A 56006-nucleotide genomic window follows, 5' to 3' on the forward strand; every position below is an offset into this window, starting at 1 on the left:
GCTCACCGGCTGGCCGAGCTTGACCCGCGCATGGAGGGTTTCGAGTGCGCGGCGGGCGTGCTCGCAGGCTTCCGGCGCGCCCTTGATCGTGACGAGATTTCCGTTGGCGTTGGCGATCACGCCGAGCCGACGCTCCAGCTTGGCGAGATTTTGATCGTATTGGCCAAACACAAGAGCGGCGTAGCGATTGTCCTCGAAAACGAGGTTGATCTCGACCGTCTCGGCCTCGCCGAGGAGCGGCTTGGCCTCGGGGCGGACGAGCTGGGCGGCTCGATCGTTTGGTTTCAAATCGGAACCTCTCGGGCGGCGCGGCTCGGCGCCACGCGGCCGAACAGCGAGTTCGAGCCCGCCGCGACGATCTCGACGGGGCATGTTTCGCCAATGAGATCGGCTGAGCCCTCGGCGTGAACGGCCTGCATGTAGGGCGTCTTGCCGGCGATCTGGCCGGGGTGGCGGCCGGGCTTTTCGAACAAGACCTCGACGACGCTTCCAACCAGCGCGTGGTTGAAAGCTTGGCGCTGAGCCTCAAGCAAAGCCTGAAGCCGGGACAAGCGCGTTGATTTCACGCTTTCCTCGACTTGATTCTCGAGATCGGATCCGGGCGTGCCGAGTCGGGGCGAATATTTGAACGAAAATGCGCTGGCGAATCCCACCCGCTCGACCAGATCGAGCGTGGCTTCGAAATCCGCCTCCGTTTCGCCGGGGAAGCCGACGATGAAATCGGACGAGAGTGCGATGTCCGGCCGCGCCGCGCGGATCTCGGCGACGAGCGCCACATAATCCGCGCTCTTATGCTTCCGGTTCATCGCGGCGAGGATACGGTCCGAGCCCGCCTGGACCGGCAGATGGAGGAAGGGCATCAGCGCGGCCTCATCGCGATGGGCCGCGATCAGGTCGGCGCTCATATCGTTGGGATGGCTGGTCGTGTAGCGAATTCGGGCGAGGCCGGGCGTCGCTGCGATTCGCGCGCAAAGCTCCGCGAGAGAGGCGGCGCCTCCAGCGCCGTTCGCGCCATGATAGGCGTTGACGTTTTGGCCGAGCAGAGTGACCTCGCGCACGCCTGCGGAAACAAGCGTCTTGACCTCGGCGACGATCTCGGCGACCGGCCGCGAGCTTTCCGCGCCGCGCGTATAGGGCACGACGCAAAAGCTGCAGAATTTGTCGCAGCCTTCCTGGACGGTGACGAAAGCGCTGACCCCGCGCTTGCGAACCTGTTCCGGCGTGGGAGGAACAAGGAAATCGAACTTGTCTTGCGCCGGAAATTCGGTCTCGACGAGGCCGCGCTCCGTTTCCGCGCGGCGCAAAAGCTCGGGCAGGCGATGATAGCTTTGCGGGCCGACGACGGCGTCCACGGCCTTTTGGCGGCGGAAGATCTCGCCGCCTTCGGCTTGCGCGACGCAACCCGCGACGACGATCTTGGTGTCGCGTCCCGAGGCCGCGCGCTCCGACTTGACGGCGCGCAGCTTGCCGAGCTCGGAAAAAATCTTCTCGGCGGCGCGCTCGCGAATATGGCAGGTGTTCAATACGATGACGTCGGCGTCTTCGGCCTGTGACGTTTCCGCGTAGCCCTCCGGCGCGAGAAGGTCCGCCATGCGCTGCGCGTCGTAGACATTCATCTGACAGCCGAAGGACTGAATGAACAGCCTTCGCCGCGGCGCGCTTTCCGCGCGATGAGCGGCTTCGGTCAAAACGCCTGGCCCCTCGTGCAAATCATTCAAACCCGACATATTCCCTGCGTTCTTCGAGACTCGAGCCTCTCACGCCTATCCTAAAGCCATATGACGATCCAGAAAACAGGCAAGTTCCCTGCCGCGGCGCGCCGCGGTTTAATTTATGTCCAGCCGCATGACGAGGGCGGTCGCGGGCGCGGCGTCGGCCACTCGATAATATGATTTGCGCTCGCCGACCTGGCGAAAGCCGAAGCTGACATAGAGCGTCCGCGCGCTGACATTGGCGACGTCGACCTCCAGAAAGACCCGTTTGATCCCCATGGCGGCGAGATCGGCCAGATGGGCGGCGAGAAGGCTGCGGCCGATTCCGTTGCGCCGCCAAGCGGGCGCGACGGCGATAGTCAGGATTTCCGCTTCGTCGATCGCGCATCGGGACAAGATGAATCCTGCGAGATTCGATTCCTTGGTTTCGATCGCACCGCGGGCGCTGGTTTCCGGCGCTGCGAGCAGCTGCTCGAAATCCGCCTCCTTCCAAGGATAAGCAAAGCTCGAGCTATGCAGAATGGCGCATTCGGCGCTCCGCTCGGCGCCGATCGGGCGGGTGGCGGTCGCGACCCCTTTGGCGAACAAGCCGAACATATTTTGCTCAGGGCGCGGGCGCGGGGATTTGCTGGGAATCGAGCGGCTTGGCGTCCGGCGCTTTCAGATAGAGAGGGCGCGCGGGCGCGGAGGACGGATCGGCGAGCAGCCCGAGCTTGGCGACGAACTCGATGTCCGGCGCGGCGAATTCGCTGACGATCTCCGCCATGATCCCGAGGCCCAAGGCTTCCTGAGCCAAAAGCGGCGCGCCCGGACCCGTGAGCCGGACGGGCCCCTCTCCGAGCGATCGGGCGGCCTCATGGACGGGAGCGAGCCGGGGAGAGAGAATCGTCCGTCCGTCCGGCCCGAAGGCGGCGAAAAAGACATTGCCATGGCGCGCGTCTATCGCCGCCGCGACAAGGCCCGGCTTTTGACTAAGGATCAGGGGCGCTGCGAGGGCGGCTAAGGTGGAGACCCCGACGACGGGAATTTCGCAAGCGATTCCGATCGCGCGCGCCGCGGCGACGCCGACCCGCAAGCCGGTGAAGGATCCGGGCCCGACGGTGACGGCGACGCGGTAGAGCCCGCCGAAGCCGCCGTCGACGCGCGCCATGACCCTGTCTATCAAGGGCAAGAGAGCCTCGGCATGGCCGCGCTCCATCGCGATGGTCTCAAGCGCCTCCGCCTCTTCCGCTTCGTCGTCGAGGACGCACGCGGAAACCGCAGGCAGCGCGGTGTCAATCGCCAGGATCTTCATGCGCGCGCTATTTCATGCCCCGTCAGCTCTCCATTCACGTCATGCGGCTCTCAAGCTAATCTGTGAAGCTTATGCGCCGCCAGTCGCCTCGTCCATAGGGCCGTTTGGTTATCGCGCCTAAACCTGTTCGACGGATCGGATGTCGGGCAGGTAATGCTTGAGCAAATTCTGAATTCCGTGCCGCAATGTCGCCGATGAAGAAGGACAGCCGGAACACGACCCTTTCATGGCGAGATAGACGGTCCCCTCTCGGAATCCGCGAAATTTAATGTCGCCGCCGTCATTGGCGACCGCCGGCCGGACATGGCTCTCGATGAGCTTTTTGATCGTTGCGACCGTTTCGGCGTCGTCCGGCGCAAAGAACTCGTCGCCGTCGCCTTGCGACGGAAGGGCCGATTCGTCGTAGAGCAATGGCGCGCCGGAGAGGTAATGCTCCATGATGGCGCCGAGCGCGGCCGGCTTGATCTCTTGCCAATCGCCGCCGGATTTGGTGACGGAGATGAAATCGGCCCCGAAAAACACGCCGGAGACCCCATCGAGCGCAAAGAGCGCTTGAGCGAGCGGCGATTGCTCAGCCCCGTCCGGGCTTCTTATGTCCAGCGTCCCGAGGGGCATGACAGGGCGTCCCGGCAAAAATTTCAACGTGGCGGGATTAGGCGTAGCTTCTGTTTGAATGAACATGAACCTCTCCCAAGCGTCCGGTTCAAGGCCGGAGTTGGATGCAGCGGATCGGAATCCTTCTAAAATATGATCGAGACTGGACGATTGAGCAAGCGCCCTTGCGCCGTGGGTCCGTCGCGCGGCTTCCGGGCGCCGCCTCTGGCGTGAGGATTGGCGGAACCTGCCGCGCCGGGCGTTCGTTTAAGAATAGCGCGATTGGCCGGACGCGCCGGACGCGCATGACTGGCTCGGAAAGTCTTCTCGGCCTTCCGAGCCGCATAAGGGCGTCCGTAAGTCGATGGGCGAGACTCATGGCGCAGGTTCCCGGCATTGGACGGCAGTTGGCTGCGGCGGCTATGGCCGCCCCCTTTCTGGGGCCGGAAGAAGAGCGCGCGCTGGCGCTGCGCTGGAAAAACCAGCGCGACGTCAAGGCCATGCATGAGCTTGCGCGGGCCCATATGCGGCTCGTCATCGCTCTTGCTGTGCGGTTTCGCCATTATGGGCTCTCGGTGCCGGACCTCATCCAGGAAGGTCATGTCGGGCTGATGGAGGCCGCGGCGCGGTTCGAGCCAGAGCGCGAGGTGCGCTTCTCCACCTATGCGACCTGGTGGATTCGCGCCTCCATGCAGGACTATATCCTTCATAATTGGTCGATCGTGCGCGGCGGCACGAGTTCGGCGCAAAAGGCGCTCTTCTTCAATTTCCGGCGGGTTCGGGCGAAGTTGACGCGCGGAAGCGAAGATCTTGGCAATATGGAGCTTTTCAGCCAGATCGCCCAGGCGCTTCGCGTCACGCGATCGGATGTGGAGACCATGGAGGCGCGTCTCTCGGCGCCGGACGTCTCCTTGAATGCGCCGATGGGCGATTCAGAGGGGAGCGCTCCTAGCGAAAAGGTCGAATTTCTCGTCGACGACAAACCATTGCCCGATGAGGCCGCGGGCCTTGCGATCGACACCGATCGGCGGATCGATTGGCTGAACGATGCTTTGACCAGCCTCTCCGAGAGGGAGCGGCGCATTCTGCGCGAGCGGCGCCTCGTGGATGAGGCGGCGACGCTCGAAGCTCTGGGGTCCCGTCTCGGCATTTCCAAGGAGCGGGTGCGCCAGATCGAAAGCCGCGCTCTGGAAAAGCTGCGCCAGGCGTTGGCGAAGCGCCATATGGAGAACGCCGCCGAGGCGATGATCTGAAACAAATTTCCAGGCGCAGGGCGGCGGCCCGGTCGAAAAATTCAGTTTTCCCCAAATGAGTTTTGCGTCTGCGCGGACCGCGTCCCGCTGTGAGGCGGTGCGCATTCAAAAAAAACGCCGCCGTTTTCCCTGAAAGGGCGCGGAGGACGTTTTGCGGGAGGCCTACAAAGCCATTCTAACTCAAATATTTATAAGCTATTCGATCAAGCCGAGGTCGTAAAGGTGGCGGCGGGGGAGCCGCCTTTCGGCAGGCGGGAAAAGCGTCTCGCACCTAGGGGCGAATCGCTGTCCATGTCACCGTATCGGCAGCGGTTCGCCCGCCGAAACAGGCCCTTGCGCGGCCGCGCGCTTCGACAATCTTCATGTCCTTCGCTTGACGAGGCGCGATCCTTGGGGTTCCGTCATGACAAGCGCGTTCACAAATGAGTCGGAAGCAGCTTCGCCGATCGGTATTTGCGCTCAAATCATCCGACACGAAATTCATGGAGGCAGACGGGATGACGACTTCAAGCAAAAAGCCTCAAGCCGCGCCGAGCAAGCGCGCCGCCGCTCCGGCCCCCGCCGCCGCGAAAGCGCCCGCCAAGGCCGCGGCCGCGGCTCCGGCTAAGGACGCAAAGAAGGCGAAGCCGGCGACCAGCGCTTTCACAAAGCCCTTGACGCCCTCCAAGGAACTCGCCGCCGTCGTCGGCGCCGAGCCCCTGCCGCGCACAGAGGTCGTGAGCAAGGTTTGGGAATATATCAAGAAGCACAAGCTGCAGAACGAGGCGAATAAGCGCGAGATTCTCGCGGACGCCAAGCTCGGCGCGGTGTTCGGCAAGGACAAAGTGACCATGTTCGAGATGAACAAGTTCCTCGCCCAGCATCTGAAATAAGGCGCGTTGTCTCGAGGCGACGGCTGGACCAGGCCGCCTTCTCTTGGATCGACGAGATTAGCCGGTTGATCCGATCGTTGGGAAGTATAGATCGGCCGGGTTTCTCGAAGCCGCCTCTCGGGAAGCCTCAGCAGATTTGACGCAGCGCTTAGGCTCGTCGTCAGCGTGATCGCGGTGGGCGGACATGACGACGTCATGTCCCGAACGCATTTCTTCGGCGCAAAATGCTTTCGATCGAGCGTCGACGGACGTCCGTGGGGAGATCAATCCAATTGGGCGGAGGCAGCCTTTCCGATCGACGCGGCTCCAATCTTAAGGACAAGGCCTTGCGCGAATTGCGCACGCTTCTTGTCATGTTCCTTTATCTTTGGCTCCTCTTCGCGATCTCGGACCTGCACCGGACCGTAATTCTGGCGGAAAACCATCTGAACTATCAGGCCCAAGGCTTCGCCGCCATCAACGCCTTGATGCTCGCGAAAGTGATGCTGCTCGCGGAAAATCTTAAAGTCGGGCGGCGATTCAGCAACCGGATGCTGATCCTCTCGATTCCCTATCAGGCCTTCGCGCTGACGATCCTGTTCATCGCGTTCCATGTCCTCGAAAAAGGCCTCGTCGGTCATTTCGAGGGCAAAACCTTCGCCCAAAGCCTCCCCGATCTGCATGAGCACGGGCTTTTGGTCACCCTGTCCGACGCCGCCCTCGTGTTCGTGGCCTTGATTCCCTTTTTCGCCTTCAAGGGGATCGCCGACGCCATCGGCGAGCGGGAGATGAGGGCGATTTTATTCGGCGGAAAGAAAGCCGAATCGCCAAAGCCCCAGGAAGCGCCGACGCCGGAAAAAGATTTGAAGCAGCGGGCGGCGCCGAGGTCCGAGGAAGCGCCGCGGCCGGACAAGACGCCGAGGCCAGACGCCGCGCGCCGGCTCGCGCCAATCCGCCCGGCCGTCGCGCCAGCTTCGTTCTGGAGAACGTCCGCGAAGGTTACGGCCGAAATCCTTCCGTCATGGCGCGCCGCGGCAAGTCCAAAAAAGATCCAGCCGCCGCTTTCTAACGGCGCTCGCGGCCACGCCCTGGACGCCCGCGTCGCGGGCCGATAAGGACGAGGCGGCACAGGCTCTGCATGGCGCGGTGAAGACGCTCGGCGCGGCTCCGCGCGGGTCGGCGAAAGCCGGGGCAGCATTTTTGTGTTCCGCTTCAAGCACTTCGATTCGAGCGCATTCATGCGCTCCGCCGCTTTCGATTGGGCCGCGTCGCTATCAGGGGAAGCAAAGTCTTGAAATATCGGCAGCTCGGCGACAGCGACCTCCAGGTCTCGACCATTTCCCTCGGCTCCTGGCTGACCTATTCCGGCGGGGTGGAGAAAGCTCAGGCGATCGCCTGCGTCCACAAGGCGTTCGACGTCGGGATCAATCTGATCGACACGGCCAATGTCTATGGGCGCGGCGCTGCCGAGACGCTGCTCGGCGAGGCGCTCGCGGGGATCGATCGCGGCTCCTATATTCTCGCGACCAAGCTCTACGGGCCGATGAGCGAGACCGACAAGGGCCTTTCGCGCGCGCAGGTCTTCAAGCAGATCGACGCGTCCCTGCGCCGCCTCAAAACCGATTATGTCGACCTCTATCAGTGTCATCGCTATGACAATGACACGCCGCTCGAGGAGACCATGGAGGCCCTGACCGAGGTCGTGAAGCAGGGCAAGGCGCGCTATCTCGGTTTCAGCGAATGGCCGCTCGACAAGATCGAAGCGGCGGCCGAGCTCGAGGGCGTCACGCCTTTCGTGTCGAGCCAGCCGCAGTATTCAATGCTTTGGCCCTATCCGCAGACCGGTCTAATCCAGCGTTGCGCCGAATTGGGAATAACCCAGATCGTCTGGTCGCCGCTCGCGCAGGGTGTGCTGACCGGCAAATATAAGCCCGGCGCCCCGCCGCCGCCGGAGTCGCGGGCGGGCAGCGAATCGATGGGCTCCATGCTGCCGAAGCGTTGGCTGGAGGGGCCTCTTCTCGAGGCGGTGCAGAAAGTGAAGACCTTGGCCGAGGAGGAAGCCGGCGTGAGCCTGGCGCAATTCGCGCTCGCCTGGGTTCTCCGCAATGAAAATGTGTCGTCCGCGATTATCGGCGCCTCGCGCCCCGAGCAGATCGTCGAGAACGCCGCGGCGGCGGAGCTCCGCATCGCCAATGAGCTCTTTTATCGAGCCGAAGACTTTTTGGCGCCGCACCGGCAATAGGCGTCGAGCCGCCCAAACGCGCACTCTGGGGCCGCAGGAGAGCGAGCTTTAGAAGAGTGCGCTGAATTGGCGCGTCGGCAAGACGCCGCGGATATTGGCTAAGGGCGGTCGGGTTTCCCCAATCTTCGCGGAACTGTCGGTTGTTTGCGCAGTTGCTTCTCCAGGAAGTTTGCCTCTGAAGCTGAACCTCGAGGAGAATCAAATGCATAATTTATCGACGACAGCGGCGGCGCTCATCGTGGCCGCCGCCGCGGCCGGAGTGAGCGGAAGCGCCGAAGCCGGACCGATGCAGAGCGCGCGCTTGGGCGCGGCGACTGACGCGGCATTGTTCCATCAGGCGCAATTTGTCTGGGGCGGTCGCGACTATTGCTTCTATTCGGACGGTTGGCGCGGACCCGGATTCTACTGGTGCGGCTATCGTTGGCGTAGAGGGCACGGCTGGGGTGGCGGTTCCGGCTGGCATGGATGGACCCCTGGCCAAGAGGGCCATTGGCGCGGCGGCGAACGCAACCGGGTCGGGCGCGGCGGGCCGGGGGAGGACATGGATAAGACTGGACAGGGGCGTAGCGTCAGTCCGGGTCCACAAAATGGGGCCGGCATGGGCCATCGCAATCAAGGCGCCCATCCGGGCGATATGGGAACGCAAGGACGTAGCGTCAGTCCTGGGCCTCAGACTGGCGGCATGGGCGGCACGGAAGGACGTAGCGTGAGCCCAGGGCCTCAAAATGGAGGCGGCATGGGCGTCCATAATCAAGGAGGAGGTCAACCAGGCGGCGCGCCGCGTACGCCAGGGGCGGCCGGTGGGCGCGGCCAAAGCAGCGGCGGCGACATTCATTAAGGCTTGTCGAGGAAGCGTCCAGTTTGAGGGCGTTTCTCTATAGGCCGAGGAAATGGATATCGCCTCGATATCCCTTTTTCGGTCAGGCGGGCGCGCGTCCGAGCCGATAGGGACCTTTGAATGTGTCGGGATCCGCGGCGACCCCCTTGCGATAAATGATGATCTTGCCTTCCTTGGCGAGCTTTACCGCATTGTCGCGAACGGGCTGAAGATAACCTTCCCATGGGGCGCTGCGGCCTCTGCCGCTCACTTCCGCAAAAGCCTTGGCCGCGTCCACGGGATCAATTGTTCCGGCGTCAGGCGCGTCCTGGCAAAGCTGCAGGATAACATCCGCGATTTTAGGCGTCGCATCCATGCTCAGGCGCTCCTATTTTAGCCTTTAAGCTGGACGCAAGAGATATGCCGTTGCGCCCCCAGGCCAGAAGCTAGCGGTATGAGGTCTTAAGCTGCAGTTGCGTTGGCGCGGTGACGGGGATTTTGGAGCTCAGGACCGAAGCTCGTCCATTCGGCGGCGAAGGCCTCGGCGGATTGATAAAAGGGATTATCGCAATCCGGGAAGAACTGGCGCCGGGTCAGATCGACGATGCAGCCGTCGAATCGGACGACATAATGGATCCAAAACTCCTGCGCTCCCGCCACGCGCCAGCGATCGTCGGCGTCGGGCGCATTGGTCTTCAGACCTGCGCAGCGAAGAACTTGCGCCGAATGCCCATGCGAGAGGAGGTCATCCGACAATCTCTGTGATGCGGCGCGGCATTGGTTGTAGTAGATCGTGATCTTGTCCGAATTTGCCCGGATGATATGGTCGCTTGCCGTCTTGACGATATAAGTCATGCCGTGCGCCTCTCGGTCGAGGTCGCTTGCGCGACGCGTCGAAATTCGATTGTGGAGTCAATCAAAAACGCGCGCGGCGGAAGCGGAGCGGGCGAATCGGATGGCGGCAAGGCGGGAAGGTTCAGGCGGGGCGGCACGATCGCTAATCTCCGTTCAATCCGAACGGAAAACGCCGCGAGGATAGAAGAAGCCTAGGCGCTAGAGTCGATGCTGTCCAGCAAAAGAGCTAAAGTTTTGCGACCGGCTGGCGACCTCGCCATTGCATTTCATGGCTCTTTCTTTATAAGACGCGCTTCCGAACCGCCCGGCCGTAGGGCTGCCGTGGCGGTTCTTTCGCTCGTTCGGAAACGAACGGCTGTGGGGCCAATGGCGCCACGCGACAATTACATGAAGGGCGCCGAGCGCCCGCGGAGACGAGCAAAATGCCCAAGCTGAAGACGAAATCCGGCGCCAAGAAGCGCTTTAAGATCACCGCCACTGGCAAGGTGATCTATGCGCAATCCGGCAAGCGCCACGGAATGATCAAGCGGACGAATAAGCAGATCCGGAACCTGCGCGGCACCAATGTTCTGTTCAAGAGCGATGGCGATAACATCATTAAATACTTCCTGCCGAATGGCTGAAGTCTATTCCATCCTTTGTTCAGCATGACCTGAATCGGTCCGGAGATTTATTATGGCGCGCGTCAAACGCGGGGTCACCTCGCACGCTAAGCACAAGAAGACATTGGATGCGGCGAAGGGCTTTTACGGCCGCCGCAAGAATACGATCCGCGCCGCCAAGGCGGCGGTCGATCGCTCGATGCAATATGCGACGCGCGATCGGCGCGCCAAGAAGCGGGTTTTCCGTGCTTTATGGATTCAGCGCCTGAACGCCGCCGTGCGCGAGCTCGGCCTCACCTATTCGCGCTTCATCGACGGGCTCGCTAAGGCCGGCGTCGAGATCGATCGCAAGGTGCTCTCGGAACTCGCCATCGCCCAGCCGGAGGCCTTCAAGGCCATTGTCGAAAAGGCGAAAAGCGCTTTGCCGACCAAGGCCTGAAGCGCAAAGCCATCGTGACCGAAAACGCCGCGTTTTCGGTCAATCGCTTTTGGTCATAGCCGGTCCGTCGATAATCTTCTGGAGCGCGCTCCAGGCCCAAAAGATTCAAGAGCGGGATTAAGGAAGAGCAAGAGCGCTTTTCCTTAATCCCGCTCTTTGTTTTCGTGACGATCGCAAGCAATTTCCGACCGGATCGAATTGATCCGATCGGCGATACTTTGCTTGATCTCTAGAAACTGCAGCAAGGCCGCGTCGACCGAATGTCTCCATTCAGTCGACAAACGGCTTAGGCCGAGGGCGCGCCGCCGCGGCGGGGTCCGTTTTGTCGGTTCGCCTGACCGGTGCGGGGGCGCTCGTGTGCGCTTGGCGCATGGAGGTCATGCGATCCGGCCGGCGCGCGTCCGCCGCCGCGCCGCTCCTTGGCCCAATGATGGGAGGAGGGATCGGCCGCCGCGCGAGGTTGGCGTCCAAATCCAGGCGTTTCCGCCGCTCGGCTCGGCGCGCTGGCGACGTTCCCGGTCGGGCGCGGCGCCTGCGCCATGTTGGGACTCGCGCGCCGGTCCTGCGCCGGCAGCCGGAGCCGCGTCAGTTTCTCGATATTGCGCAAAAGGTCGCGCTCGGCATTGTCGCAGAGCGAGATCGCCGTTCCCTCGGCGCCGGCGCGGGCCGTCCGGCCGATCCGGTGGACATAGGCTTCAGCCACTTCCGGCAGCTCGAAATTCACGACATGGGTCACCCCGTCGATGTCGATGCCGCGCGCCGCGATGTCGGTGGCGACGAGGACGCGGACGCGGCCGGAGCGAAAGGCCGCGAGCGAGCGCTCGCGCTGGCTCTGGCTCTTATTGCCATGGATGGCGAGGGCCGCGATCCCGGAGTCGTCGAGATGCTGGGTGACTTTATCGGCGCCGCGCTTGGTCCTGGTGAAGACGATCGCGCGGGTCATGTCGGCGTTCGCGAAAAGCTCGACTAGAATGTCCCGCTTGCGGTGGGTCTCGACGAAAAGGACCTGTTGGTTGACGCGGTCGGCGGTCTTTGCGATCGGGGTAACGGAGACCTGAACCGGATCATGGAGTAGGTCACCCGCGAGCTTGGCGATTTCGCTCGGCATGGTCGCAGAGAAGAACAGATTTTGACGCTGCTTGGGAAGCTCGCCGACGACTCGGCGGATCGCCTTGACGAAACCGAGGTCGAGCATCTGATCGACCTCGTCGAGGACGAAAAACTCGGTCTTGCCGAGATGCGCTGCGCGGGAGTCGAGATGATCGACGAGCCGGCCGGGCGTCGCGACCAGAATGTCGAGGCCGCGCGCGAGCGCCTTGATCTGGGCACCATGCGGCACGCCGCCGAAAATCACGGCGACGGATAGCCGCATGGCGGAGCCGAGATTGCGGAAGGATTCGGCGATCTGGCTGGCGAGTTCTCGCGTCGGGCTGAGAACGAGCACGCGGCAGCCGCCGCGCGGCGCCGGGCGTTCATTGGTCGCGAGATGATGGAGAATGGGAAGGGCGAAAGCGGCGGTCTTGCCGGTTCCGGTCTGGGCGATGCCGATAAGGTCGCGGCCAGCCATGATGTTTGGGATGGCTTGGGCCTGGATCGGCGTCGGACAGGTAAAGCCTTGGTGAGAGAGCGCATGAAGAAGCGGCGCGGCGAGGCCGAGACCGTTGAAATCTTGCAATGGGGAATCTTTCGATGAGCCGCATTATCTGCCGGGCGATCCGGCGTTGCGGCTTTCAAATGGGAAGTGCGACGCCCTGCGTGGCCTGGGCGGTCGAGCGGATAAGCGCTGGCGCGCTCGACAGGAGGATGATGAAAACCATCCTTCACGCAGCCGGAGCGCGATGATCCACAGCTAGTGGATGCAGCTTCATCACGGCTAAGAGCGTAAAAGTCAAGCGGAAACGGGGATGGCCGACGGCGATCGGTCAGAGGGGCGAAGGGGCCGAGGTCAGCTTAGTTGCCGGTTTCACGATTACAAGGTAAAAGCACAATATAAAAAATTACAATGATTCTTATCGACCGTCTCAATGCAAGTCCTACTCTCCTCGTCAGTTATTCAAGTACTTAAAAGAATTATTTGGAGCGCGGAAATTGGTCCATGGCCTAGAGCTTCCCTTGGTAAGCGTAATTATTGTCAATTATAATTACGGCCGCTTTTTGGGACAAGCCGTCGCGTCTGTTTTCGCGCAGGCTTATCCCAATATTGAATGTATCGTGGTCGATAATGCATCGACCGACAATAGCGCTGAAGTACTGCGTGAGTTGGCGAAAGAGTTTCCGACTCTTTCGTGGATTCAGCGGGGAGACAACGGGGGGCAGAGCGTCGCCTCAATCGAAGGCTTCGCGCGAAGTTCTGGGGAATACGTCGTATTCCTCGACGCTGATGACTTTCTTTTGCCAGGCTTCATCGAGACCCATGTCTTTGTCCACCTTTCGTTGCGCGTGCCGGTGGGCTTGTCGTCATCAGACATGGTTCAAACAGTCGACGCTCGGGTCGTCCTTGGGTCCTGTTCTGGGCTCAGCGACTATGTCAGGTCGGGGCGAGGAAAATGCGCGGATCTAATTCGTAGGGTCGATGCGCGAGGCGCTGGGTTATGGTCTTTGGACGGCCCCTCCCCAGAAATCGAGAATCAGATTCACTTAGTTCGGCCCTACGACGTCGCCACCTGGTGCTGGTCTCCCACTTCGGGCAATTGCTTTCGCCGTGACGCGCTCCGGCTTTTTCTGAATAACAAAGCCCTGGCGGCCTTGCCGAATAGCACGGACGCCTATTTGATTCGCGGCGTCAGCGTTTTGACCGGCAGTGTTCTGATCGATCGTCCGCTCTCGGCTTACCGCCTGCACGGGACTAATCAGTTCTCCCAACATCCTCACCTTAACGGCGTTGTAAATTATGACAGATGCGGCCAGGGGAATAACGACCAATTGAGCCGGGTGATGCTCATTGATCACTTCATCGCCAATATTGACCTGTTCCTTTCCAAATCACATGCGCCGGAGAATTTTATTCGGGCCTTAGTGGCCTTGGATGAAGTGTGGCCGCCGACATCATCGACGGTTCCCGGCTGCTCCACATACCTGGCCGGCAAACTGGTGACGGAATCTGAAACCGTCGCGCGGGCGCTGGAGTGGCACAGATACATGGCGCTGCTGACTCAGCTCAAGATCGCGAAGACAACGATCGTCTTTGCGATCTTCGCGCGGCGTCTGTTTGCCCATCGAAAGCGAGACAGCCGCGCAGCCGCGGTAAGCGACGGAGCCGCGAGCGCGGCCAGCGACAGTCTTGCATGGCGACGCAAGGGGCAGCCGTAGGGAGACCCGCTGGCCTCGCCGGCGAGCCTCCTCGAGCATGCCGGCGCGCGATAATGCGGTCTAGACGTCGGTGCTGCCGTCGTCGTAGCCGACGTCCGAATTGTAATCGGACGCGTCCTGGAAATCGTCCTGATCCTGGTCGGCGTCCTGGTAGGCGTCCTGCTGCGAGCGTCCCGGTTCATCCGAGCCATAGTAATTATTGACGATCGTCTCGCCGCCGAGGCCTCCGCCGAGCCCGCCGCCGCCAAATCCCGAGCCTATGCCGAGCGAATTATTGTGCCCGGCGAAAAGCCCGCGGATCGAATCGGCGAGAAGCACGCCGCCGGCGACGCCAGCCGCTGCGCCGAGCGCGCCCTTCAGAAAGCCGCCGCCTTGGGCAGGGGGCTGGCCGAAGGCTTGACCGGGCGCTTGGCCGCCCCAGGGACCTTGTTGCTGCGGAGGATAGGGCTGGCCATAGCCTTGCTGTGGCGGCTGTTGCCATCCGCTTGGAGGCGGAGACTGCCGCCAGCCGCCATCCTGCGGAGGCGCAGCCGGGCCGCGCGGCGCCCCGCCGCCGAACAGCGAGCCGATCCCGCTCAGGAAGCCGCCGCTCCCGCGCGAGGTCTGCTGCTCCAGTTCTTGAACCCTCGATTCGAGCTCCTGCAAGCGCGTGTTGGCGGCCTGCAGCGCCTGATCCTGGACGATGACGGTCTGGGCGAGAAGATAGGGGGCGAAAGGCAAGCTCCGCACCGCGTCTGCGATGAACGCCTCGGCTTCCTTGTCGCGCGGACTATTCGCCTGACTCTGCACGCGGTCGAAAAGACCTGTAAGCAGCTGGCGCTCTTCGGGTGACATCGGTTTTCTCCCTGCGAATTCGGCGGTTTTTCCACCCGCCGTGCCAAATGTGGGAAGTTTTCCGTCGGTTCCAAGGCCTGCGCAACGGCGTCTAGATCATGTACATGATCTAATCCAATTAGTTAGAGAGCGGGATGCGGGCGGAAAACAGTTTCCGCTTTTCCTCATCCCGCCCTTGGGGCGACCCGCGCTTGCCGCTTCGTCACAGGCCTCGTAAGAAGCCGCGAGGAAGCGGGACTTAATGTAGAGATGACGGACCAAAAGACAAATGCGCCGCGTGCGAGCGCGAGACTGCCGCGCGGCCTCGCCGACCGGGGGCCGGCCGACATTGCCGCGACCGACAGAATGCTCGCCGCCATCAAGGAGTCCTACGAGCTTTACGGGTTCGAGGCGGTCGAGACGCCCTTGATCGAGTTCACGGAGGCGCTGGGCAAATTCCTGCCCGACCAGGACCGCCCCAATGAAGGGGTCTTCTCGTTTCGCGACGATGACGAGAGTTGGCTCTCGCTGCGCTATGACCTGACCGCGCCGCTCGCCCGCTATGTGGCTGAAAATTTCGACAGATTGCCGAAGCCCTATCGCAGCTACCGCGCCGGCTATGTGTTTCGCAACGAGAAGCCAGGCCCGGGCCGCTTCCGCCAATTCATGCAATTCGACGCCGACACGGTGGGCGCGGCCTCGGTCGCGGCCGACGCCGAGATGTGCATGATGGCGGCGGACACGCTTGAGCGGCTCGGCATCCGGCGCGGCGATTATGTGATCAAGGTGAATAGCCGCAAGGTGCTCGACGGCGTTTTGGAAGCGATAGGGCTCGGTGGGGAAGAGAACGCCGGCCGCCGCCTGACTGTGCTGCGGGCGATCGACAAGTTGGACCGGCTGGGGCTCGCCGGGGTCAAGGAGCTTCTCGGCTCCGGCCGCAAGGATGAAAGCGGGGATTTCACCAAGGGCGCGAATCTCGATCCGGGCTCGGTGGAGCTTGTTCTTGGGCTGATCGAACCCGGCAAAGCGCCGGAAGATCAAGTCGCCTCGCTCGACCCAAGGCTCGCCGATAGCAAGGTCGGACAAGAAGGCCGGCAGGAAATCGAAGAAATCGCCGCGCTTGTCGCAGCGTCCGGATATGACGATGGTCGGATTCGCATCGATCCCACGGTCGTGCGCGGCCTTGAATATTACACAGGCCCCGTCTTCGAGGCCGAGCTGACTTTCGATGTTCGCGACGACAATGGCCATCCGGTCCGCTTCGGCTCGGTCGGCGGGGGCGGGCGCTATGACGGGCTCGTCGGGCGCTTTCGCGGCGAGAATGTCCCGGCGACGGGCTTCTCCATCGGCGTCTCGCGGCTCTATTCGGCGCTGAAGCTCGTCGGCTCCAGGATCGTCGCCGGCGCGGCGCGGCGCGGTCCCGTGGTCGTGCTCGTCCTCGATAAGACCGCCGCCGACCTCGCCCGCTATCAAGGCTTCGTCGCCGCGCTGCGCAGCGAAGGGATCGCGGCGGAGCTTTACCTTGGCTCGTCCGGCATGAACGCCCAGCTCAAATATGCCGACAAGCGCGGCTCGCTCTGCGCCGTCATCCAGGGCTCGAACGAGCGGGAGAAAGGCGAGCTGGCGATTCGCGACCTTGCGCTCGGGGCGGAACTCGCCGCCTCGACCAAGGACCGCACGGATTATCTCGAGCTTCGCGCCAAGGCGCAGTTCAGCGTCAAGGAGACGGAGCTTGTCGCGGCGGTCCGCGAGGTTCTCGCGCGCCACGGTTTAGCTTAGTTTCAGGCAAGATCGAAACCCAAGGGCGGCTTGATCGCGCGCTCAGTCGATGGCGTCGGCGCAATTACGAGTCAAAGGGCGCGGCGAAAGCGCCCTTTGCTCGCGGAGGAAAGGCAGCCAATATTTAACGTGTGGGCTCGCCCAATTAGCGATGATTCAAACAGCGCGACTCGTCCTCGTCCTCGCAAGGGCTAAAGGCCACGCCGCGGAGAACCTGTTGGTAGTCGGCGGTGTCCAGAATATTGAACTTTTCGTTAGCGGGAAGGTTCGTGGCGGCGAGATTGTCCGTGATCGACACGAGACGGTTTGGATCTGCGCCTTGGTCGCCTGACGCGCTGACGGTCGAAGTGACGCCGAAGATTGTGACAGTGCCATCGCCATTTGATCGTCCGGTAATATTGCGCAGCCCGTCCGTGGCGGGGTCAAGGCTCGAATCCAAGTTGGCGACGCTATATTGCTCGCCGAGAGCTAGCCCGTTTTGGAGCGTGTAGGCGAGGCGCCAGGTTCCGCCGCTGAGGATCCATTTCTGCAGGCCCGCGTTCGGATTTTGCCCCGCGTTCGCCGGCGTGTTAACGCCATCGCCTTCATCGGCGACATAGAGCGTCGTAGCGTTCGCAAACCAGATCCCAAACGGATGAAAATTGGTCGTCGCGAACTTGGCCGAAGTTGGATCTGTGGAGATGGCCTTGGCGAGACCGGTGGGGAAGCCGGGCAGGATGGCGAATTGAGCGGCCGCCGCAGTCAATTCGGGAGGCAATGTTCCGGACGCGCCGACTTGATAGACGGTGTCGACGCCATTGCTCCCGCTGCCTTTGCTGACGTACAGTGTGTTGTGGAAAATCGTCTCGCCGCGGAAATTGTCATCTTTGCCGGATTTGTCGGCGGCATAGCCGTTTTGCGTCACTGAATATCCATATTGATACCCGGTGGCTGCGCCCGGCGTTCCTTGCAGCGCGCCGACGACGATCGTATCCGGCGTTTTCGGCTTGGCGATTTGCACGCCGGTATTGTTGACAATGATCGTCGGCTGAGTTCCAGAGCCATTGCCGGCGTTTCCGACTGTGTAGTAAACGTCGGATCCGTAACTGTCGTTCAAAATCGCGGCGCGGCCATTATTGCCGCTATAGGTGTTGACGGAGGTCACGAGCGGCGGCGCCCGATCGCTGCGGATCTGAACGATCGCCCGTTGATAGGTCAAAGCGACCGGGTTGGTCGGATCGACATGGGAGGGCGTATTGGAGTTCGACACGTCGAGCGTGTTGAGCGGCGCGTTGTAACCCATGAAGGTCAAAGCGCTCCTTTTGGTCGATAGATTGAGCGCCAATTCCGATTTGGAGCTGAAGCTGGTGACGATGCCGGTTCGCTCGGTCACGTTCAAGCTGCCGATCAGATGGGCCGAGCGACTATCGGGGGAAAGGCGATATTGCCTGAGGATGATCGGCGACGTGACGCCGAAGCTTCCATCCACCGTATTGTTTTTGAAAACATTGGGATATGTCCCATCGGCGATCGCCAAGCCGCCGCCGGGCAATGTCTGCCCGATCGTGACAGTGGCGGCCGTCCCAACGTAAGTGCTGCTGCTGACGATGAGGCCGCCCGAAGGGAGTGAAAACCCAGGATCCGCGTGGCCGGCGGTGGGAGTCATGCCGGCGGTGAGCGCGGCTCCAATCGATGCGGCGCAGGCGAGACGTGGACGAAGGCTCGCCTTGCCTGCGGGTAGTGGGTCAGTTTGAAATTTATTCGACTGACTTTTTGTAAGGCCCGCGCTTTTTCGGGGAAGACACTTCCTCGCTGGCCTCGACCAGCGCCACGATGTCAGCAACTTCCCAAAGGCGATCTGAAACGCCGGCCGCCATAGCTGGCGTCATCCGCAGCTTCGAATGAATGCGGACGAAATTGTAATACATCATATGGAGCGCGACCGCGTAAGCGTGGTTCTCAATCTTCTTTGAGAAGGCATTTGTCAGGCGGGTGAAGCGGCGCATATGCATCCGTATCGTGAGATTTTGCCGCTCCACATAGGATGTGGAAACATGCGCAAAATCGGGATTGCCTTCGATCCGTTCCTTACGCGCGCCGGTGCATTCGGCGGGGCTGTAGCGGCCCTTGGCGCCCTCGGGCGAAGCCCCGTAAATCTTGACCAGCATGGCATAATCAATATCACCGCCGAATGCGCCTTCGACCGCTTCAAGATAAGCCTTATGCCCGTCTGATGTGAGCTGGACGCGATTGGCGAGCCGCGAGCGCAGATCGTCCATGAACCACATGGCGCATTCGCCATCCCTCCCGCCGACAAAATAGGAAACGATCAGCTTCGTATCGGCTTCAATCGCCGTCCATGTCCAAGTGTCGCCGGCGCCGTCAGGCGCGGCCTTCGCCGTCGCGACGTTCTTTTGCTTAGCGTAGGTGAAGCTCCAAATTTCATCAACCTGAATGCGCTTTGCTTTCACGTTCCGCACGTTGGCGTCGTGAAAGGCCATGCACGTCTTGCCAGCATCAATAAGCAGCTTTGTCACGGTGTTCTTGCTCGCGCCGGTCAGGCGAGTAATTGCGCGAATTGACTGGCCTTCACAGAGAAGGTGAAGGATGCGGGCGCGTTCGGCTGGGTCGAGCTTATTCATGCATTTCAAACTATCCTTTCTTAGCCATAAGTCAAGCATAACGGTCAGTTTGCAAAATTTTAAAATTTCGATATTTTGATGATTGCCGCTGAGTCGGCGGGGGATGCATGGATACGACGCGCTTCAAGACACCTGGTCAATTGTTGGAATGGCTCCTCTCAGAGAGGGGCTGGACAAAGCGGACCCTTGCCGTCGTGCTGGACCTGGACGAACAGAAGATCAACCGCTTCGCCGCCGACAAGCAACCAATGACTGCTGAGTTCGCGCTTCTGCTGGAGGAAGTGTTCGGCGTCGAAGCGAGTGTTTTTTTAGGGCTGCAATGTGCTTATGACTTAGCCAAAGCGCGGATAGTCGCACAGCCAGACCCGAAAAGAGCTACGCGGGCGCATATCCATCACGGCTTGCCGCTGGCAGACATGATCAAACGGGGATGGATCAACGCCAAAGATGTCCGTGATCCTGGTATCGAACAGGAACTCGTGCGATTTTTTGGAACGAACCGCGTTGAAGATATAGAAATCCTTCCACATTCCGCGAAAAAGACGGAAGTGAGCGCGCCGGCGACGCCAACACAAATTGCTTGGTTATACCGAGTGCGGAAGATCGCTAGTGAAATGTTGGTAGCTCGTTACAGCTCCGAGGCGCTCTCGTCGGCGGTCCCAAAATTAAAGTCACTTCTCGTTTCTCCTGAAGCCACGCGAAAAGCACCCCGCATATTGGCTGAAGCTGGGGTTCGTTACCTTATCGTCGAATCTCTTCCGGGAGCCAAGATCGACGGAGTTTGCTTCTGGCTGAACGAACGATCTCCCGTGATCGCGATGACGATGCGCTTCGACCGCATTGATAATTTTTGGTTCGTCCTTCGTCACGAAATTGAGCATGTCCTTCAAGGGCACGGCAAAGACAAAGTCATGTTGGATACTGACTTGGCGGGCGATATTGCGGAGGAAGTAAACGTCGCAGACGAGGAATGCGTTGCGAATGCGGCGGCTGCTGATTTCTGCGTTCCCAAAAAGATGATGGACGCATTCGTCGCGCGCAAAGCCCCCTTTTTCCACGACCGCGATATCTTGGCGTTCGCCAAGATGATCAGTGTTCACCCTGGGCTGATAGCGGGGCAGATTCGCCACAGAACGAACAACTACGCTAGGTTCCAAAACTATCTTGCAAAAGTACGATCATCCGTTTTGCCGAACGCGGTCGTCGACGGATGGGGAAGTGTGTATCCAGTTGAATAACAGGAGAAGGGATGTCTAAAAAACGTGAAATGCAACGACTTATCCGGGCGTACAAAGACGAAACCGGGAAACTAGAAATCGATATGAAGGATGTGGCAAGGTGGGCTGCGGGCAAAGGCTGGCCGCTCCCAGTTCCACGAAATCCGCTGGACCTTTTGGCGCAGCAATTTGCCGAGGCAGCACGTGAAGAAACCCGGCGCGACGGCAAAACAGGACGCGCATATCGCGCCAACCACTCATTCAGTGTTACGCAGGGTGGTCAACAACTGCACTTGTGGATCGACATCGACGAAGCAGAACGCGGACCATTCTTGAAATCAGCAGTCACACGCCGCGAACAGATGGTCGGCGACGGATTGCAGCTTACACTCGACATCATGCATTGGAACTCCGTCAATGCCGATGAGAAGCCAATTGAACTTCCCATGGATCTGACGTTCGATATTGAACTCCGACTTAATGCGCCGGAGGATGATGAAGACGATGAGGCGGCCTAGCCGCCCTTCTTCCATCGTGCTTCGGCCGCGACACGGGCAATTTCTGATCGCTCGCCACCAGATAGAGCTCGCGCCCGAGCTGGACCGCCCTTAGCGCCAGCCTTTGCCGCCCGCTGCTGTTTAGGCGTAGCTGGTAGCGTCTCACCTTCTCCCGTCGCCACGTCCACGACGAACTTGGCAAGCTGGTTCGTGTCGCGGGGGCGTTTTGGCGTTTGGGTCATGGGTAGAATATGGCATATGTGCTAGCAGAGTTCCACCTAGAGCGCGCTATTTTGGCACGCCCGGTATTGAATGAACCTGCTTTTGCACATTGTCTAATTGTATCCTGATTTTTTGCTCGTCGATTTGTATCGCGTCGATCCGCTCTGGCACATGCTCAAGTAGCTTCATGCTGTCCTGCAAGTGAAGCACAACATCATGAGTTTCTGCAAGTGTTTGTTCTAGTCTAGGCGACTTAGAAAGCAAATCTTTTACATCTATACTTTTTGTATATGCCTCACGAAATGAAGAATTTAGTTCTATTGTCGCGTTTTTAGTCTCTTTTATTTCATCTTTTAATCCGCCGTATATGACATAAAGCAAGCCGAAAAAGGCAGCGGCTATTACACCTAGCAGAGAGTAAAATTGTCCCCTGCTAAATTGGAAATTGACGATCGGCGGGTCTTGATCCGGCGGCGTTGCCTGAGCTGGCTGCGGGGTCTGAGCCGGGGTGGTTGCAGACGGCATATCTGGAAATCCTTTTATCTAATATCTTATATGGTCATACCCCTTGACTCTTATCAAATAATTGCGATCTAATTTGGAGTCGAATCAGACATGGGTCTCTCTAACCGCTACGGCCTTCAGCTGGTTCCATGCCAGTCTGCTCTGCGGAATTTCAAACTGACCCACTACCTGCCTGCGCAGGTTTTTGAAGTCCATTGCATCATGAAATAAGATCCTCCCGCAGCTCGCAAAATGGCGAGGCTCAAAATCGGGCGTCATCGCGCTGGAGCGGGCTCCCGAAGCATCCGGGCGATTGTTATCCAAGCGTTGTTTTCCGCCGCGGTTTCCGGTTAAGGTTGAGTTATTGCGTTGTTGTGACGCTCGTCATTCTTAGCGGAAGGCGTTTGCTCTTTGCGGCTCTGCCGGGGCTCGACGTCCGCTGCATAGCGGACCGAACTCTCAGAACCGTGATCTCTTTCGGCGGCTTTTCGGGTCCGGTCGGAGCTTCGAGGCTTGGCGCGATCAGGCGATTCACCTTTTGCGCTGAAACCAGTCGCGGCGGGCGGCCCCGCTTGCTAAAGAGACCGTCATCGGAGCCATTTTGCAGGCGGTCGCCTTTGTCCCTGGTCGATGAACATGCCGAAGCGGTCGCGGCGCATTTGATCGCCGCCGGCTATGCGCGATGCGAGCCGCCGATCCTTCAGCCGGCTTCGATCTTCTTCGATTCGGGCGAGGATCTTCGCAGCCAGCTCTATCTCACGAGCGACGCCTCCGGCGCGGAATATTGCCTGCGGCCAGAATATACGATTCCCGTCTCACGCCACTATCTCGCCTCGCGGACGCCGGGCGAGAGCGCGGCCTATTCCTATTGCGGGCCGGTGTTCCGCTTCTCCGGCGAGCACGCAGGCGAGTTCGCCCAGGCTGGGATCGAGAGCTTCGGCCGGGCCGATCGCGAAGCGGCCGATGCCGAGATCCTCACGCTGGCGCTCGCCGCCGCTGACGCCGGACGGCCGGACCGCGAGGGCGCCGATTTGCGCGTGCGGATCGGCGACGCCGGGCTGTTCTCGGGGCTGCTCGAGGCGCTCGACCTTTCGCCGCTCTGGCGCCGGCGCATCGCGCGCGGCCATATGCAGGGGAAATCAATCGAGGCCATCGCGAGCCCGAGCCTCGGCGGCGGCGCTGACGATCATGGCGGCGTCCTCGGCCTTCTCGAAGGGGCGGATAAGCAAGGCGCGCGCGCCTTCGTGGAAGATCTCCTCGCCATCGCGGGCATAGCCCCGGTCGGCGGTCGGACCGCTGCGGAAATCGCCGAGCGCTTTCTCGAGCAATCGGCCCTCAAGGCCGGCAACGGATTGTCGACGGCGACGCGCGCGATCATCGAGCGTTTCTTGAGCATCGCGGGCGATCCGGATCGCGCCTCGGAGCAATTGCGTCGCCTTGCGGCTGAGGCCGGGCTGGATCTCGCCGCCAGGCTCGACGGTTTCGAGACGAGGCTCGGCTTCATCGCCGCGCTCGGCCTCGAGGTGAGCGAGCTTCATTTCGCCGCGAGCTTCACCCGCAATCTCGACTATTACACGGGCTTCGTTTTCGAGGCGCATCAGCGCAGCGGGCCAGGCCAGAAGCCCGTCGCTGGCGGCGGACGCTATGACCAGCTCTTGCAGCGGCTCGGCGCGCCTTCCGCCATTCCGGCCGTCGGCGCGGCGATCTTCGTCGACCGCCTGCGCGGCGATTTCGCCGGGAACCGCCTATGAGCGCGGCCGCCGAAAGGCCTCTCGTGCTCGCGGTGCCCTCAAAAGGGCGGCTGCAGGAAAACGCCTCCGCCTTTTTCGCGCGCGCCGGGCTCGAGCTCTTGCAAGGACGCGGCGCGCGGGACTATCGCGGCGCGATCGTCGGTCTCAAGAATGTCGAGATCGCCTATTTGTCGGCCTCCGACATTGTTGCTCATCTCGCCGCTGGAAGCGCCCATCTCGGCGTCACGGGCGAGGATCTCGTCCGCGAGACTCTCGCCGACGCCGACGCAAAGGTCGCTCTTTTGACCCCGCTCGGCTTCGGCGGCGCCAATGTCGTCGTCGCCGTGCCGCGCGCCTGGATCGACGTGAAGACGATGTCGGATCTGGAGGACGTCGCCGCGGCCTTTCGCGCCCGGCGGGGCGAGCGCATGCGGGTCGCGACCAAATATGTCAATTTGACCCGGCGGTTCTTCGCCGAGCGCCATGTCTCGGATTACCGCATTGTCGAGAGCTCGGGAGCGACCGAGGGCGCGCCGGCCGCGGGTCAGGCCGAGCTTATCGTCGACATCACGACGACGGGCGCGACCCTAACGGCGAATGCGCTGAAGACGCTCGACGACGGCGTTATCCTGCGCTCGCAGGCTAATCTCGTCGCTTCTCTCAACGCGGATTGGACGCCGCAGGCGCTGGAAAGCGCCCGCATCATTCTGTCGCGAATCGCGGCCGAGGAGGAGGCGCGGCTCACGCGAGAGGTTTCGACCGATCTTGCGAGCCTCGCGGAGCCCGTGCTCGCCGAAGCCGAGGCGCTGTTTGGCGCCCGGTTGCGCCATCGGGCCGGCGACGGGCGCCTCACCCTGTGCTGCCCGAAGGATCATGTCGCGTCGCTCGCCGATTGGCTCATCGCCAGAGGCGGCGCTCACGTCGCTGTGGCGGCGCTCGATTACGTGTTCTCGGCGGCCAATCCATTGTTTGAGAAGCTGGTCGTACGGCTTCGCGAGCCGTCGCCGAAATGACATGCCGATCTGCGCACGTGAAAAACGGCCTGCGGGCCGAATAACAACGCGCCTTGCCTCAGGAGCCCAAAATGACAGCGCTGCTCGTCGTCGAACTCTCGGATGACAAGAGATTGTTTTTCGGCGGCCGCGGACCGGACGGCGAGCTGTCTGAGGTCTGGGTCACCGACGAAATTGCAAAGGGCACGCGCGACAGCTTCCAATCGGCTCTCGGCGCGCTCGCTGAGCTTGTCAAGACGCTCGACGCTTCCGTCGCGGGTATGGAGGGGCGCCCGGAGAAGGTCGAGATCGAATTCGGCGCCTCGCTTGGAAGCGATTGCAACCTATGGATCGCGCCGGGCGATTCCAAGGCGGAGTTCAAAGTCAAGTTGACCTGGTCCAAGGCCTAGCCCAGGGGCCGAGACCTTAGCCTATTCGGCTGCGGCGAGCGCCAGCTCGACCGGCGTGAATACGCCTTTTTCTGCTGGCTGCATTTGGAAGCGGCGCCGGTGGAAGCGATAGAGGCTCGCGCGATGCCCGATCGACACGATGGTCGTCGTCGGCAGTCTTTTGACCAGGGTTTCGTAGATCTTGGCCTCCATATCGTCATCGAGCGCCGCCGTGGCCTCGTCCAGGAAGAGCCAATCGGGCTTCGTGAGAAGCGCGCGGGCGATTGCGACGCGCTGCTGCTCCCCGCCTGAGAGGCGCAGCGACCAAATATCCTCGACATGGATTTGCCCGGCGAGATCGGGAAGCGACGCCGCTACGAGCGCTTCGCGGATCGCGGCTTCGTCATAGGAGTCAGGGGGAGCCGGATAGGCGATCGCCGCGCGCAGGGTTCCGATCGGAAGATAGGGCTTTTGCGGCAGGAGCATGATTCGCGCGCCGACCGGAAAGTCGACCGAACCGTCGCCGAAGGGCCAGACGCCCGAGATCGCCCGGAACAGAGTGGATTTGCCCGAGCCGGATGGACCGATGAAAAGCGCGGGTTCACGAGCCGCAAGCTTTACGCTTGCCGCTTTGACGATCTCGCGTCCGTCGGGAAGCCGCAAGACGAGGTCGCGGATCTCGACGTCCGTCGGCTCTTTCGGCGCGGCGGCGGCGGACGATTGCGCGAGGCCGCCGGCGGCCAAGACGCCCTCGATCGAGGCGTCGAAGGAGATCAGACGGTCGAGGACGGCTTTATATTCCGCCAACGCGACATAATAGGTGATGAAGAAGGTCAGAGCGCTGTCGACCGTAGCGAAGGCGCGTCCCGTCTGCGACATGACGCCGAGCTGGATCTTGCCGGCGAAATAGAAGGGCGCGGTGACGAGATAGGGGATGATGGGGCTCAACTGGCCATAGGAGGCGGTGAAGCCGATGAGGTTCTTCCGGCAGGCGACGATCCGGAAATAATTGGTGATGATCGCCGAGAAACGCGATGACAGCGACGCTTTCTCGGCGCTCTCGCCGGAGAGAAGCGCGATCTGTTCGCCATATTCCCGCAGGCGGGCGAGGGAGAAGCGGAAATCCGCCTCATAGCGCTGCTGGGCGAAGGCGAGCCGCGCCAGCGGCCGCCCGATGAAATGAGTGATGACCGTTCCAATGCCTGCGTAGATTAAAGCGGTCCAGAACAGAAATCCTGGCACGATGATCGAGGTGCCGGGCAGAGTGAAATTGGCGGAAAGCTCCCACAGAACGATCGAGAATGAGACGAGCGAGCTTAGGGTCGAGATCAGGAGAATTGAAAAGGAATAAATGCCATAGCCGGTTTGACCGCCGTCGATGAAGCGGTTGATGTCTTCCGAGATGCGTTGGTCGGGGTTGTCGGCGAGGCTTCCCGAAAGCGACATGCGATAATGCGTGTGCCGATCGAGCCAACGGCCGACATAGTTTTCGGTGAGCCAGCGCCGCCACCGGATGATCAGCGTTGATTGCACGATGAATTCGACAATTCGCGACGCGATGTAAATGAACACCCAGGGCATGAACACGGTGAGAAGCTGCGCCCAGAAGGTCGCCTGGTCCTTGTTCTGGATCGCGTTGAAAAAGTCCCTGTTGAAGAAGGACAGGCGGACCTCGATCCCGACTTGTGCCTGATTCAAAATCACGAGAAACACGACCATGGCGATCGCGACGCGGCGCTCCAAGGCGCCGTAGGAGGGAAACGGCCAGACCCTGGCGCGAGTCGAGTCGTCCGCCTCGAAATAGCGGTCGGCGATGCGGGTCATGGCGCGCACGACTGGAATGAAGGACAGCGCGTAAACGAGCATCGAAAAAAGCGCGACGGTGAGCGGCAGGCTCTCGGGAAGCGCGTAATCTTCGAGCGACGCCGGCCAGAGGCCGACTTGGGCGATGAGAAAGATCACGCCGAACAAGACGGTCTCGACGGCGAAAATGGTCGAGAAGATGCGCAAAAAGCTCGAAATGGCGGTCGAGCGGTAGGTCGTGACGGCGCAAAGCAGGGCGGTCGCGGCGAGGAGAAGAACTGTACTGTCGCCGTGCCTTTGCCCGATGACGGCGGTCGCAATGGAAAAGAGAGCGAGGATGGCGGCGAGAATCTTCATGGTTAGCCTTGGCGTCCGCTTGCTGGGGAGCTTTTGTCGGGATGGGGCGCGTGGAAAGGGCTGCGCCCGCGCGCGCAGTCGGGCGTCGATCGATGACGTTTCGGCTCCGGAGGCCGTCTCGCGGGCAAGGCTGGTGGCTCCCTGCGCAAGTTCAAAACGAGCTCCAAGTCTTTGACTCTGAGCAATTTCCTTTTCAGCCGGATCATTTCCGATTGAAATCGGCTTTAGAGCATGTTCCGAAAAAGTCGACCGACTTTTTCGTCATTTGGATGTCGGATATATCCGATAACTCACCAAAACACGCCCAAACTTGTCGAGCTGCAGCGCGTTCGTATCGATCGGACGAGTCCGTCCAATCGATACGCGCCTCGTTCGCCAGGATTGGACCTGGATCGCTTCGGAACCATCCTGACCAAGCGAGGCGGCATTGAGGCCGCGCCTTCGAGCTTGTCAACGTGGCCCGATGATTTTCTGATCGCCCGTTTCAGTCTCGGGCTCTTCCTCGATCGATAAGCCGTTGATTGCGGCGCAGAGCACGGGCGAGGGCTTGAATGTGAGGACGCGGCGCGGCTTGATTGGGGCCTCGACTCCGGTGCGCGGATTGCGGCCGACGCGGGCGCGCTTGGCCCTTACGCTGAATAGGCCGAAAGAGCGGAGCTTGACGTTTTCGCCGCGGACCAAAGCGTCGGCGATCTCCTGGAGCGCCATTTCGAAAATATCCCTCGACTCGGCGCGGGAGAGCGTCGGGCACGAGTTATGAACCGCGTCGAGCAGATCGGCTCTTGTCGCGGTTTTCCGTGGCTTGGCCGTGTCCGATCCCGGCTCCAACGCTCGACGCACTTCCTTGGCTCTCCCCCCTCAGCCGCAGACTGGAGCGATCTTAGAGCATTTCGCGAGCTATTGGAAAGCAGCGGGCTTGAGCTTCAATTAGATAATGGAAATAGATCGGCCGCTATTTACATTGTTCTCTTAGCAAAATTTCGCCGAGAATTTTTTGCCATAAAAAAGGTCCCGGCGAAGCCGGGACCTTGGTGTCGTTGGCGGTGCGATTAGCCCGAGGCGTTGACAATCTATCGACCCGGAATTGGCGCCGACGAAGTCGGCCCCAACCTCGCCGATCTTGTCTTAGAAGTCCATGCCGCCCATGCCGCCCATTCCGCCGCCGCCCGGCATCGCCGGCGCATCCTTCTTCGGCTGCTCGGTGATGATGGCTTCGGTGGTGATGAGAAGGCCGGCGACGGAAGCCGCATCCTGCAGCGCGGTGCGGACGACCTTGGTGGGATCGATGATGCCGAGTTTGACGAGATCGCCATATTCGCCGGTCTGGGCGTTATAGCCGAACCCATATTCGGGGTTCTCGATCAGCTTGCCGACGACGACGGCGCCGTCGCCGCCCGAATTGTCGACGATCTGACGCGCCGGGGTCTGGATCGCCTTGCGGACGATGTCGATGCCGGTCTTCTGATCCGAGTTGCTGGTCACAAGATTGTCCAGCGCCTTGATCGCGCGCAGCAAAGCCACGCCGCCGCCCGGCAGCACGCCTTCCTCGACCGCGGCGCGGGTGGCGTTCAGCGCGTCATCGACACGGTCCTTCTTCTCCTTCACCTCGACCTCGGTCGCGCCGCCGACGCGGATCACCGCCACGCCGCCAGCGAGCTTGGCCAGGCGCTCTTGCAGCTTCTCGCGGTCATAGTCGGACGTCGTCTCGGCGATCTGGGCCTTGATCTGGGCGATGCGCGCCTCGATGTCCTTCTTCTCGCCGGCGCCGTCGATGATCGTGGTCGATTCCTTGTCGATCCGCACGCGCTTGGCGCGGCCGAGCAGGGGCAGGGTCACGTTCTCGAGCTTGATGCCGAGCTCTTCCGAGATCAGCTGGCCGGCGCTGAGGACCGCGATGTCCTCGAGCATGGCCTTGCGGCGATCGCCGAAGCCGGGCGCCTTGACCGCCGCGACCTTCAGGCCGCCGCGCAGCTTGTTGACGACGAGCGTGGCGAGCGCCTCGCCCTCGACGTCCTCAGCTACGATGACGAGCGGCTTGCCGGTTTGGACCACCGCCTCGAGCACCGGAAGGAGCGCCTGCAGCGAGGAGAGCTTCTTCTCGTGGATGAGAATGTAGGGGTCCTCGAGCTCGGCGACGAGCTTCTCGGCGTTGGTGACGAAATAGGGCGAGAGATAGCCGCGATCGAACTGCATGCCTTCGACCACGTCGAGCTCCGTCTCGAGGCTCTTGGCCTCCTCGACGGTGATCACGCCCTCGTTGCCGACCTTCTGCATCGCGGTCGAGATGATTTCGCCGACCGACTTGTCGCCATTGGCCGAAATTGTGCCGACCTGAGCGATCTCCTCGTTCGAGGTGACCTTTTTCGAGTTCTTCTTGAGATCGGCGACGATAGCCTCGACGGCGAGATCGACGCCGCGCTTCAGATCCATCGGGTTGAGGCCGGCGGCGACCGCCTTGGTGCCTTCGCGGACAATCGAGGCGGCGAGAATGGTCGCGGTCGTCGTGCCGTCGCCGGCGACGTCATTTTGCTTGGAGGCGACTTCACGCACGAGCTGGGCGCCGAGATTCTCGAACTTGTCGGCAAGCTCGATTTCCTTGGCGACGGTCACGCCGTCCTTGGTGATGCGCGGCGCGCCGAAAGATTTTTCGATGACGACATTGCGGCCTTTCGGGCCGAGGGTCACCTTGACCGCATTGGCGAGGACGTCGACGCCGCGCAGCAAACGATCGCGGGCGTCAGACGAGAAACGGACGTCTTTGGCAGCCATGTTAAAACTCCTAAACCGAGGTCTTCAAATATCGGATGAAAGGATTCCGCGAACTCAGGCGACGACGCCCAGAATGTCGCTTTCCTTCATGATGAGGAGATCCTGGCCGTCGATCTTGACTTCGGTGCCGGACCATTTGCCGAACAGCACCTTGTCGCCGGCCTTCACGTCGAGCGGAACCAGTTTGCCGGTTTCGTCACGCGCGCCAGGCCCGACCGCGACGATCTCGCCCTCCTGCGGCTTCTCCTTGGCGGTGTCGGGAATGATGATCCCACCCTTGGTCTTTTCCTCGCCTTCGAGGCGTTTCACCACGACGCGGTCGTGCAAAGGACGAAAGCTCATGTCTCCTAGTTCCCCTTTGGCCCGCTAGGACATGCGAGACGGCGCCGGGCGCGCCGCCTTCGATCCCACGGCTAAATTGACATCGCACCTTGTTAGCACTCACAATCGTTGAGTGCCAATGGCAACGCGTAGATAGGCGCCCCCTTGGCAACTGTCAAGGCGGCGCCTGGCGTCAGGGGATTCCGTAATCCTAAGGGCAAGCGGCGCGATGCGGCGCTAATTCCGGTTTAAGCGGTTCGGCCAAACGACCAAGACTGGCCATTCGACGTCTAAAATCGCGTCGGGCGAGCGGCGGTCTCCCGCGCGCGCCCGACGACGAGCCGACTCAGGCGGCCAGAGGAGGAATTCTAAGCACCTGGCCCGGATAGATCTTGTCCGGATCGGACAGCAGCGGCTTATTGGCTTCGAAGATCACATTATATTGGCCGCCCTTGCCATGGCCATATTCGGTCTCGGCGATCTTCCAAAGCGTGTCGCCCGATTTGACCGTGTAGAATTTGGATTCCGCGGCGGCCTTGGCCGGCTGCAGATCGTTTTGCACCTTCGCGACGCCGACCGAATTGCCGATGGCGAGCGCTATTTTCTCGGCCTCCTCGGTGGAGGCGGCGCTTCCGGACAAGATCACCTTGTCGCCCTCGACCTTGATGTCGGCCTTGGAGACGTCGAGCCCGTGTTTCTCGGCTTCTTTTTTCAACTGCTCAGCGGAAGCAGGGGCCGTTTCGGACGCGCCGATGATCTTCGCGCCGACCGATTTGGCAAAGCTCAATAAACCCATTTCTGCACCCTCCTATGTCGAATCCATCGAAAAATCGCGTGCTTGGAATAGAGTTCTGACCTCGCTGTCTAGAGCCTGGCCGATCCGGCCGGCTGGGAATGAATTTAACAAGCGAATTTTGTAACGTCATAAGAAAAATGGACGATCTATATCCCGTTCTTTGTCGGTTTGATTGGGCGGAGCCAGCCTAACCACCGCGTCATGCGGACTCTTGAAGGCTTCCGATGCGTCGAGCTCATTCCGGCGACTCGCCCCCAAACTAGAACGGACGCCTTGGTCTCAGCTTGAACTTGTCTTAAATCTCTCCGCAATCGATCTCGGGAATCGGATAGAGTTGAATGAACGCCGGAACCGGCCCGGAGGTTTCCCCCATCGCACTGGTGACGGGCGCAGCTAGGCGCATCGGCCTGCGCATTTGCGAGCGCCTCGCGTCGGCGCGTTACGCCGTCGTCCTTCATTGCCGGCCGTCGTCGCGCGCCGAGGCGGAAGCGGCCGCGGCGCGGATGATCGCCGACGGTGGCCGTGTGAGCGTCCTCGCACGCGACCTCGGCGACGTTTGCGCCCTGGAGCGCATGATCGACGAGGCTTCGACCGTTTTTGGGCCGCTCTCTCTTCTCGTCAACAATGCCGCGATTTTCGAGGACGACGCCGCCGCCGATTTCGATCTCGAGCGCTGGGAGAGGCATTTCGCGATTAATCTCCGCGCGCCGGCAGTCCTCGCGCGCGACTTTGCCCGGCGGCTCCCTGCCGAGGCCGAGGGCGCCATCGTCAATGTCATCGATCAAAGGGTCTGGCGCCCGACGCCGCAATTCTTTTCTTATACGTTGAGCAAAACGGCGCTTTGGACGGCCACCCGCACGATGGCGCAAGCCTTCGCCGCGCGGCGAATCCGCGTCAACGCGGTCGGACCAGGGCCGGTTCTGCCTAATGACGAGCAGGGCGAAGGCGGGTTCTTGCGGGAGGTCGAGGGCCTGCCATTGCATCGGGCGATTCCGCTCGACGACGTCGCCGACGCCGTCCTCTATCTCGCGCAGGCTCGCAACGTGACCGGCCAGATGATCGCGGTCGACGCCGGCCAGCATCTCGCATGGCAGACGCCCGACGTCGTGCTCTGACCGAATTGATTTCAGCTCAATTTTTCACAATGCGGCCTAATCGGCGCTCGGCAGCCGCCGCATCGTGAATTCGATTCGGCCGTCGGGAAGCTCGCGCCAGAATTCGACTTCGGTCAGATAGGCGGCCTTCGGATATTTATCGAACCATTCGCGCGCTTTTTCGCGCGCCTCGGCGCGGGGAAGGACGAAATTTTCGCGCCGCCACGCGCCGCCGCCCGCCCGAGGGTCGTCGGCCGACTGCTCGCGCGCGCGCTTGCCGAGCCGCCGCGCGACCTCTTGTGGCGTTCGATGTTCCGCGTTCACGGCGCGCTCCCCAGGGCTTTCGTCCCGCATGATAGCGCGGGCGAGCGCAGTTAAAACCTTCATGCGCGCGCATTTTTCTCATCTGCGCGCTCCGCCGCGTCCCGTCGACTTCTCAAAATGCGGATAGCTATGGCACGCCGCTTGCTGCGCTGCCGCGCAGAGCCAGGAAGGGCGAAGATCATCGCGAAGGCCGATCCAAATTAAGGAGTGGTTTCAATGTACGAGAAGGCTTGTGATTTATCCGAGCTGATCGAAGGCAAATATGATGTCGCGGTCGTAAATCGGACACTCTGCCTCGTGGTCTGGCCGGAAGGCGGGCAACCCCGCGCTTTCCAGGGCATGTGTCCGCATGCGAAGGAGCCGCTCGCCGACGCGCGGTTCGACGGCAAGAATCTCGAATGCCACCATCATGACTGGCAGTTCGACGGCACGACCGGCAAATGCATCAAGGGCAAGCCCTGCAGCCTCGCCGAATATCCGCTTAAGGTCGAGGAGGGAGTCGTCTTCATCGACGTCGCCGGCATCGAGCCGAATTACCTCGAGGGACCGCCGAAACAGCCGGGCATCATGCGCTAAGGCATGATCCAAAGAGGTTGTTCGGCTTTTTCGATCAGAACACGCCGCCTATGCCGTGTCGCCCTCACGGTGTGATGCGAGGCTGTCGCTTGGCCGAAGCGATAGCATCGTCGAGCAGCCGCGCCAGGCTTCCCGGATCTTCCGGGAAGCCTGCAGCGACCCACTGATCCTCTAGGCTTTTCAACATTTCGCCAATGACTTTTCCGGCGGCGAGGCCCCGCGCCATGAGATCCGCGCCCGAAAACGGCAGGTGCGGCGCCGGGACGTCATGCAGAAAGCCGCGCGCGGCCTCCCATGCCGCGGCGTCGGGGGCGCGCGCCTCGGCCTCCGCCAGCGTGCAGGCGTCGAGCGCGGCGCGACGGCCGTGGCGATAGAGCAGGCGGCGGAGATCGCTAGGCTCGGGCGGCGCCTCCGCGCCGTGCAACGCGACGCCGGCGATGGCGGCGGCTTCGAGACGGCCGAATTCCGCATTGGATAGGCGTAGGCGCTCGCGCAGCCGCAAAGCGTCTTCGGTGACGTAAAGACAAACGGCCGCGAGGCGCAAAAGCGGGTCTGGCGGGCTCGGGACGATGGCCGCGGCGCGCCGCAGCCGGGCTGGATTGGGCGCAGAAGCCAGGAGCGGCCCGAGAAGGCCCGCGGCGCAAATCTCGGAGCAGACCTCAGCGGCCCGGCGCGCGCAGAGAAGCTTGAGGGTCTCGGTCCGAACTCTTTCGCGCGACAGCGAGGCCAGACCATCGCGCTCGCGCATGGCGGCTGCGAGCCCTGCGGGGTCGAGCGGCCCTTCGCCGAATTCCGCGGAGAATCGGAAGAACCGCAGGATGCGCAAATAATCCTCGCGGATGCGGCGCGTCGGCTCGCCGATGAAGCGAATCTTTCGCGCTGCTATGTCGTCGAGCCCGCCGACGTAATCATGGAGCCGTCCGTCTCGCCCCATGGAGAGCGCGTTCATCGTGAAATCACGCCGTAAGGCGTCGATCTCGAAATCGCGGCCGAAACGCACCTTGGCGCGGCGTCCGTCTGTCTCGACGTCCTCGCGCAGACTGGTGACCTCGAAACTCTGGCCGTCGACGAGAAGGGTCACGGTGCCATGATCGATTCCGGTGGGGATGCAGCGCAGGCCCGCCGCCTTCGCGCGCGCCGTCACCGTCTCGGGGTCGGCTGTGGTCGCGAGATCGATTTCATGAACGTTGCGCGCAAAAAGCGCATTGCGCAGGGCGCCTCCGACGATCCTCGTTTCATCGCCGTCCCGATCGATCGCGTCGAGGATCTGAATCAGCGCGGGGTCGCGCAGCAGAACGGTCGCGGCTTCCGGCGCGGGGATCCCGGCGCAGTCGTCGTCGCGCCGGCTCATTGCAGGCGGCCCGGAACCAGCCTGCCATTTTCGATATGGGCGGGGACATAGGCGCCTTCGTGCCGTACCGCGAAAACGCCGAAGGCGATCATGCCGGCTGCGGCGATCGCGAGCCCCGCAAGGAACAGCGACGCGACGGCGCTCTGAGTCCAATGGTCGACGGCGAACGGATAGTTTCGGCGCAGCGCGAGATAGATCACATAGGCGACGAAGGGGGAGACGAACAAAAGCGCCGGCTCCAGCATGATCCGCCACATCAGCCATAAAGCCTTTCATAGAGATTGCGGAGAATCCCCGCTGTCGCGCCCCAAATATAGCGCTCGCCATAAGGCATTGCATAAAAATGGCGTATCTTTCCCGCGAACTCGCGCGACCCGCGGAAATGATTGGCGGCGTCCATCAAAAAGGCGAAGGGCACCTCGAAGGCCTCCGCGACCTCGTGAAAATTGATCTCGAGCGCGAGCGGCGGCGTCACCTTGGCGACCACCGGAAGGATGCGAAAGCCGGTGCCGGTCCAAAGCGGATCGAGATAGCCGAGCGGCTCGACCCGTCCGCGGTCGAGGCCGATCTCCTCATGGGCCTCGCGCAGCGCCGCGGCGATCGGGCTTTCGTCCTGCGCGTCGATCTTTCCACCGGGAAAAGCGATCTGGCCGGAATGCGCGCGCAAGGCGGCTGCCCTGAGGGTCAGAATGACGCTCACCTGGCCTGGATGATCGACCAATCCGACGAGGACCGCCGCCGGCCGGGCGCCCGAAAAATGCAGCGGGTCTCCGCCCGGCTCATTGGGCGCGGCTTCGCCGAGAGCGATGAGGCTCTCGCGGCTCGCGCATTCAGGCTCCAGCGAAAGCCGCGATCTGATGCGGTCGAAGACGAGCTCCGGCGCAAAGCGCGCTTCAGGCGGATTGGCGGCCAAAGTTGGGTCCCTCGTGGTTTTCGCCCTCATCTTTCGGTTGCTCCTTGCCTTCCATGGGGAAGAAGGCTCCCGCCGAGGCCACGCCGAAGCAAAGCGCGCCCTCATGCCGCCGGAACTCGCCAAGCGCAATGAGATCGAGCGACAGAGCCCGCGTCGCGAGCGCCCACAGATCGGGGCGAACCTGGATATAAGGCTTCACGCCCCCTGCTTCGCCGGTCTCGAAACGAATCGGATGGGCGGCGTCGGCGGTGACCCAATCATCGACATTGGTGCGAAACCGCAGGACTTGCCCGGAATCTTCCGTCGTCACAGTCATCTCCACGGCGATGAAAGGCGCGTCCTCGACGACGATCCTGACGCGCTCCACCGGGGTCGCGAGAACGTAACCGTCGGCCTCCTTGCGAAGGATGGTCGAGAATAGGCGGACGAGCTCGGGCCGGTTGATCCGGCCGCCTTGGTGGAACCATGAGCCGTCACGCGCGATTCGCATGTCGATCTCGCCGCAGAAAGGCGGCTCATTCGTCGCGCGGTCGTCGCCCATGAAAAGCCCTGCCTCCGCTTGTCGCCGTCCGCGCGCGGCGCGCCGCCGGCGAAAGCCCTCAATCCGACGCGATCCTGCGAGATCCGAATGGACAACGCGATTTTGACGCGCAATCTAATGGGCTATAAGCGAAAGGAAAGCATTCGGCTTTCTTCGCGGCGGCCGCATGGAAAGGCGAGACCACATGCCGGAAGCAGTCACAGCTTCGTTTGAAGACGCCGTCGCCCGAACCGCCGAGACCGCGCTGGAGCGAATCGCCGCAGCGCGCGCCTCGATCGAGACCGTCATCTTCGGCCAGGCGGAAGTCGTCGAGCAGAGCCTCGTCACGCTCTTGTCCGGCGGCCATGGCCTGCTCGTCGGCGCGCCGGGCCTCGCCAAGACGAAGCTCGTCGAAACCTTAGGCATTGCGCTCGGCCTGGACGCGCGGCGCGTCCAATTCACGCCTGATCTCATGCCGGCCGATATTCTCGGCTCGGAAGTCTTGGAGGAGGCGGCCGATCGGCGGCGGAGCTTCCGCTTTATCCGAGGCCCGATCTTCGCCCAATTGCTGATGGCCGATGAGATCAACCGCGCGAGCCCGCGCACGCAATCGGCGCTTCTGCAGGCGATGCAGGAATATCATGTCTCTGTCGCCGGCGAGCGCCACGATCTGCCGCAGCCTTTTCATGTGCTGGCGACGCAAAACCCGCTCGAGCAGGAGGGAACCTATCCTCTGCCCGAAGCCCAGCTCGACCGTTTCCTCATGCAGATCGACGTCGCCTATCCGGACCGCGCCTCTGAACGGCGCATCCTGATCGAGACGACCGGCGACGCGCAGGCCCAGGCGAAGCGCGCCATGACCGCCGAAGATCTGATCGCGACCCAGCGCCTCGTGCGTCGCCTGCCAGTGGGCGAGAGCGTCATCGAGGCCATCCTCGACATCGTCCGCGCGGCTCGTCCGGACGACGGCGATCCTGCGATCGCGAAGCATGTCGCCTGGGGGCCTGGACCGCGCGCCGCGCAGGCCTTGATGCTCGCCACCCGCGCCCGCGCGCTGCTTGCCGGGCGGCTGTCGCCTTCGCTCGAGGATGTCGCGGCGCTCGCCACGCCCGTTCTGAAGCACCGCATGGCTTTGACCTTCGCCGCTCGCGCCGAGGGGGAGACCGTCGCGAGCCTCGTCGCCAAATTGACGAGCCGGCTCGGCTGATCATGGCGCAGGCGCGCGTGCTCGCAAAAGAGGAAGGCCGGATCGGGGCGCGCCAGCTGAACGAGGCGCTTCTGCTCGCACGGCGCTTTCCGGGCTTGCTCGTCGCCGCAAAGGAGGTCGCCGCGAGCGTCATGCATGGCGTGCACGGGCGGCGACGCGCGGGCTCAGGCGAAACCTTCTGGCAATTTCGACCGTTCGTTTCCGGCGAAGCCGCGAACAGGATCGATTGGCGCCGCTCCGCCATGGACGACCGGCTCTATGTTCGCGAGCGGGAATGGGAGGCGGCCCACACGGTCATGGTCTGGATCGACCGCTCGGCCTCGATGAGATTCTCCTCGCAGCTCGCCTTGCAGCCGAAGATCGACCGCGCGTTGGTCCTCGGGCTCGCGGCGGCCGATCTTCTGACTCGCGGCGGCGAACGCGTCGGCTTGCTCGGACTGACGCGCCCCATAGCCGCCCGCGACGTCGTCGAGCGCTTCGCCGAAGTTTTGCTGCGGGAGGAGTGCGCGGGCGATTTCCGGCCGGCGGAGCTTCCGCCGGCGGCGCGCTTGCCCCGCAACGCCCAGGCTATCCTGATCGGCGATTTTCTGAGCGAGCCCCGCGACGTCGCCGCCGCGATCGAGACCTTGAGCGGCGGCGGCGCACAGGGCCATCTCGTTATGATCGCCGATCCGGTCGAGGAGACTTTTCCTTTTTCCGGGCATACGGAGTTCCTCGACGTCGATTCCACCGCGCGGCTGCGCGTCGGCCGGGCGGAGGCGTTTCGTGACGCCTATGTCCGCCGCTTGGCCGCCCATCGCGACGCCGTTCGGGCGGCGGCGCGCGCGCGCGGATGGAGCTTGATGCTGCATCGGACGGACCGGCCGGCTTCCGAGGCTCTTCTGGCCTTGCGCATGCATCTCGAAGCTTGTCGCGATCCTGCGCTGCGAGGTTCGCCCTCCTGATGCTTGGTCTTCCTCTCGCTTTCTCAGCGCCTTTGGCGCTCGGCGCTCTCGCTCTCTTGCCGGCGCTCTACATCCTGCTGCGCGTCACGCCGCCGACGCCGCGTCGAGAGCCGTTTCCGCCGCTGCGGCTGTTTCTGGACCTGCATCCCGCCGAGGAAACGCCGTCGCGGACGCCATGGCCGCTTCTGCTTTTGCGCCTCGCCGTCGCCGCCTGCATCATTTTGGCCATGGCCGGGCCGATTTGGAGTCCCCTGCCGATCCTCTCTGTAGGAGGGGGGCCTTTGCTCGTCGTGATCGACGATGGCTGGCCGGCGGCGCCGAGTTGGGATCGCCGCATCGCGGCCGCCGCCGCGCGAGTCGAGGCGGCCGGGCGGGGCGCGCAGCCGATCGCCGTCGCCGCCGCCTCGGACGGGCCTCGTGAGATCGCGACCGGCGACGCCGCTAAGGCGTTGGAACGGCTCCGCGCGCTCGCGCCGGCGCCTTACGTTCCTGATCGGCTTCCTCTACTCGGGGCGATCGAGAAATTCAGCGGCCGCCACCCCGATGGCTCGATCGTCTGGATCGCCGACGGAATTGAGCAGGGTCATGCGCGCGATTTCGCCGCAAAGCTCGCCGCGCTGCCGGGCCATGTCGAGATTTTGGCGGGCGCCGATCCGGTTCGCGCCTTGGCCGGGCCGCAAAACCTCGCCGGAGGGCTCGAGGCGCGCGTGCTTCGCGCGGCGCGCGGTGGACCCGAGCAAGGGATTGTCCGGGCGCTCGATCTGAAGGGCCTAGCCATCGGCGCGGCGCCCTTCGACTTCGCTGGAGCGACGGAGTCGAAGGTCCGGTTCGACATGCCCGTCGAATTGCGCAACGAGATCGCCCGGCTCGAAATTGTCGACGAGCATTCCGCCGCGGCGGTTTCGCTCCTCGACGAAAGATGGCGCCGCCGCCGCATCGGCCTCGTCAGCGGCGAAACCGCCGATCTTTCGCAGCCTCTTCTCGCCCCCGACTATTATCTCAGGAAAGCGCTGGGGCCTTTCGCCGACGTCCGCGAGGCGAAGCCGGGAGAGGCCGAGCCCATTCGGGCCTTGCTCGCCGAACATGTCGCGATCATGATTCTCGCCGACATCGGCGCCGTATCCGGGCCGGCCCGAGAGGATCTGCTTCGCTTCGTCGAGGAGGGCGGAGTCCTCTTGCGCTTTGCGGGCTCCCATCTCGCCGCAGGGGCCGACGATCTCGCGCCGGTCCGGCTCCGGCGCGGCGGGCGGGTGCTCGGTGGCGCCATGTCTTGGGACACGCCGAAGACGTTGGCGCCCTTCGATGGCCGAAGCCCTTTCTTCGGGCTCGCCGTTCCGGCGGAGGTGACGGTCAGCCGGCAGGTTCTGGCTGAGCCAGACCCCGGCCTTCCGGCGAAGACCCTGGCGCAGCTCTCCGATGGAACGCCGCTCGTGACCGCCATGAAGATCGGAAAGGGCATGACCATTCTGTTCCATGTGACGGCCGATACGGCTTGGTCGAATCTGCCGCTCTCGGGTCTGTTCGTCGACATGCTGCGCAAGATTGTGGCTTTGTCCGGTCAGCCGGATCAGGATGCGGCCAAGGGCGGCGTCGATGCGGAGGCCGACCAAGCCCGCATGTTGGCGCCGAACCGCATCCTCGACGGGTTCGGCGTCCTCGGCGCGCCGCCGCCGAGCGCCAAGCCCGTTTCAACTGGATATGAGGGGCCAGCGGATGCGGAGCATCCGCCTGGGATTTACGGCTCCGTGGACGCGTTTCTCGCGGTCAATGTCCTGCGTCCCGACGACGCGCTGGCGCCAGCGGATTTTTCGGGCCTTGGGCTCGATTTGGCGCCGCTGCAGCGCTCCGAGCCGATCGATCTCAGGCCCTGGCTAATCGCCGCCGCCTTTCTTTTGTTCGCCGCCGACGCCTCGGCGTCGCTCTGGCTCTCCGGCGGCCTTCGCCCACGGCCCCGGCGCGCTGCGGCGGCGATCGCCGCCTTCGCCATCCTGGCTTGCGGGTTTTTGGCCGCGCCCGACCGAGCCGTCGCCGACCCGGCTGCGTCGGCGCTCACGCAGCGCGATCTCGAATCGGCGCTGAACACGCGGCTCGCCTATGTGGCGAGCGGCGATCCCAAGGTCGACGAGGCGAGCCGACAGGGTCTTGCAAGCCTTTCCCGCGCGCTCGCCCGCCGCACGTCGCTCACCCCTGGAGAACCCGTCGGCGTCGATCCCGCGCGCGACGAGCTGGCCTTCTACCCGCTCCTCTATTGGCCGATCTCGGCCAAGGCCGCGCAGCCGCCGCGCGCGGCGGTCGCCAAGATCAGCGGTTATATGAAGCAAGGCGGGACAATTGTCTTCGACACGCGCGATGCGCTCTCCGCGCATCCGGGCGGCGCGCCGACGCCGGAAGCGCTTTGGCTGCGCCAATTGCTCGACGGCGTCGACGTGCCGGAGCTCGAGCCAGTGCCGCCGGATCATGTCGTGACCAAGACTTTCTATCTGATCGACGGATTTATCGGACGCTACGCCAATGGCGAGACCTGGATCGAGGCCTTGCCGCCGGCCCCGACAGACGGCGGCCCGCGGCCGGCTCGCGCCGGCGACGGCGTATCCCCGGTCATCATCACCTCCAACGATCTCGCCGCCGGTTGGGCGAGCGACTCGGACGGAGAGAGCCTTTATGCGCTGACGCCGGGCGGTCGCCGACAGCATGAAATCGCGCTTCGCGGCGGGATCAACCTGGTGATGTATACGCTGACCGGCAATTACAAATCCGATCAGGTCCATGTGCGCGATCTGCTGGAGCGGCTCGCGCATTGAGGCGCCCTCGGATCCATTCATCCTGTTGGATCGAAACATCCAACAGGATGAATGTGATCGCACTTTTTCGCGACCCACTCTCGCGCATATTCCAATCGAATCGAACCGGTCGGATCGACCAGAATAGACTCGCGTTTTTGAAGCAGGCGCGGCCTACCGCCGCGGGAAACGAAGCTGCGGGGGCATGTTGGGCGGGAGGCCTCCATTGGGCGACACAGCGCCAGGCGGCATTCCCGGCCGCGGCGCTCCTGGGAGTCCGCCCGGCATTCCTTCCGACGCAGCGTCCGAGTTGCGGGTAGGCAGGGCGAGGGTGAATTCCTGGTCGCTCTTTGCGAGCTTGGCGGATCTCCCGTTGACAGACCGCAAAATCCAGCCGTCTTCGGCTTCGCCGATATGGCGTCTGACGACGGCGTTCGACGTTTGGTTGGAAAAAATTGCGATGCTCTGGCTCGCGTCGACGACCGTTCCGAGCAGCGTCAGCGATGGCGGCATGGTCGATGGCGGTTCAGGCGGCGGCGGAGGCGGCGCTTCGACCATAGGCGGGGGGACGAAGGCGTCGGGCGCGCGCCTGGACGAGGTGAAGAGCGGCCGCTCCCTTGTGGCCGCCAAGCTGTCGACGGGAATGTCCCAGAGAGGATTGGGGCTCAGGGCGCGCTCCGGCGTGCCGGGCCGCGCCGGGACGACGGCGCGCTGCGGCGGGACGCTTGGCTGTTCTCTGCTAGGAGGGCGGCTTGCGCCGAGATCGCTTTCTATCAGATTGGCGCGCAGAGGCGTCTGAGCCGCAGCGTCGACCGAAGCAAGAGCGCCGAGAGCCGACAAAAGGCACGCTAGAGCCGGACGGATCATTTTTCCACCTGCCACTGGCCAGAGACGTCGATTCGAACGCGCATCGGACCTTCCTTATCGCTGCTCGACTGCGGCGTTTGGATCACGAGCTGTTCGATGAAGAGAAACGGCATCCCCGCTTCGAGATCATAAAGCAAAGGCTGCAAGCCCGTTTGAGAAATTTCACAATTGACGGTGACGGTGACATAGCCTTGCTCGGCCTGGGTCCCTTGAAGGTCGATCTGGGAGGAGCGGACATTGCCGCCCGCTTGCGCGACCGCCGCGCCGACCCTCTGCTGAAGCGCCGCTCCGGCGACCGTCACGGTTCGGCCCTCCAAAAACGGAGAGCCGGACGCGCCGCCGCCCGGCGGCGTGAGCTGGGCCGCCTGCCTGCCTCGCTTTTCGATATTGTCGAGAAGCTCCGAAGCGGTCGAATAGGCTTGGTAATCATCGATCAGGCTCGAAAGCGAGGACCAGACGATGAGCGCAAATCCGGCCATGGCCGCGGCGAAGCCGGCGAGCGCGAAGGCTTGGTCGCGCGTCAGACCCCGGAGCAGAGATCGAATCCTGTTCATCGGCCTGCCGTGTAGACGGGTTGGACTTTGGCCTCGATCGAGAAATGCTCGGCGCTTTCATTTGCCGAGCGCGTCGTCGGAGCGAAAAAGACCGCCTTGGAAAAATGCGCCGATTGCTCGAGGAGCCGGATCAGCGAGGGCGCGTCCTGCGTCAGGCCGATGATCTGAATCTTGTCGCTGAGGACGCGAAGCTCGGTCAGATAGGTATGGTCAGGCAAGATCTGCGACAAGGCGTCGACGACGATGACGCTCGACGCGGTCTCCCGCTTGCGTCTTTGCAGCGCGGCCGCGGCCTCGCCTGTCGCGTCATGCGCCGATCGCAGTTCCGCCCGGCGCGCCGCAATGCGTTGGTTTAGTTGGTCGGTCCGGTCCTCGAGGTCGCCGCCGACGCCGAAAACGGCGAGGAGGGCGACGGCGGCGAGCCCTCCGCCTGCGGCGAGCGACGTGACGAGAGCCCTCCGCAGCCGCTGCGCCTGACGGGCGCCTTCGACTTTTCGTTCGAGCACTTTGATGAGCGGCTGGCTCGGCTCGGCGCCTGGCATGGGCGCGCAAACGATGATCGAATCGACGCCGAGCTCGGAGAAGGCGTTGACGAAAGGCGCGATCAAGCTGCGCGCGGTCGCCGCGATGGTGACGACGATCCGATCGCTTTCGCCTTGGCCCAACCTGCGCCAGCCAAAGGCCGCCTCGGCGGCGGTCCAGGGCGTCAGCCGGTCGATCTGGGCGCGGATGATGCCTTCGAGAAAGTCCGAGGCGCGGCCCGGCAGCTCGAGCGGTCGAAACATGAATCGCGTCGGCTGAAGCACGAGCTCGACCTTGGCGCGGCGAAATTTCGCGGCTAGATCGTCCGAAGTCGGCGCATCGACGCGCCCGTCGATGATCCGGAGCGGCGCGCCGTCGGAATCCGGGTTTCCGTTTCCGTCCGTCTGGTCGAGCGTGAATGCGCCGTCTTGGCCCTCGAACAGGCGCAGCTGCGGAGTCGAACGCACGTTCTCGCGAAGGGCGAGAAGCGCCGCTTCGAGATGAGCGATCCAACGCCAGAACGCTTCGGCGATCCTTGCGCGCCAAGTCATGTTTGTATTCGCCAAATCATATCAGAGTTCGCCACATCGCTTTGGAACCGCCAAATCAATTCCGGGTCAGTCGATCATTACATTACCTATCGGCGGCATTTGTCAGACCGGTCCGTCAAAATCGTCGCGCCACGATAAGATTCGATAAGGCTCCCCGCCGGGCTCGAGAACGAGGATGACGACCTCGGCGTTGATGCTGCGTCCGTTCTCGAAGGCGACGCGAATCTTGGTCCTGGTCGCCTTGCGGGGGTCGATTGCGACGCTGGAGCGTGCGGCGCCGAGAAGCGACAACACTGCTTGCGGCTTGAGCGCTTGGCGTTTCTCGAGAATTTCCGCGACCATATCAGGGTTAATCTTGGGCAAGGCGGCGACGATCTCCGGTGCGGCCAGGATCACGTCGATCTCCGCGCGGCCGTTGAAGACGGTTACGAAAGGGAGAGCCTTCTCGACAAGCTCCGGCGGCAGGCTCGCGACGAGGCGCAATTCGTCGACGTTCTGGAACGGCGCCTTGCGCGGCCCATAGCTCAAACCGGCGTCGCGATAGACTTCGGATTCCTTGCTTTGGCCGGCGACGTCGTCCTTGTTGCGCCAACCGATCACGCGATCAGCGTAATTTTGTGCGGCCTCCGGTTGCGCCCCGAGGGTCTTGAAGAGGCCGGCCAGTAATTCCTTGGGCGCCAAATTAAGATCGATTCGAGCCCCTTCCGACTGAAATTCGACGCCGACATCGGCCTCTCCGAGCTGGAAGGAGAAAGCGCCGGACGTCGGCCGCGCACTCTCCTGGGCGCCGAGGAGCCGATAGGCCGTAAGCTCGATCCCCGCCGTGACCAGGGCTTCCGCCCGAATCCGGTCGCTTCCGACGCGCGCGCCGGCGGCGGTGCTGGCGACATATAGGGCGTAGACCGAGGCGAGGGCCGCGAGCGCCGCAAGGATCCAGAGGACTGCCACGATCATGAAGCCGTCGTCGTGCGCCGCGCCCGGGGAGATCCGTCGGGCGGCGATCACGTCGCGAGAAATGCTAGTCTTCGCCGCGGTCTTCATGGCGCTTTTGGACCATTCGGCCTGGTGAGTTGCTGAATGCATCCCAGCGCGGAATTTGCGCGGACGCATTCGGCCGGGGCGTTGACGTGCAGGAGGGTCGCCGTTGAGACCGCGATGATCTCGTCCGACGCGCGATCACGGACCGTGACCCGCACGGCTTCCGGCAGAAGGGTGGCGTCCCGCCATGTTTCCCGCCAGTCGCGGTCGTGGCCCGCGAAAGAGAACGTCAGCCGATAGGCGTCGCGAACGAGGGCGATCGGGTTGGTGAATTCGAGGGCGGAGACCTCTCCCGCCCTGATCGGCCTAAAGGGCGCTCTCGCCCGCACGAGATTGTGGCTTTCTTCGTCTTCCGCGAGCCGCACGATCTCGAGCCCAGGCGTTCCGCTTACGCCGAGCGCTGTCCGAACAAAGGTCGCGGAGCTTGGCCCCCCCTCAAATAAGGGCCTCGTTCCCTCGCCCGACACGAATTCGGCCGCGACGAGATCGGCGACGATCCGGTCGAGCCCGAGGCCCAGCAACTCCACGCGTTGGGTTCGATGGAATCCGGCTTTCCAGTTCGGCAGCCATTGCGCGGTCACTGTGGCGAGAATGGCGAAAATTAGTCCGGTCAAGGCGACCGCGACCAGGGCCTCGATCATGGTGAAGCCTTGCGCGTCGCTCAGCAGGCGGCGGACAATGGAAAGGGCGCGCCTCACGGGCTCGGCCTTTGCCGCAAGCGAATGGTTTCGATCCGCAGCGTCGCCCCCGACGGCGATTGCGCCGTGACGGCGACGGCTTGCGGAATCCAGGGAATGGGATTCGCCGGATCGGCCGCCTGTTCCGGCCAGGGCAGGATTTCGACCAGCCACTCGTGTCCGTACATTTCGCCGGAAAGGGTTCCCGGCGTTAGCGTCGCGCGATCTGGAAGACCGGTTTCGATCGCGCGCAGGGTCTCGGCGAGCTCGAGGCGATGCTGGAGCCGGGAGGGCGCCTGAAAATTCGTCGCCATGAGCGATCCAATCGCGCTCAGGCAGATTGCGACGATGGCGAGAGCGACGAGCGCCTCGATCAGCGTGAAGCCCGCACAGGCCTCGCGCCGCCGGACGGAGGTTTCCGACGAGGGTTCAAAATGTCTTGGCAGGAACAATCTCAACGCCTCCCGTAAGCCAGGCGACGCGAATCTCGAAAGTCGCGCCGAGCCGCGAGAGCGAGAGCGTTCCGCCGCAGGACATGCCGGATGGGAAGAACCAGATCATGGCCCCGGCGTCGCGGCCCGCGCATTGCGCCGCAAGCACGGCGTCGAAAGCGACGTCCTCCGGCAGCTGCAGCACTTGCCCGCTCGCGCCCGAGCGGATCGTCTTCGCTGAGGCGCTGAGCTCCACGCCGACTTGCTGGCCGCGCCGGATCGCCGCGTTCCGATCGGACTTGAGCAGAGTCGCCGCCTCGACCGCATAGGCCTCGAGCCTCGCGCGCGAGGTGTGGCGCGGAAAGGCGGCGACCACGATGGCCGCGAGCATCGCCACTATGGCGAGGACGCAGACCATATCGAGCAGAGTGAACCCGCTCTCGCCGCTTTGTCGATCGGCGCTCCGCCGCCTCATCGCTTCTCCCAGCTCGTGATCGTCGGGGCGGTGGCGTTTCCGCCGTCCTGGCCGGAGGGTCCATTGGAGACGATGTCATAGGGGCCATGCTGGCCGGGCGAACGGTAGGCGTAAGGATGTCCCCATGGATCATTGGGGACGTTGCCGTTCTTAAGATAGGGCCCGTTCCATGCGGTCGCGCCGGCGGGCCGCTGCACGAGAGCCGTCAGCCCCTCGGAGGTCGAAGGATAGCGTCCGGCGTCGAGATAATAAAGATCCAGCGAGCTCGCGAAGCTCTGGATCTGAATGGTCGCCGCCTTGACCTTCGACTGGCTGAGGTAATTGAGAACGCGCGGCCCGACGAGACCCATGATGAGGCCGATGATCGTGATGACGACCAAAATTTCCACCAGGGTGAAGCCGTCGTCCTCGCCGAGGCCGCGCCTGTGGCGGCGCGCTCTGATCCTGGAAGGCTTGGGCGTCTTCAATTCTTTCATCACGATTGGCTCCGCGTTCATCCGACGACTTGGCTCACCGACATTAGCGCGGTCATGACCGATACGATCAAGCCGCCGACGATGATGCTGATTCCAACGATTGCGACCGGTCCGATAATTCCGACCAGCCGGTCGAGACTACGCTGCAGCTTAGCCTCATAGAATTCGGCGATGCGCTCAGCGAGCATGGGCAATTGCCCCGTCTCTTCGCCGAGCCGCAGCGTGCGGATCGCCATTGGCGGGATCGCCTTGGTTTCGGCGAGCGCGTCCGAGAGCTTGCCGCCGTGTCGAACGAGGTCGACCGTCTTGCTCCATGCGGGCGAGCGGCTCGTCGTCGCCATCATATCCGCGAGGATCCGCAAAGTGGTCGTGAGAGGGACGCCGCTGCCGAGCAGAACGCCGAGATTGCGGCAGAATATAGAAGTTCGGTGAAAGCTCAAAACTCTTCCCACCAGCGGCAGGCGCGCCAGCGCTTCCATGACGGAGCTTCTCACGATGGGCTGGCGTGATCCGTACCATCCGCCCCCGATGATGATGACGAGCGCCGCGCCGATCAATTGTGCGTGAGCGCGGAAAATATCGGACAGGGCGAGGAAGCCAGACACTACCGGGTCGAGCTTGGCGTTGAAGTCGCGCAGCACGGAAGCGAATTGGGGCAGCACGAAAGTGAGAAAAAACAGCAGGACCGCGCTCGCCGCGGCCAGAACGAAGCCCGGATAGCGCAAGGCGTCGCCGACCTTCCGGCGCAGCGCCTCCGCGCGGGTTCGTTCAGCGGCGAGAACCTCGAGGATATGCGGCAGCGTGCTCGAGGCCTCGCCCACGCGCACAAGGGCCAGATACATGGGCGAAAAGAGCCGCGGATGCTGAGACAAGGCGTCGGCGAAGCTCTCTCCCGCGAGGATCCCCGCCGAGATCTTGTTGATCGTAGGGCGCAGCCGCGAAATGTCGGAATCGTCGGAGAATAATTCGAGCGCGTCGTTGATCCGGGCTCCGGTCTTCAAGAGTAGCGCGAGATCGCCGGTGAAGAAGGTGACGTCCTCCGGCCGCGGGCCCGACAGGAAGGAGAGATCGAAACGCCAAGCTCCGCCGCCAGCGTCCTCGTTGATGGTTTCGATTGGAATGAGGCCGAGATATTCGATGCGATGCGCGACCTCGTCGGCCGTGGGCGCGGAAAGCGAGCCGCTCACCACTTCGCCGCTCTGGGTCAACGCTCGGTAACGGAAGCTCGCCATCGCCTCAGCGCACCGTCGTGACGCGGAGGACCTCGGCGACCGAGGTGAAGCCGGTGCGGCATTTGGCGACCGCGTCCTCGATCATGGTGGTCATGCCGGCGCGCCGCGCTGCGGAGTCGATCTCATGGGCGTCGGAATGCGCGCCGACGAGCTCGCGCGTCGCGCCGTTCAGCTCGAGAACTTCGAACACGCCGGCGCGGCCGCGATAGCCGATGCCGCCGCAGCGCTCGCAGCCCTTGGGCTCCCAGACCGAGTCGCCGGGCTCGAGCCCGATTGCCTGGTAGCGGGGATCGGCGTCAAAATCGGCGGCGCTCAGCACGCGCTTTTTCTTGCACCGGTCGCAGAGAATGCGGACGAGACGTTGCGCGACCACCGCCCGAAGCGTCGATTTGAGGAGAAATCCTTCGACGCCGAGATCGAGCAGGCGAGGGACGGCCGCCGCCGCGGTTTCGGTGTGCAAGGTCGTGAGCACCAAATGGCCTGTGAGCGCCGCATGGATGGCGATGCCCGCCGTTTCCGAATCGCGCACCTCGCCGACCATGATGACGTCGGGATCTTGCCGGAGGAAGGAGCGCATGGCCGTCGCGAAGTTGAGCCCGATCGAGGGTTTGACCTGCGACTGGTTCACGCCTTGAATCTCATATTCAACCGGATCCTCGATCGTCAGGATCTTGCGCGACGGCTCATTGAGGATGGACAGCAGCGTGGCGAGCGTCGTGGTCTTGCCGCTGCCGGTCGGCCCCGTCACGACGATCAAGCCGTGCGGCAGCGCGAGCAGACGGGAGATCACAGCTTCGTCGGCCGGCGAAAATCCGAGCTTGGCGATGTCGAGCAGGCCGCGGTCTCGCGGCAGCAGGCGGATGACCGCGGACTCGCCATGCTGGGTCGGCATGGTCGCGACGCGGATGTCGATTTCCGTGCGCGCCACCTTCTGGCGGGCTGCGCCGTCCTGAGGCAGGCGCCGCTCGGCGATATTGAGGCCGGCCAGGATCTTGATCCGCGAGATGAGAGCCTGCGGCAGCGCGTCGAGCGGGGCGGGCGTCGCCCGCAACAGGCCGTCCACGCGCATCCGCACCGTCAAGCCAGACCTAAAGGGTTCGATATGAATATCGCTGGCGCGCAGCTCCATCGCCTTTTCAAGCAGGTCGTTGACCGCGCGCACGACCGGCGCGCCGCTGGCGAGGTCGCGCAGGCTTTCGATGTCGTCGTCGGAGCGCGCGGAATTCGCGCCGGCGTCCGGCGCCGCCGCCTCTTCGCCGCCGAGCCGTTCGCCGAGTACGGTGGTTATGTCCTCGAAGGAGGCCACCTCGAGCTCGACCGGGCCGCCGAGGACGATTTCGGCGGCCCGCACCGAGGCCGCGTCGCTCGGATCGGCGACGGCGAGCTTGAACCGCCCTTTTTGCGCCTCGAAAGGAAAGATCGCCGTCTCGCGCAGGAAACGCGGCGAAAATCGTTCCGTCAGGGCGGAGGCCGCGACGAGCTGGGGCAAGGTCAATCGCTTGAGGCCATAGAACTGGGCCACTTCGTCGGCGAAGCCATTTGCGGAAAGATCCGTCGCCTCCCACAATTTACGTAAGGTGCGTTCTGGGCTAGTCTCGGCCACCGAGCTGAAGTTGATATTTGAGTCTGACAGTAAAAAGTTTTTTTCGTGCAAATGTCTTGCAAAGTCTTCGATGGCGGTCTTGGTCATTACGACAGCTCTCTGTCGGACTCGACGAATCTATGCCGCGCTGAAAAAGCGAACGAGCTAGTAGCGTTAGGGCGATTATGTGGCGACATGATGTCGAGCGTATTGCATTATATTTGGAATTCAGATTTCGACTTGACCAACCGGGTAAATTTGGCCAAGCTGAATCCCAGCATCAAAAAGACGGGATGTCGGCCCGCGATCCTAGCGGCGCTCTATGAGAAAAAGCAAATCCATGTGAGCGGTTCTCGTTTGTGAGCGGCTTTCGTCTTTAGTTTGAGTGGCTTTCGCTTCCAGGTTGGCCGTGTTCGCTAGGTTGCCTTGTTGTTCAGCGTCGGAACCCAAGAGTTGCGTTCTCGTCTCGCCGCATTGTTTGCGGCGCTTATTTTGTGCGCCTGCGGCATGCTCGCGGCTTGCTCCTCTCCTCCCCTCGGCAGCGTCGGCACCGAGGCGCCGGACGCATTAGACCGCGTTCGCGGCCTCGATCTGCAGCCACGCTTCCCACGTCCGACCGAATCCGTCAGCACGGGCACGGGCAATGATCGGCCCCTCGTTTATTACGGCAATGGCGGCGGCCAGTCAGCGCGTTTGCCCGGCAGCGCCAGCGGAGCCAGCGGGGCCAATGGAGAAGGGGTCGAGCTCAATTTCGAGAACACGCCGGTGACCACGGTCGCCAAAGTGATCCTTGGCGACGTTTTGGGCGTCGGCTATTCGATCGATCCGCGGGTGCAGGGCTCAATCAGCCTTTCATCCGGCCGGCCGATCCCCAAAGGCCGCCTATTATACGTGCTCGAGAGCGCGCTGCGCACCGGCAACGCTGTCCTGGTTCACGACGCCGGCGGCTATCACATCGTCCCGGCGGAGGAGGCGATCGGCAGCGGCGGCGTCGACCGCGCCGAACGCGACCGCATTCTTGAGCCCACCTACGGGCTGACGGTGATCCCGCTGCAACATGTGTCCGCGCCGACGATCATGAAGCTTCTGGAAGGTTTTGCGACCAAGCCCGGCGCCATTCGCGCCGATCCGGGAAACAACGTGATCCTGGTCGTGGGCAATGGCGTCGAGCGCAGCTCCGCTGTTGACACGGTTCTGAGTTTCGACGTGGATTGGATGCGCGGCCAATCGGTCGGGGTTTTTCCGGTCCATAATACGACCCCGGAGCCTTTGATCGGCGAGCTGGAAAAGATCCTCGATTCCGGCGAGGCCGGGATGAGCCAGAATTTGGTCAAGTTCCAGGCGATCAGCCGCTTGAATGCGGTCCTCGTCGTCGCGCGCAAGCCGGAACTGCTCCAAGCCGCGGGGAAATGGATCGGCCGGCTCGACGGATCCGCGACGGCGAGCACGGGCGTGAAGGTCTATCGTGTTCGCTATGGCGACGCCAAGCAGATCGCCAAATTGCTGAGCGATCTGTTCATCGGCGGAAGCGGCGGATTGTCCGAATCCGCGACGAACCAGATCGCGCCGGGCGCCGGCGCGTCGAGCTTGGAAAGGCTGACCGGCGGCTCGTCTTCCACATCGGGCGGCTCTTTGGGGGGCTCTTCGAGCGGCTCTTCGGGGAGCTTCGGCTCTTCGACCGGGACTGGCTCTTCATTCGGAAACAATCAGTCGGGTAGCGGTAGCGGCGGCGGCTCGTCGGGGCAAACGCAAAATCCGTTCGGGAGCTTGCGTTCGAACGATGGCCAAGACGGCGGCGGCTCCGCCACCGGCTCCAACGCCTCGTCCGCGTCATTCAAAAGTGGTCCGGGCGGGGCCTCGTCTCTTCTGCCAGGCGTCAGGATCATGGCCGACGCTGTGAACAACACCGTCGTGATCTACGCCAACCAGGAAAATTACCGCGTTATCGAAAGGGCGCTCAATCAGCTCGATCGTCCGCGCATGCAGGTGGCGATCGACCTGACCATCGCCGAGGTCACGCTCACTGATCAGCTTAATTACGGGGTCCAGTTTTTTCTCGGCCACACATACGCCAGCACGTCGTCCAGCGGCACGTCGACGACCACCGCCGGAGGCAACTCAGTCGGGAACTCGTCCAGCGGCTCGCTGCCCCTTAGCACCAGCCAGGCGGGCTTCAACCTGGTTCTCGGCTCGAAATATACGCCGAACGTCGTCATCAACGCCCTGCATGATGTGACGACAGTCAAGATCCTTTCGAATCCATCCATCGTGGTCATCGACAATCAGGTCGCAACCCTCACCGTCGGCGACCAGGTGCCTGTGTCGACGGGGTCGGCGACCGTGCTGACGTCGTCAAATACCGTCGTGAGCACGATCGATTACAAGAATACGGGCATTATTCTGCGCGTCCTGCCGCGCATCAACTCCAACGGCAATGTCCTGCTCGACATCGAGCAGGAGATCAGCGTGTGCCAAAATTGCCAGCTGTCCAACCCGAACCTCACGCCGACGATCTCGCAGCGCAAGGTCAAGAGCTCGATCCTGGTCGCGGATAGCCAGACCGTGCTGCTCGCTGGCCTCATTCAGGATAATCAAAACGGCGAGCGCGACGGCCTTCCCGGCCTCGATCAGATTCCGGTCATCGGCAACGCCTTCGTCAACAACAGCAGCAGGCAGGGTAAGCGCACCGAGCTCATCATTTTCATCCGCCCGCAGATCATTCGCGACGGGGTGGACGCGTCCTTTGTCGCGGAGGAATTGCGCTCGAAGATGAGGGGGGACAAGGTCGGGTCGCTTCATCCGCCGGGCGCGGTGTCGCCCAACCCTTGGGCCGTTCCGCAATGATCGCCGCGCATGGCCGTGGCGAGCCCAGTCGGCCGGAGCAGTCGTCCAGGACCCGTGGAGGCGATCGCGCGGCGGTGGCTCGTCGGGTCCTGGTCGCGACGCGCGGCGCGCGTCTCGAGCACGCCGCCGCCATCGCTTTTGGCGCGGCGACCGGACTTGCGAGCCTGATCCTCGTCCCGCGCCCCGCGGGCTATTTCGGCTGCGCCTTGGCGCTACTCATGATCGCCATCGCATTCGTCGACGCTCGGCGGTTCGTCATCCCCAATGAGCTGAGCTTCGCGGCCTTTGTTCTCGGACTCGCGGATGCAGCAAGCCAGGATTTCGCCGACCCTGGCGCAAGCGTCGCCGCCGCCGCATTGCGTGGGGCGCTCGTTGGTCTCGCTTTCTTCGGACTTCGCGAAGCCTATCGCGGGCTGCGCAAACGCCAGGGCATCGGGCTCGGCGACGTGAAGCTCGCTGTGGTCGCCGGCGTTTGGCTTGATTGGGCCTTCATCCCGGTTGCAGTGGAACTCGCGGCTCTGAGCGCGCTTGCCGCCTACGGGCTCGGCCGCTTGCGTGCGCAGGTCCCTATGCGACGCGGAGCGCGGCTTCCTTTCGGCCTTTTTTTCGCGCCGGCCATTTGGATCTGTTGGCTGCTCGAAGCTAGGCTCAACATATTTTGAAGTGGCTTCGTTCGCTTTGGCGATTGGCTCCGACTGCGGAGCCTCGGGCTCGGCGGTTCGAGCGGGAAGCGCTTTGGTGTAGGTAGAAGGAAAAGCCATGGCGATCAGCGCGCTCGCACAATGGATCAGGAGCGCCTCGCCGTCGGGCGGGGCTCGAACCAAGCTCCGCCGCTGCGCCGCGGCTTTCCTCGCTATTGCGCTCTGGCCGGCGAGCCTTACGGCCGGGGACGCCTTCCGGGCAGGGAACGCCGCTTACGCCGCCCATCATTATGCGGAAGCCGCGAAAATTTTCTCGGACCTTGCGGTTCAAGGCGATCCGCGCGCTCAGACGCTTCTTGGCTTCATGTTCGCCAATGGCAGGGGCGTCCCGCAAAATTTCATCGTTGCGGCGGGATGGTACCGTTGCGCCGCGAAGCAGGGCTTTGCGGCCGCGCAATATTTCCTCGGCGTTCAATATGACAAGGGCCTCGGCGTTCCGCAGGATTTCGTCATGTCCTACGCCTTGCTCGATCTGGCGGTCGCAAGCGCCGGGCCGGAGCGCCATTATTGGGTGAAGATCCGCGACGCCGTGCTAACCAAATTGACTGTGGCCGAGACCCTTCAGGCGCAGCAAATGGCTTTTCTCGGGCCGCCGTTGGGACCGTGCCTGCCGATCGTCGTCGGCTATTGACGCCGTTGTCGTCCTCGGCGGCTCGTCGCGCGAGGCGTATATCGGCGGTAAATCAGCGCCTTAGCGGACAACGAGAGCCTGTCGCGGCTGGCGCGGGGTTTGACGCGGGAACGGGTCCTAGCGTATAGGAATCGCAGCGGCGACGCTTTCAAGCGGGTGTAGCTCAATGGTAGAGCAGCAGCCTTCCAAGCTGAATACGAGGGTTCGATTCCCTTCACCCGCTCCAAGCTCCGCCTCATAGGGGCGAAATGTCCCGAAAGCCGGTTCCGCGTCCCACTCTTGACGCGCGCTCCGGTAATTTGCCCATGCCAGGAAACAGAGAGGCTGCGAGCCTTAGATTGGAGCGGGGTTCGATCGAGGGTGCGTCAAACGCCTTTCGCCAAAACGCTTTCGGACGGAATGGACTCATTCGGCCGATTGGAAATCGCTCCCGTTTCAAAGATTTAAGCATATTCTGATCAATCAGATTAATTCGATCTGATCAGAATATGCTCCAGGCTATCTTCGTTGCGCGCCGCCGGCTACGTCGTTAAATGCGACCAATTCAACTTGCGAAATGCGGACGACCATCGTCGTTCGTGTCATATCTATTTATGTTGCTCAACGCCTTTAGGCCAATTCATGGCAATAATTTTATAGGTGCGGCAATATTATCACGCAAAGCTTTTTATTTCCAGCGTATATACAATATATATTGGTCTGCGCCTCCACCGTGCTTTATCACTTAAGCGTTGCGCTTAGGCTATTGCGGCGTGGGAGAGGCTATGCGCCAGGGTTTGACTCGCTTCGTCCAAGGGACCAACAATCGAAGCAGGTTGCACGCAATGCGTGTCGCGACCGCCGCGATCCTCGCCGCGGGCTTCGCCGCGGCTCCCTTTGAGGCTGTGCGCGCTGAAGATGCCGCGCTTGCTTCGCCGTCCACCGCGCCAGCTTCGCCGCCGACAGTCGCCAACGCCGAACAGCCGAGCATTTCGTCATCTGTTCCGGCTTTGGGCGATTTCAAGAAAGCGCTGCTCGATCGCGGCGTCAATCTTCAATTGAACTATATCCAGGATACGTTCGGCAATCCGACCGGCGGCGTGAAGCAAACGCTCGATTATGAGAGTGTGCTGTACATGGTCGTCGACTCGAACCTCGGCATGCTCATGGGGCTCGACGGCATGAGCTTCCGCGTAAACGCCTATCAGATCCAGGGAAGGGGAATTTCCGCGCATAATATTTATAATCTCGCGCCGATCAGCAGCCTAGAGGCGCTGCCGACCACGCGCCTTTTCGAGCTTTGGCTCGAGCAAAAATTCTTCGGCGATCTGGTCTCGATCCGCGTCGGGCAACAGGTGGCGGACAATCAGTTCTTCAACACCGACGCAGGAGCGCTCTTCGTCAATAACTCCTTCGGCTGGCCGACCATCACCTCTTCTGACTTGCCGAGCGGCGGTCCGGGCTATCCTTTGAGCACGCCCGGAATCAGGGTCAAGGTCACGCCGAACGAACAGCTCGCGCTTCTCGCCGCCATATTCAATGGCGACCCTTCCGGCGCGGGCTTCACCGGGCAGCAGGAGGTGAAGGATCCGGCGGGCATAAATTTCCGCATCCAGGACCCGCCCTTCGTGATCGCCGAGGCTCAATACCGCTATAATCAAGATAAGAACGCGCCAGGGCTCGCCGGAACCGTCCGGGTCGGTGGATGGTATCATTTTGGCCCATTCAGCGATTATCATATCGGCTATGACGGCCAGTCGCTCGCCGCTCCAACGAGCAGCGGATGGCCGATGGTGCATAATGGTAATTTCGGCATTTACGGCGTCATCGATCAGATGCTCTGGAGATTGCCAGGCTCGGACGACCCGAAAAAAGGAATCGGCGCTTTCTCGCGCATCTCGTTTAGCCCTCCGGATCGCAACTTGATCGATTTTTATGCCGAGGGCGGCGTCGAATTCATGGGGCTCATCGCGCAAAGGCCCGACGATTCCTTTGGCTGCGCGGCGGTTTTTACACATCTCTCAGCGCCGGTTCGGGCCCTCGATCGGGATACGGCGTTTTTCTCCGGCGAGTCCAGGCCCTTGCGCAATTACGAGCTCGACCTCGAGGTCACCTATCAGGCGCAGATCGTTCCAGGCTGGATCGTTCAGCCGGATTTCCAATATATTTTCCATCCGGGCGGCGGCGCCGTCGATCCGATAAATTCGGCCGTCGGACGGATCCCCGACGCGGCGGTGTTCGGCATCCGCACCATGGTCAGCTTTTGAGCGGAATCAGGCCGCGGCTATGTCCATGCCGCCGGTCGCGAGAAATTTCTCCAGCCAATGGATGTCGTAGAGCGCGTTTTGGATATCCGCGTTGCGCACCAAGGTCTGGAACAAGGGAATTGTCGTGTCTATGCCGTCGATGATGAATTCGTCGAGCGAACGTCGCAGCCGCATCAGCGCTTCGTTGCGGGTGCGCCCGTGCACAATGAGCTTGCCGACAAGGGAATCATAGGTCGGCGGGATTACATATCCGGCATAGACGGCGCTGTCGACGCGAACGCCGAGGCCGCCCGGCGGATGATAATAGGCGATCTCGCCCGGCGACGGCCTGAACGTAGCCGGATGCTCGGCGTTGATGCGGCATTCGATCGCGTGGCCGTGGAAGATGACTTGTTCTTGCGTGAGGGAGAGCGGCGAGCCGGCGGCGATCTTGATCTGCTCGTTGACGAGATCTACGCCTGTGATCATCTCGGTTACCGGATGCTCGACCTGAATGCGCGTATTCATCTCGATGAAGTAGAATTGGCCGTCCTCATAGAGAAACTCGATCGTTCCGAGCCCCACATAGCCGAGCTTGCGCATCGCGCTCGCGCAGACCTCGCCGATATGGCCGCGTTGCGACGCGTTTAGGGCGGGGGATGGGCTTTCCTCCCAGACCTTTTGATGCCGGCGCTGCAACGAGCACTCGCGCT

General features: G+C 62.5%; 56 protein-coding genes and 1 tRNA gene (2 of these 57 only partly in view). 24 read left to right on the plus strand and 33 right to left on the minus strand.

Going from position 1 to position 56006, the window contains the following annotated elements; all coding sequences use genetic code 11:
- From METAC_RS0119605 to METAC_RS0119625, 5 genes are all read right to left on the minus strand, one after another.
- Window positions 1-288 carry the beginning of a PhoH family protein gene (locus METAC_RS0119605; protein WP_026608321.1) on the minus strand. The gene continues 777 nt to the left of window position 1, outside the view, so only the first 288 of its 1065 coding nucleotides appear in the window; its start codon is at window positions 286-288; its stop codon lies beyond the left edge, outside the window.
- Window positions 285-1727, minus strand: a complete 1443-nt coding sequence (gene miaB / locus METAC_RS0119610) for a tRNA (N6-isopentenyl adenosine(37)-C2)-methylthiotransferase MiaB (protein ID WP_084143804.1) — start codon at window positions 1725-1727, stop codon at window positions 285-287. The genes METAC_RS0119605 and miaB overlap by 4 nt, the downstream gene beginning before the upstream one ends.
- Window positions 1728-1826: 99 nt before the next feature.
- Window positions 1827-2309: a ribosomal protein S18-alanine N-acetyltransferase gene (gene rimI, locus METAC_RS0119615; protein ID WP_051335708.1), complete on the minus strand. Its 483-nt coding sequence runs from the start codon at window positions 2307-2309 to the stop codon at window positions 1827-1829.
- Between the two features lie 7 nt (window positions 2310-2316).
- Complete coding sequence (gene tsaB, locus METAC_RS0119620; RefSeq protein ID WP_026608324.1) at window positions 2317-3006, minus strand: tRNA (adenosine(37)-N6)-threonylcarbamoyltransferase complex dimerization subunit type 1 TsaB; 690 nt, start codon at window positions 3004-3006, stop codon at window positions 2317-2319.
- Between the two features lie 117 nt (window positions 3007-3123).
- The gene (locus tag METAC_RS0119625; protein WP_026608325.1) at window positions 3124-3687 is read right to left on the minus strand and encodes a NifU family protein; all 564 of its coding nucleotides are present in this window, start codon (window positions 3685-3687) and stop codon (window positions 3124-3126) included.
- Between the two features lie 290 nt (window positions 3688-3977).
- Between METAC_RS0119625 and METAC_RS0119630 the strand changes: the two genes are divergently transcribed.
- From METAC_RS0119630 to METAC_RS26635, 5 genes are all read left to right on the plus strand, one after another.
- Window positions 3978-4853, plus strand: coding sequence for an RNA polymerase factor sigma-32 (locus tag METAC_RS0119630; protein ID WP_026608326.1), 876 nt, complete (start codon window positions 3978-3980; stop codon window positions 4851-4853).
- A gap of 497 nt (window positions 4854-5350) precedes the next feature.
- Window positions 5351-5725: an SWIB/MDM2 domain-containing protein gene (locus METAC_RS0119640; protein WP_026608328.1), complete on the plus strand. Its 375-nt coding sequence runs from the start codon at window positions 5351-5353 to the stop codon at window positions 5723-5725.
- A gap of 272 nt (window positions 5726-5997) precedes the next feature.
- Window positions 5998-6819 carry a hypothetical protein gene (locus tag METAC_RS25410; protein WP_051335709.1) on the plus strand — a complete coding sequence of 274 codons (822 nt, stop codon included), beginning with the start codon at window positions 5998-6000 and terminating at the stop codon, window positions 6817-6819.
- Window positions 6820-6995: 176 nt separating this feature from the next.
- Window positions 6996-7946: an aldo/keto reductase family protein gene (locus METAC_RS0119650; RefSeq protein ID WP_026608329.1), complete on the plus strand. Its 951-nt coding sequence runs from the start codon at window positions 6996-6998 to the stop codon at window positions 7944-7946.
- Between the two features lie 202 nt (window positions 7947-8148).
- The gene (locus METAC_RS26635) at window positions 8149-8784 is read left to right on the plus strand and encodes a hypothetical protein (RefSeq protein ID WP_156898288.1); all 636 of its coding nucleotides are present in this window, start codon (window positions 8149-8151) and stop codon (window positions 8782-8784) included.
- An 82-nt stretch (window positions 8785-8866) separates the two neighbouring features.
- Here METAC_RS26635 and METAC_RS0119660 read toward each other — a convergent pair whose 3' ends face one another.
- Window positions 8867-9139 (minus strand): DUF3253 domain-containing protein, encoded by a 273-nt coding sequence (locus tag METAC_RS0119660; RefSeq protein WP_026608330.1) that lies wholly within the window; start codon window positions 9137-9139, stop codon window positions 8867-8869.
- A gap of 86 nt (window positions 9140-9225) precedes the next feature.
- The gene (locus tag METAC_RS0119665) at window positions 9226-9618 is read right to left on the minus strand and encodes a hypothetical protein (protein WP_026608331.1); all 393 of its coding nucleotides are present in this window, start codon (window positions 9616-9618) and stop codon (window positions 9226-9228) included.
- Between the two features lie 422 nt (window positions 9619-10040).
- Between METAC_RS0119665 and rpmI the strand changes: the two genes are divergently transcribed.
- Both rpmI and rplT read left to right on the plus strand, forming a co-directional pair.
- Complete coding sequence (rpmI, locus tag METAC_RS0119675; RefSeq protein ID WP_026608333.1) at window positions 10041-10241, plus strand: 50S ribosomal protein L35; 201 nt, start codon at window positions 10041-10043, stop codon at window positions 10239-10241.
- Between the two features lie 52 nt (window positions 10242-10293).
- Complete coding sequence (gene rplT / locus METAC_RS0119680) at window positions 10294-10659, plus strand: 50S ribosomal protein L20 (RefSeq protein WP_026608334.1); 366 nt, start codon at window positions 10294-10296, stop codon at window positions 10657-10659.
- 286 nt (window positions 10660-10945) lie between these two features.
- Here the strand turns inward: rplT and METAC_RS0119690 are convergent, their stop codons facing one another.
- Window positions 10946-12334, minus strand: a complete 1389-nt coding sequence (locus tag METAC_RS0119690) for a DEAD/DEAH box helicase (RefSeq protein WP_026608335.1) — start codon at window positions 12332-12334, stop codon at window positions 10946-10948.
- A gap of 437 nt (window positions 12335-12771) precedes the next feature.
- Here METAC_RS0119690 and METAC_RS25420 point away from each other — a divergent pair, with 437 nt between their 5' ends.
- Window positions 12772-13968 (plus strand): glycosyltransferase family 2 protein, encoded by a 1197-nt coding sequence (locus METAC_RS25420; protein ID WP_051335711.1) that lies wholly within the window; start codon window positions 12772-12774, stop codon window positions 13966-13968.
- Between the two features lie 60 nt (window positions 13969-14028).
- On the opposite strand, the gene METAC_RS0119705 is transcribed toward METAC_RS25420, so the two are convergent.
- Window positions 14029-14802: a DUF2076 domain-containing protein gene (locus METAC_RS0119705; RefSeq protein WP_026608336.1), complete on the minus strand. Its 774-nt coding sequence runs from the start codon at window positions 14800-14802 to the stop codon at window positions 14029-14031.
- Between the two features lie 249 nt (window positions 14803-15051).
- Here METAC_RS0119705 and hisS point away from each other — a divergent pair, with 249 nt between their 5' ends.
- A complete protein-coding gene (gene hisS, locus METAC_RS0119710; protein WP_026608337.1) occupies window positions 15052-16560 on the plus strand; it encodes a histidine--tRNA ligase in 1509 nt (502 codons plus the stop codon).
- 145 nt (window positions 16561-16705) lie between these two features.
- On the opposite strand, the gene METAC_RS24640 is transcribed toward hisS, so the two are convergent.
- Window positions 16706-18205, minus strand: coding sequence for a hypothetical protein (locus METAC_RS24640; protein WP_051335712.1), 1500 nt, complete (start codon window positions 18203-18205; stop codon window positions 16706-16708).
- A gap of 91 nt (window positions 18206-18296) precedes the next feature.
- Complete coding sequence (locus METAC_RS0119720; protein ID WP_026608338.1) at window positions 18297-19181, minus strand: transposase; 885 nt, start codon at window positions 19179-19181, stop codon at window positions 18297-18299.
- Between the two features lie 107 nt (window positions 19182-19288).
- Here METAC_RS0119720 and METAC_RS0119725 point away from each other — a divergent pair, with 107 nt between their 5' ends.
- Window positions 19289-20419, plus strand: coding sequence for a hypothetical protein (locus METAC_RS0119725; RefSeq protein ID WP_026608339.1), 1131 nt, complete (start codon window positions 19289-19291; stop codon window positions 20417-20419).
- Between the two features lie 11 nt (window positions 20420-20430).
- On the plus strand, window positions 20431-20916 hold the full coding sequence (locus METAC_RS0119730) for a hypothetical protein (RefSeq protein WP_026608340.1): 486 nt from the start codon (window positions 20431-20433) through the stop codon (window positions 20914-20916).
- A 267-nt stretch (window positions 20917-21183) separates the two neighbouring features.
- Here the strand turns inward: METAC_RS0119730 and METAC_RS0119735 are convergent, their stop codons facing one another.
- Window positions 21184-21642, minus strand: a complete 459-nt coding sequence (locus METAC_RS0119735) for a hypothetical protein (RefSeq protein ID WP_026608341.1) — start codon at window positions 21640-21642, stop codon at window positions 21184-21186.
- 596 nt (window positions 21643-22238) lie between these two features.
- Between METAC_RS0119735 and METAC_RS0119745 the strand changes: the two genes are divergently transcribed.
- From METAC_RS0119745 to METAC_RS0119755, 3 genes are all read left to right on the plus strand, one after another.
- Entirely contained in the window at window positions 22239-23372 is a 1134-nt protein-coding gene (locus tag METAC_RS0119745; protein WP_026608342.1) for an ATP phosphoribosyltransferase regulatory subunit, read from the plus strand.
- Window positions 23369-24364, plus strand: coding sequence for an ATP phosphoribosyltransferase (gene hisG / locus METAC_RS0119750; RefSeq protein WP_026608343.1), 996 nt, complete (start codon window positions 23369-23371; stop codon window positions 24362-24364). The genes METAC_RS0119745 and hisG overlap by 4 nt, the downstream gene beginning before the upstream one ends.
- A gap of 71 nt (window positions 24365-24435) precedes the next feature.
- Entirely contained in the window at window positions 24436-24753 is a 318-nt protein-coding gene (locus METAC_RS0119755) for a CU044_2847 family protein (protein ID WP_026608344.1), read from the plus strand.
- A 21-nt stretch (window positions 24754-24774) separates the two neighbouring features.
- Here METAC_RS0119755 and METAC_RS0119760 read toward each other — a convergent pair whose 3' ends face one another.
- The 5 genes from METAC_RS0119760 to lysM all read right to left on the minus strand — a co-directional run bounded on the left by METAC_RS0119760 (window position 24775) and on the right by lysM (window position 30778).
- Window positions 24775-26892, minus strand: a complete 2118-nt coding sequence (locus METAC_RS0119760) for an ABC transporter ATP-binding protein/permease (protein WP_026608345.1) — start codon at window positions 26890-26892, stop codon at window positions 24775-24777.
- A 450-nt stretch (window positions 26893-27342) separates the two neighbouring features.
- On the minus strand, window positions 27343-27732 hold the full coding sequence (locus METAC_RS0119765) for an integration host factor subunit alpha (RefSeq protein ID WP_051335713.1): 390 nt from the start codon (window positions 27730-27732) through the stop codon (window positions 27343-27345).
- Window positions 27733-28017: 285 nt separating this feature from the next.
- Window positions 28018-29661, minus strand: a complete 1644-nt coding sequence (gene groL / locus METAC_RS0119770; RefSeq protein ID WP_026608347.1) for a chaperonin GroEL — start codon at window positions 29659-29661, stop codon at window positions 28018-28020.
- A gap of 54 nt (window positions 29662-29715) precedes the next feature.
- Window positions 29716-30003: a co-chaperone GroES gene (gene groES / locus METAC_RS0119775; protein WP_026608348.1), complete on the minus strand. Its 288-nt coding sequence runs from the start codon at window positions 30001-30003 to the stop codon at window positions 29716-29718.
- Between the two features lie 325 nt (window positions 30004-30328).
- Window positions 30329-30778, minus strand: coding sequence for a peptidoglycan-binding protein LysM (gene lysM, locus METAC_RS0119780; RefSeq protein ID WP_026608349.1), 450 nt, complete (start codon window positions 30776-30778; stop codon window positions 30329-30331).
- Window positions 30779-31116: 338 nt separating this feature from the next.
- Here lysM and METAC_RS0119785 point away from each other — a divergent pair, with 338 nt between their 5' ends.
- Window positions 31117-31893 (plus strand): SDR family oxidoreductase, encoded by a 777-nt coding sequence (locus tag METAC_RS0119785; RefSeq protein WP_026608350.1) that lies wholly within the window; start codon window positions 31117-31119, stop codon window positions 31891-31893.
- A 36-nt stretch (window positions 31894-31929) separates the two neighbouring features.
- On the opposite strand, the gene METAC_RS0119790 is transcribed toward METAC_RS0119785, so the two are convergent.
- Window positions 31930-32226, minus strand: a complete 297-nt coding sequence (locus tag METAC_RS0119790; RefSeq protein ID WP_051335714.1) for a hypothetical protein — start codon at window positions 32224-32226, stop codon at window positions 31930-31932.
- Window positions 32227-32412: 186 nt separating this feature from the next.
- Here METAC_RS0119790 and METAC_RS0119795 point away from each other — a divergent pair, with 186 nt between their 5' ends.
- Window positions 32413-32772, plus strand: coding sequence for a monooxygenase system ferredoxin subunit (locus METAC_RS0119795; RefSeq protein WP_026608352.1), 360 nt, complete (start codon window positions 32413-32415; stop codon window positions 32770-32772).
- Between the two features lie 64 nt (window positions 32773-32836).
- Here METAC_RS0119795 and METAC_RS0119800 read toward each other — a convergent pair whose 3' ends face one another.
- From METAC_RS0119800 to METAC_RS24650, 4 genes are read right to left on the minus strand one after another with little or no spacing between them, the layout of a single operon-like run.
- Entirely contained in the window at window positions 32837-34123 is a 1287-nt protein-coding gene (locus METAC_RS0119800; RefSeq protein ID WP_036255732.1) for a CCA tRNA nucleotidyltransferase, read from the minus strand.
- Entirely contained in the window at window positions 34120-34380 is a 261-nt protein-coding gene (locus tag METAC_RS0119805; protein ID WP_026608354.1) for a DUF6111 family protein, read from the minus strand. Before METAC_RS0119805 ends, METAC_RS0119800 begins: the two co-directional genes overlap by 4 nt.
- Window positions 34380-35066, minus strand: coding sequence for a CoA pyrophosphatase (locus METAC_RS24645; RefSeq protein ID WP_051335715.1), 687 nt, complete (start codon window positions 35064-35066; stop codon window positions 34380-34382). The genes METAC_RS0119805 and METAC_RS24645 overlap by 1 nt, the downstream gene beginning before the upstream one ends.
- A complete protein-coding gene (locus METAC_RS24650; RefSeq protein ID WP_051335716.1) occupies window positions 35017-35577 on the minus strand; it encodes a DUF1285 domain-containing protein in 561 nt (186 codons plus the stop codon). Before METAC_RS24650 ends, METAC_RS24645 begins: the two co-directional genes overlap by 50 nt.
- A 184-nt stretch (window positions 35578-35761) precedes the next feature.
- Between METAC_RS24650 and METAC_RS0119825 the strand changes: the two genes are divergently transcribed.
- The 3 genes from METAC_RS0119825 to METAC_RS0119835 are packed head-to-tail and all read left to right on the plus strand — an operon-like array spanning window position 35762 to window position 40508.
- Window positions 35762-36763 carry an AAA family ATPase gene (locus tag METAC_RS0119825; RefSeq protein ID WP_026608356.1) on the plus strand — a complete coding sequence of 334 codons (1002 nt, stop codon included), beginning with the start codon at window positions 35762-35764 and terminating at the stop codon, window positions 36761-36763.
- A gap of 2 nt (window positions 36764-36765) precedes the next feature.
- Window positions 36766-37707 (plus strand): DUF58 domain-containing protein, encoded by a 942-nt coding sequence (locus METAC_RS0119830; RefSeq protein ID WP_026608357.1) that lies wholly within the window; start codon window positions 36766-36768, stop codon window positions 37705-37707.
- Window positions 37707-40508, plus strand: a complete 2802-nt coding sequence (locus METAC_RS0119835; protein WP_026608358.1) for a DUF4159 domain-containing protein — start codon at window positions 37707-37709, stop codon at window positions 40506-40508. Before METAC_RS0119830 ends, METAC_RS0119835 begins: the two co-directional genes overlap by 1 nt.
- Window positions 40509-40661: 153 nt before the next feature.
- Here the strand turns inward: METAC_RS0119835 and METAC_RS24655 are convergent, their stop codons facing one another.
- The 10 genes from METAC_RS24655 to METAC_RS0119885 form a co-directional block, all read right to left on the minus strand.
- Entirely contained in the window at window positions 40662-41354 is a 693-nt protein-coding gene (locus METAC_RS24655; protein ID WP_051335717.1) for a hypothetical protein, read from the minus strand.
- Window positions 41351-41908 (minus strand): type II secretion system protein GspM, encoded by a 558-nt coding sequence (gspM, locus tag METAC_RS24660; protein WP_036255736.1) that lies wholly within the window; start codon window positions 41906-41908, stop codon window positions 41351-41353. Before gspM ends, METAC_RS24655 begins: the two co-directional genes overlap by 4 nt.
- Window positions 41905-42981, minus strand: coding sequence for a PilN domain-containing protein (locus METAC_RS0119850; protein ID WP_036255737.1), 1077 nt, complete (start codon window positions 42979-42981; stop codon window positions 41905-41907). Before METAC_RS0119850 ends, gspM begins: the two co-directional genes overlap by 4 nt.
- 102 nt (window positions 42982-43083) lie before the next feature.
- A complete protein-coding gene (locus METAC_RS0119855; RefSeq protein ID WP_084143811.1) occupies window positions 43084-44022 on the minus strand; it encodes a type II secretion system minor pseudopilin in 939 nt (312 codons plus the stop codon).
- Complete coding sequence (locus METAC_RS0119860) at window positions 44019-44717, minus strand: PulJ/GspJ family protein (protein ID WP_026608361.1); 699 nt, start codon at window positions 44715-44717, stop codon at window positions 44019-44021. The genes METAC_RS0119855 and METAC_RS0119860 overlap by 4 nt, the downstream gene beginning before the upstream one ends.
- On the minus strand, window positions 44714-45148 hold the full coding sequence (locus METAC_RS0119865) for a type II secretion system protein (protein ID WP_051335718.1): 435 nt from the start codon (window positions 45146-45148) through the stop codon (window positions 44714-44716). The genes METAC_RS0119860 and METAC_RS0119865 overlap by 4 nt, the downstream gene beginning before the upstream one ends.
- A complete protein-coding gene (locus METAC_RS0119870) occupies window positions 45126-45602 on the minus strand; it encodes a prepilin-type N-terminal cleavage/methylation domain-containing protein (protein WP_026608363.1) in 477 nt (158 codons plus the stop codon). Before METAC_RS0119870 ends, METAC_RS0119865 begins: the two co-directional genes overlap by 23 nt.
- Complete coding sequence (gene gspG / locus METAC_RS0119875) at window positions 45599-46078, minus strand: type II secretion system major pseudopilin GspG (protein WP_026608364.1); 480 nt, start codon at window positions 46076-46078, stop codon at window positions 45599-45601. The genes METAC_RS0119870 and gspG overlap by 4 nt, the downstream gene beginning before the upstream one ends.
- A 17-nt stretch (window positions 46079-46095) precedes the next feature.
- Entirely contained in the window at window positions 46096-47310 is a 1215-nt protein-coding gene (locus METAC_RS0119880; protein WP_026608365.1) for a type II secretion system F family protein, read from the minus strand.
- A 4-nt stretch (window positions 47311-47314) separates the two neighbouring features.
- Entirely contained in the window at window positions 47315-49000 is a 1686-nt protein-coding gene (locus tag METAC_RS0119885; protein ID WP_026608366.1) for a GspE/PulE family protein, read from the minus strand.
- Between the two features lie 399 nt (window positions 49001-49399).
- Here METAC_RS0119885 and gspD point away from each other — a divergent pair, with 399 nt between their 5' ends.
- From gspD to METAC_RS0119915, 5 genes are all read left to right on the plus strand, one after another.
- On the plus strand, window positions 49400-51736 hold the full coding sequence (gene gspD, locus METAC_RS24665; RefSeq protein ID WP_084144064.1) for a type II secretion system secretin GspD: 2337 nt from the start codon (window positions 49400-49402) through the stop codon (window positions 51734-51736).
- A gap of 74 nt (window positions 51737-51810) precedes the next feature.
- A complete protein-coding gene (locus tag METAC_RS0119900) occupies window positions 51811-52398 on the plus strand; it encodes a prepilin peptidase (RefSeq protein ID WP_245257529.1) in 588 nt (195 codons plus the stop codon).
- A 97-nt stretch (window positions 52399-52495) separates the two neighbouring features.
- On the plus strand, window positions 52496-53068 hold the full coding sequence (locus tag METAC_RS24670; RefSeq protein ID WP_084143817.1) for a tetratricopeptide repeat protein: 573 nt from the start codon (window positions 52496-52498) through the stop codon (window positions 53066-53068).
- A 152-nt stretch (window positions 53069-53220) separates the two neighbouring features.
- Window positions 53221-53294: transfer RNA gene (locus tag METAC_RS0119910), tRNA-Gly, on the plus strand.
- A 598-nt stretch (window positions 53295-53892) separates the two neighbouring features.
- Window positions 53893-55314: a carbohydrate porin gene (locus tag METAC_RS0119915; protein ID WP_036255739.1), complete on the plus strand. Its 1422-nt coding sequence runs from the start codon at window positions 53893-53895 to the stop codon at window positions 55312-55314.
- 6 nt (window positions 55315-55320) lie between these two features.
- Here METAC_RS0119915 and accC read toward each other — a convergent pair whose 3' ends face one another.
- A protein-coding gene (accC, locus tag METAC_RS0119920; RefSeq protein WP_026608369.1) for an acetyl-CoA carboxylase biotin carboxylase subunit crosses the window boundary here: on the minus strand, window positions 55321-56006 show its 3' portion. The gene runs 676 nt beyond the window's last position; only the last 686 of its 1362 coding nucleotides appear in the window; the start codon falls outside the window, past its right edge — the gene reads right to left on this strand; its stop codon occupies window positions 55321-55323.

It is taken from the genome of Methylocapsa acidiphila B2 (genome assembly GCF_000427445.1).
GTDB lineage: Bacteria > Pseudomonadota > Alphaproteobacteria > Rhizobiales > Beijerinckiaceae > Methylocapsa > Methylocapsa acidiphila.

Coding starts and splice junctions, on each gene's coding strand:
- METAC_RS24655 (WP_051335717.1), bottom strand. CDS start 41,354: ATGATCCGTCCGGCTCTAGCGTGCCTTTTGTCGGCTCTCGGCGCTCTT.
- METAC_RS0119870 (WP_026608363.1), bottom strand. CDS start 45,602: ATGAGGCGGCGGAGCGCCGATCGACAAAGCGGCGAGAGCGGGTTCACT.
- METAC_RS26635 (WP_156898288.1), top strand. CDS start 8,149: ATGCATAATTTATCGACGACAGCGGCGGCGCTCATCGTGGCCGCCGCC.
- METAC_RS0119725 (WP_026608339.1), top strand. CDS start 19,289: ATGGATACGACGCGCTTCAAGACACCTGGTCAATTGTTGGAATGGCTC.
- METAC_RS24645 (WP_051335715.1), bottom strand. CDS start 35,066: ATGAGGGCGAAAACCACGAGGGACCCAACTTTGGCCGCCAATCCGCCT.
- METAC_RS24650 (WP_051335716.1), bottom strand. CDS start 35,577: ATGGGCGACGACCGCGCGACGAATGAGCCGCCTTTCTGCGGCGAGATC.
- METAC_RS0119660 (WP_026608330.1), bottom strand. CDS start 9,139: ATGGATGCGACGCCTAAAATCGCGGATGTTATCCTGCAGCTTTGCCAG.
- METAC_RS0119665 (WP_026608331.1), bottom strand. CDS start 9,618: ATGACTTATATCGTCAAGACGGCAAGCGACCATATCATCCGGGCAAAT.
- METAC_RS24640 (WP_051335712.1), bottom strand. CDS start 18,205: ATGACTCCCACCGCCGGCCACGCGGATCCTGGGTTTTCACTCCCTTCG.
- hisS (WP_026608337.1), top strand. CDS start 15,052: ATGACGGACCAAAAGACAAATGCGCCGCGTGCGAGCGCGAGACTGCCG.
- METAC_RS0119915 (WP_036255739.1), top strand. CDS start 53,893: ATGCGTGTCGCGACCGCCGCGATCCTCGCCGCGGGCTTCGCCGCGGCT.
- METAC_RS24670 (WP_084143817.1), top strand. CDS start 52,496: ATGGCGATCAGCGCGCTCGCACAATGGATCAGGAGCGCCTCGCCGTCG.
- gspM (WP_036255736.1), bottom strand. CDS start 41,908: ATGAACAGGATTCGATCTCTGCTCCGGGGTCTGACGCGCGACCAAGCC.
- METAC_RS0119760 (WP_026608345.1), bottom strand. CDS start 26,892: ATGAAGATTCTCGCCGCCATCCTCGCTCTCTTTTCCATTGCGACCGCC.
- METAC_RS0119785 (WP_026608350.1), top strand. CDS start 31,117: ATGAACGCCGGAACCGGCCCGGAGGTTTCCCCCATCGCACTGGTGACG.
- METAC_RS0119730 (WP_026608340.1), top strand. CDS start 20,431: ATGTCTAAAAAACGTGAAATGCAACGACTTATCCGGGCGTACAAAGAC.
- METAC_RS0119640 (WP_026608328.1), top strand. CDS start 5,351: ATGACGACTTCAAGCAAAAAGCCTCAAGCCGCGCCGAGCAAGCGCGCC.
- METAC_RS0119755 (WP_026608344.1), top strand. CDS start 24,436: ATGACAGCGCTGCTCGTCGTCGAACTCTCGGATGACAAGAGATTGTTT.
- METAC_RS0119880 (WP_026608365.1), bottom strand. CDS start 47,310: ATGGCGAGCTTCCGTTACCGAGCGTTGACCCAGAGCGGCGAAGTGGTG.
- METAC_RS0119850 (WP_036255737.1), bottom strand. CDS start 42,981: ATGACTTGGCGCGCAAGGATCGCCGAAGCGTTCTGGCGTTGGATCGCT.
- METAC_RS0119735 (WP_026608341.1), bottom strand. CDS start 21,642: ATGCCGTCTGCAACCACCCCGGCTCAGACCCCGCAGCCAGCTCAGGCA.
- hisG (WP_026608343.1), top strand. CDS start 23,369: ATGAGCGCGGCCGCCGAAAGGCCTCTCGTGCTCGCGGTGCCCTCAAAA.
- groES (WP_026608348.1), bottom strand. CDS start 30,003: ATGAGCTTTCGTCCTTTGCACGACCGCGTCGTGGTGAAACGCCTCGAA.
- lysM (WP_026608349.1), bottom strand. CDS start 30,778: ATGGGTTTATTGAGCTTTGCCAAATCGGTCGGCGCGAAGATCATCGGC.
- METAC_RS0119830 (WP_026608357.1), top strand. CDS start 36,766: ATGGCGCAGGCGCGCGTGCTCGCAAAAGAGGAAGGCCGGATCGGGGCG.
- groL (WP_026608347.1), bottom strand. CDS start 29,661: ATGGCTGCCAAAGACGTCCGTTTCTCGTCTGACGCCCGCGATCGTTTG.
- miaB (WP_084143804.1), bottom strand. CDS start 1,727: ATGTCGGGTTTGAATGATTTGCACGAGGGGCCAGGCGTTTTGACCGAA.
- METAC_RS0119630 (WP_026608326.1), top strand. CDS start 3,978: ATGGCGCAGGTTCCCGGCATTGGACGGCAGTTGGCTGCGGCGGCTATG.
- METAC_RS0119835 (WP_026608358.1), top strand. CDS start 37,707: ATGCTTGGTCTTCCTCTCGCTTTCTCAGCGCCTTTGGCGCTCGGCGCT.
- METAC_RS0119885 (WP_026608366.1), bottom strand. CDS start 49,000: ATGACCAAGACCGCCATCGAAGACTTTGCAAGACATTTGCACGAAAAA.
- METAC_RS0119805 (WP_026608354.1), bottom strand. CDS start 34,380: ATGTGGCGGATCATGCTGGAGCCGGCGCTTTTGTTCGTCTCCCCCTTC.
- METAC_RS0119720 (WP_026608338.1), bottom strand. CDS start 19,181: ATGAATAAGCTCGACCCAGCCGAACGCGCCCGCATCCTTCACCTTCTC.
- METAC_RS0119800 (WP_036255732.1), bottom strand. CDS start 34,123: ATGAGCCGGCGCGACGACGACTGCGCCGGGATCCCCGCGCCGGAAGCC.
- rpmI (WP_026608333.1), top strand. CDS start 10,041: ATGCCCAAGCTGAAGACGAAATCCGGCGCCAAGAAGCGCTTTAAGATC.
- METAC_RS0119705 (WP_026608336.1), bottom strand. CDS start 14,802: ATGTCACCCGAAGAGCGCCAGCTGCTTACAGGTCTTTTCGACCGCGTG.
- METAC_RS0119795 (WP_026608352.1), top strand. CDS start 32,413: ATGTACGAGAAGGCTTGTGATTTATCCGAGCTGATCGAAGGCAAATAT.
- METAC_RS0119790 (WP_051335714.1), bottom strand. CDS start 32,226: ATGCGGGACGAAAGCCCTGGGGAGCGCGCCGTGAACGCGGAACATCGA.
- tsaB (WP_026608324.1), bottom strand. CDS start 3,006: ATGAAGATCCTGGCGATTGACACCGCGCTGCCTGCGGTTTCCGCGTGC.
- METAC_RS0119625 (WP_026608325.1), bottom strand. CDS start 3,687: ATGTTCATTCAAACAGAAGCTACGCCTAATCCCGCCACGTTGAAATTT.
- METAC_RS0119855 (WP_084143811.1), bottom strand. CDS start 44,022: ATGAAGACCGCGGCGAAGACTAGCATTTCTCGCGACGTGATCGCCGCC.
- gspD (WP_084144064.1), top strand. CDS start 49,400: ATGCTCGCGGCTTGCTCCTCTCCTCCCCTCGGCAGCGTCGGCACCGAG.
- METAC_RS0119825 (WP_026608356.1), top strand. CDS start 35,762: ATGCCGGAAGCAGTCACAGCTTCGTTTGAAGACGCCGTCGCCCGAACC.
- gspG (WP_026608364.1), bottom strand. CDS start 46,078: ATGAAAGAATTGAAGACGCCCAAGCCTTCCAGGATCAGAGCGCGCCGC.
- rplT (WP_026608334.1), top strand. CDS start 10,294: ATGGCGCGCGTCAAACGCGGGGTCACCTCGCACGCTAAGCACAAGAAG.
- rimI (WP_051335708.1), bottom strand. CDS start 2,309: ATGTTCGGCTTGTTCGCCAAAGGGGTCGCGACCGCCACCCGCCCGATC.